Here is a 56,118-nt window from a genome sequence, read left to right as displayed (position 1 = left end):
TCGAGGTGGATGTGGTGGCGCGCTACATCGAACGGCTGCTGTCCAGCGGCGAGGCGCCGAAGCTGGATGAGGCGTTTTTGAAGCAGAACGGTTTCGCCTGATCCTGAAGCCCCTCTCCCCCTGGGAGAGGGGTTGGGGTGAGGGTTCGGGCGGAGCGCAGCGCTTTCGCTCCGCCCGAACCCTCATCCGCCCCTTCGGGGCACCTTCTCCCATCGGGAGAAGGGAACCGCCAAAACGGATACACCCATGCCCTTCAACACCATCCCCGAAATCCTCGAAGACATCCGCGCCGGCCGCATGGTCGTCATCGTCGACGACGAAGACCGCGAGAACGAGGGCGACCTGATCATGGCCGCCGAGAAAGTGCGCCCCGAAGACATCAACTTCATGGTGCGCGAGGCGCGCGGCCTGGTCTGCGTCACGCTCACCGAGCAGCGCACGCGCCAGTTGGGCCTGAAGCCGATGGTCAGCGACAACACCTCGGCCTACCACACCAACTTCACCGTCTCGATCGAGGCGGCCGAAGGCGTCACCACCGGCATCTCCGCCCACGACCGCGCGCGCACCATCCAGGTGGCCGCGAAGGCGGATGCGAAGCCGCAGGACCTGACCCAGCCCGGGCACATCTTTCCGCTCACCGCGCTGCCGGGTGGCGTGCTGAGCCGCGCCGGTCACACCGAAGCCGGTTGCGACCTGGCGGCGCTGGCGGGGCTGGAGCCGGCGGCGGTGCTGATCGAGATCCTGCATGAGGACGGCTCGATGGCGCGCCGACCGGAGCTGGAGGTTTTCGCGCGCAAGCACGGGTTGAAGATCGGCTCCATTGCCGACCTCATCCGCCACCGGCTGGAAACCGAGAAGACCGTGCAGCGCGTGCACGAGGAAGACGTGCAGACCGAGTTCGGCGCGTTCCGGCTGGTCGCGTATCGCGACGTGATCCGCAAAGGCCTGCACTTCGCCCTGGTGCGCGGCACGGTGGACGACGGCGCGCCGGTGCTGTCGCGCGTGCATGTGCGCAACACCTTGTCCGACGTGCTGCACCTGCAACGCGACGATCTTGGCATCACCGTGACCGAAGCCCTGCGCCGCATCGCCGACGAGGATCGCGGCGTGCTGCTGGTGCTGTCGGGCGACGACAGCCCCGATGCCCTGCTGGCTGGGCTGCAACGCCAGCCGCAAACGGAAAACCGCCGCCGCGACACCCAGCAGGAATGGCGCCAGCTGGGCCTTGGCGCGCAGATCCTGTCCGACCTGGGCGTGCACCGCCTGCGCGTGCTCGGCACCCCGCGCAAGCTGGTGGGCCTGGGCGGTTTCGATCTGGAGGTGGTCGAGTACGTTTGACTCGCACCCGCCCGTGTAGGAGCGGCTTCAGCCGCGACGCTTTTACGGGATTCGGGATTCGGGATTCGGGATTCGGTGAAGCCAAGAGCGTCGCGGCTGAAGCCGCTCCTACAGAAAATCACCGCATCGCGCCCGTCTCCGCCCTGCAACCGCCACCCCATCCCCGCATAATCGACTGTCGCCAACCGAACCCAAGCCCATGCCCGAAACCCGCATCCGCCTGATCGCCCCTTCCGGCTATCCGCACGATCGCGCCGCCATGACGCGCGGCGTGGAACGGCTGCGCGAGGCCGGTTGCGTCGTGGATGCGCTGGACGTGCTTGACCGCAGCGAGCAGCGCTACGCCGGCAGCGACGCCCAGCGGGCGGCCGATATCAATGCGCTGGCCACGCTGGATGCACTGCCGGACATCGCGCTGGCCATCCGCGGCGGTTACGGCGCCACGCGGTTGCTGGCCGATCTGCATTACGACGCCTTGCGCGAACGGCTGAGCGGCAGCAACACCATGCTGGTCGGCTACAGCGATTTCACCGCGCTGCAATTGGCATTGCATGCAAAAAGCGGGCTGTGCACCTTCAGCGGCCCGATGCTGGGCGCGGATTTCGGCGCGGAAGCCTTGAGCGACTTCACCTGGCAACACTTCTGGCAGACAGCGCGCTCGCCGGCGACCGAGGTCGCATGGCGCACCAGGGCCGCAACGGAAGCTGAGGTCGAAGGCCCGCTGTGGGGCGGTAACCTGGCCGTGCTGTGCAGCCTGATCGGCACGCCGTATTTCCCCGCCATCGAGGGCGGCATCCTGTTCGTGGAGGACGTGGGCGAGCCGCCGTTCCGGATCGAGCGGCTGCTGTACCAACTGCACCTGTCCGGTGTGTTGGGGCGCCAGCGCGCGCTGCTGCTGGGCGATTTCAGCCAGTGCCGCGGCAGCGCCTACGACAACGGCTACGGCCTGCAGCACAGCTTCGAGCAGATCCGCGCCGCCTGCGGCATCCCGGTGATCGATGGCCTGCCCACCGGCCACGAACCGGACAAGTTCACGCTGCCCTTCGGCGCGCCGGCACGGCTGCGCGTGGGCGGCGGCGAGGCCAGCCTGAGTTTCAGCGGTTATCCCCACCTGACCTGAAGCTCTTTACTCCTCCCCCTGCTTGCAGGGGGAGGTTGGGAGGGGGTTAGCTTTTGACTTTCCAAGATCAAAAGCGACCCCACCCCAACCCTCCCCTGCAAGCAGGGGAGGGAGCAAAGAGAGCAGGCGAAGCCCCAAACCCGTAAAATGACCGGCCAGCATGGGCTGTGCCCACCCAAGGAATCCGCAATGAAGATCATCGAAGGCGATTTCGCCACGCCCAAAGGCCGCTTTGTCATCGTCGCCGGCCGCTTCAACGGCTTTGTCGTCGAACCGCTGGTGGCCGGTGCGCGCGACGCGCTGGTGCGCCACGGCGTGGCGGACGATGCGATCGACCTGGTTCGCGTCCCCGGCGCCTGGGAGATCGCGCTGGCCGCGCACAAGCTGGCCAACAGCGGCAAGTACACGGCGGTGATCGCGCTGGGTGCGGTGATCCGCGGTTCCACCCCGCATTTCGACTATGTGGCCGGCGAATGCGCCAAGGGCCTGGCGCAGGCGGCCTACGCCTCCGGCGTGCCGGTGGCGTTCGGCGTGCTCACCACCGACAGCATCGAGCAGGCGATCGAGCGTTCCGGCACCAAGGCCGGCAACAAGGGCGCCGACGCGGCCATGGCCGCGCTGGAAATGGCCAACCTGTACGGCAAGCTGGCATGAACCAGGGCATCGACATGCAGGCGCGCTCGCGCGCCCGCCGCCGCGCGCTGCAGGCACTGTATGCGTGGCAGTTGAGCGGCAGCCACATGAACGCGGTGATCGACCAGTTCCGCCACGAGCAGGACATGGAGATTGCCGACCTGGAATACTTCGAAGACCTGCTGCACGGCGTGGAAACCAACGTCGATGCGCTCGACGAAAGCCTGCGCCCGCACATCGACCGCGAAGTCGCCCAGATCGATCCGATCGAACGCGCCGCGCTGCGCCTGGCCGCCTACGAGCTGAAATTCCGCCCCGACGTGCCGTACCGCGTGGTGATCAACGAGGCTATCGAAGTCACCAAGCGCTTCGGTGCCGACCACGGCCACAGCTACGTCAACGGCGTGCTGGACAAACTCGCCAGCGAACTGCGCGCGGTCGAGAAGCGCGGCTGACCCCACCCGCAAAACACCTGTAGGAGCGGCTTCAGCCGCGACGCTTTTCGCGATTCCCGATTCCCGATTCCCGATTCCCGGCCAAAAAGCATCGCGGCTGAAGCCGCTCCTACAAAAAACACAAAGGGCCCCGATGGAATTCCGGCTGATCGATCGCATCCGCGAACTCACCGCCCAGCCACGCGACGACGTGCGCCTGGGCATCGGTGACGACGCCGCCGTGCTGGCGGTTCCGGCGGGGCAGGAGTTGGTGGTGGCCATCGACACCATGGTGGAAGGCACGCATTTCCTGCCCGGCACCGCACCGGCCGACCTGGGCTGGAAGGCGCTGGCGGTCAATCTTTCCGATCTCGCCGCGATGGGCGCCACGCCCGCCTGGGCCTTGCTGGCGCTGACCTTGCCCAAGGCTGACGCGGCCTTCGTGGACGGTTTCGCTGAAGGTTTCGCGCAACTGGCGCAGCCGCACCGGCTGGCCCTGGTTGGCGGTGATACCACCGGCGGGCCGCTTTGCATCAGCGTAGCCGTGCACGGCTTCGTGCCGCCGGGCCAGGCGCTGACCCGCGCCGGTGCGCAGGTGGGTGACGAGGTGCTGGTTACCGGCACATTGGGCGATGCGCTGGCCGGCTTGTACGCCTTGCGCGAACCGCCGCACGACAACGTGCACCAGGCCACTCTCCGCCAATCCCTGATCGAACGCTTGACCCGCCCCGAGCCGCGCGTGGCCGCCGGTATCGCCCTGCGCGGGCTGGCCAGTGCCTGCGTGGATATTTCCGACGGCTTGCTGGCCGACCTCGGCCATATCTGCAGCGCCAGCGGCGTGGGCGCGGAACTGGAGGCGGCACAACTGCCGCGCTCGCCCGCGCTGCGTGAACTGCATGGCGAAGACGAATCCATACAACTGGCGCTGAGCGGCGGCGACAACTACGAACTCTGCTTCACCGTGCCGCCGCAGCGGCTGGCGGCCGCACTGGCGGCGCTGGCCGAAACCGGCTGCCCCGTGACCCGCATCGGCCGCATCGTCGAAGGTCACGACGTGCGCGTGCGCGCCGTCGATGGCAGCCCTCTCACTGTCACCATGAAGGGCTGGGAGCATTTCGCATGAGCGCCAAAAAGACCCTCAGCCGCGACCAGCGCCGCGCCCTGCTAGCCACTCCCGCCGGCTGGCTGGCCTGCGGCTTCGGCTCCGGCCTGGCACCCATCGCCCAAGGCACCTTCGGCTCGGTCGCCGCCTTCATCCCCTGGCTGGCCCTGCGCCAGCTGCCGTTGTGGCTTTACATCGCCGTGCTGGCCATCGGCTTCGCCATCGGCGTAGGGGCCTGCACCATCGCCGGCCGCGCCCTGGGCGTGGACGACCACCGCAGCCTGGTCTGGGACGAATTCATCGGCCAATGGATCGCCCTGCTGCCACTGGGCATCGCCACCCTGCTGCCGCCCACCGGCCTGGCTTGGTGGATGCCCCTCGCCGCCTTCGCGCTGTTCCGCTTGTTCGACGTGTGGAAACCCTGGCCCATCCGCTGGCTGGACCGGCGGGTGAAGGGCGGGTTCGGGGTGATGATCGATGACGTGATCGCGGGGGTGTTTGCGGCGGTGGTGCTGGGCGTAGGGGTGTGGGGATTGGGGTGAGTGCTCGCCGAAGTCGCTCGCTGGGGAAGCGTGCATGCGACCGGATCAACGTTTGACGGTGGGGTTGATGCGCGGAGCCCATTTGTCGACATGCCGGGATAGGTAGAAGGATTAGATTGCGTCATAGTGGCCAACTACCTGATTTTGCGGGGCACGTGGTCGAGATAAGCGCTTCCGAGGCTGGTTTAGCTCCAAGATTACAGCGTGTGTTGAGATTAACTAAGCGTTAGCATATGAATCCATGGACCCAACACAAGAAATCGCAAAGATTTCCTATCTTTATTTCCACTACATAGGTCATCGCGCCGAATATCATGTCAGCTTATTTGGAATTCTGGCAATTTTGTTTTCGACCTTACTCGTTGCCTGGATTATTGAACAGTGGGCACCGAGCAATAAACTGCGCCCGACCACGCAACGTGGCGCAGCGTTCATAGTCTTTCAAGCCTTATTGTACATGTCGCTTACTATTTCCTATTCGTACCATTCACTCTCTAACGGCTATATAAGATGCTTTTCTAGGCGACGGTACTCTTGTGGCGTAAATTTACTCGATGCTAACGGGAAATTTCATCATAGTTATGAGCATTTGGTCTCGTTACCGCTTACTCCGATCGCTTTTTGGTTTAGCTTTTTTTGCGTATCGTGCATTACGTTGCTATTGGCGTACTGGTTGTTCGGCACTATGCGGTGGCTGATAGATCAGCATACCCGTGCTAACCACTCGCCCAAGCCGACACGCGAAAAGAAGCGCGCAGCTTAACTCCGGTGTTAGGCGTGAACACAACTGTCCCGCCGACCGGGGAAGGGGTTGGGTTCATTTATTAGAGGTCATTTTCGTCGGTAAATGGACATTCCCCCTTTTGTCCCCTTTGGCGGCTCGCGGAAGGCCCGAGTCACTGGATTCCTGCCTTCGCAGGAATGACGAGAAAAAAGGTCCTTCGCTTAGGTAAGTGCCATTCGGCGCGGCACCGGCTTCGCCCGAAAACCACATCGGCCAAATCAGACTGGGAGGCGTAAGCTTCAGCCATCGTCGCCCGAGGATGAGCCATGCCCACGCCCATCATGCCCGCCGCGTTCATCGGCCACGGCAGTCCGATGAATGCGCTGGAGCGCAACCGCTATACGGAGGCATGGCGTGCGTTCGGCGCATCGGTGCCGAAGCCGCGGGCGATCCTGATGGTGTCGGCGCATTGGTACGTCAACGCCACGGCGGTGACGGCGATGGCGCGGCCGAAGACGATCCACGATTTCTACGGCTTTCCGCAGGCGCTGTTCGATGTGGATTACCCGGCGCCCGGCTTGCCGGAGCTGGCCGAGGAAGTGGCGGAGGTGGCGAAGCCCGATTATGTGGGCGCGGATGCGGACAGCTGGGGGCTGGATCACGGCACCTGGTCGGTGCTTGTGCATGCGTTTCCGGATGCGAACGTGCCGGTGGTGCAGTTGTCGATCAACGCCGCCGAGCCCGCGCGTTATCACATGGAGCTGGGCATTCGGCTGGCGGCGCTGCGCCAGCGTGGGGTGCTGTTGATGGGTAGTGGCAACGTGGTGCACAACCTGCGCGCGATGGACGGCCGCTCGCCCGACCTGGGTTTCGACTGGGTGCGGCCGTTCAGCGAGGAGGCGATCGACGTGATGACGGACAGGCCCGCGGATGCGGCGCAACTGGTGTCGCATCGCGACTTCAGCCGCGTGGCGCCCACGCCGGAGCATTTCCTGCCGCTGCTGTACATCGCCGGGTTCAGCGCGGCCACCGGGGACACGCCGAAGGTGCTGGTGGATGGTTACGCCTATGGCTCGCTGTCGATGACGTCGTTTGGCGTGGGCGTGCCGTGCCCGCCTGCCGCGGCGGGTTTGCCCGGGGCATCGCCTCTGGGCAGCGAGGCGCCGTCCGACGGGACCAATATCTAGCGGTTGTGCGGGTGCGGGCGTTGCTGGGGGAGGGGCATGCACATTCCGGCGCCCCCGGTTGTCGCGTATGGTCCGCAAGACGCTTGAGCCGCTTGATCATCGACAGGGGATAGACCGATGCATGCTGCAGACACTCATGGGGGCGGATTCTTTCCGGGCCCGGTTTCCGTGCGGGCGGGGAAGGCGTGGTCTCGGGCCTTTCATCGGTCACGCCACGTACTGATGGTTCTCCCGCTGTTGCTGCTGGCCGGCTGCAATCATCGGGTGGCGTCGGAGAAGACCGTCGACGTTTGCGCGCTGATGCTGGAGGCGGCGACTTCAGCGCTGCATGGCGTGCCGATCACCGAGCGCGGACCGGGTACCTGCGAGTTCCATGTCGACGACGGCGACGGTAGCGGCGGGCGCATCCAGGTCGGGCTTCTCACGCGTGCCGCGGCGGGCGGTTCGCGCCAGTTTGATCAATCCGTGCGCCTGATCCTGGCCGAGGCCGCGCAGACTTACGGCAACGCGGGGTCGCCTGCATTGGGCGACTTGGCCGAAGTGGCGCTGGGTTTCGGCAGCGATCCGTCCCAATCCCTTCGGCAGGTGGTGGTGGCTGAGCGTGGCGTGATGATGGAGGTGTTCATCGGCGCCGAAACCGAGCTGAGCCGCGAGGAGGTGCTTGCCCTGACGCGGGCGCTGTGGACGCAGGTGACCACGTACAAGCGACCGTCGACCTGAAGGCGCGGGGAACGCACCCTGCGCTTTTCCCACTTTCTCGCGGCGCTGAGGTCAGCTGAGGTAATGTCGGCAGTTCGTCGCCGCAGCTAGCTGCGGCGCGCTAACTCACCCGACCCATGGAGAAACGCCCATGCAATACCGTCGCCTTGGCAAATCCGGCCTGCAGCTTTCCGCATTGTCGTTTGGCGCGTGGGTGACGTTCGGGAAGCAGGTGGACCGCACGCAGGCGCGCGAGTTGCTGGCGCTGGCGCACGCGCGCGGGGTGAATTTTTTCGACAACGCCGAGATCTACAACCACGGCGTGGCAGAGGAAGTGATGGGCGACGTGCTGGCCGACCTGCGTTTTCCGCGCGACAGCTACTGTGTCTCCAGCAAGGTGTTTTTCGGCTCGGCCGCGAACCCGCTGCCGACCCAGCGCGGGCTGTCGCGCAAGCACGTGATCGAAGCCTGCCACCAGGCAATGCAGCGGTTGCGGGTGGATTACCTGGACCTGTATTTCTGCCATCGCGCCGATCCGGAAACGCCGATGGAGGAAACCGTGGCGGCGATGGATACGCTGATCCGCCAGGGCAAGGTGCTGTACTGGGGCACCAGCGAATGGTCGGCCGAGGAAATCCACGCGGCGCATCGCGTGGCTCGCGAAAACCACATGTACGCGCCGGTGATGGAGCAGCCCGAATACAACCTGCTGCATCGCCAGCGGGTGGAGGTGGAATACGCGCCGCTGTACGAGGCTTACGGCATGGGCACCACCATCTGGTCGCCGCTGGCGTCCGGCCTGCTCAGCGGCAAGTACAACAACGGCGTGCCGCCGGATTCGCGGCTGGCACAGGAAGGTTACGAATGGCTGCGCGACAGCCTGCTGGGCGATGGCCTGGACAAGCGCATCGGCAAGGTGCGCGCGCTGAAGACGATCGCCGACGACCTGGGCGTGAGCCAGGTGCAACTGGCCCTGGCGTGGTGCCTGCTGAACCCGCACGTGTCCACCGTGATGCTGGGCGCCAGCCGGCTGGAGCAGCTGGAGCACAACCTGGGCGCGATGGACGTGCTGCCGCGGCTGGATGCCGCCGTGGCGCAGCGGATCGAGCAGGCGATGGCGGGCTGAGCGGGATTTCCGTGAGCTTCGCTGCGGTACGGTTGACAGGTTAATGAGAATCATTATCATCTTTAAACCGTCGCCGCGCTGGAGCTCCCGATGTCGCCTTCCTCCCAGTTGTTGTCGTCCCCCGTCGTTTCCATCGGCGAATCACGTCGACGCCCGCTGTCGATGACCACCAGTGCGGTGCGCCGCGTCAACAGCCTCGCGCTGCTCGATGGCGCGCGTGAGCTGGTGATCCAGCACCAGGGCAACGAATACCACTTGCGCCTCACGCGCAACGACAAGTTGATCCTCACCAAGTAGCTCGCGCCACCCCCAGTTTCCACGCCTCAGCCAGTGCGCATGCGCCAGCCGGGCCACCGTCGAGGTGATCCATGTTTGGCCGTCCATTTTCCATCTTGCAATGTCTGGGCTATCACCCCGCACCCACCCACGTCACCCGGCGCTGGCGGCGGCTCACGCCGCTGGAGTTGATGCACCGGCTGCCGGCCCTCGGCTGCGTGTTGTACCTGCCGGGCGAGTGCGCCGACACCCGGTCACCGCCTGGCTGGCTGCTGGGTTCGGCTGATCTGCAACCGTTGTTGCGCACGCACTGGCTGGCGGAAGTGGGCGAAGTGACCACGGAAGGCCCGCGCGAATGGATCGAATGCGTGGATGTGCGCGGCGCCACCCAGGCTCGGTTGCATCTGTTGCCGGATACCGACTATCTCGCCTGGGACCGGTTGCTGGCGGCGGGCGAGGGCGTGCCTGCGGCCGCGTCGTGGCGTGCGTCGCGCCGATTTCGACCGGCCAGCGCCCGGCTGTGCGGTTTTCGCTGGTGGCCGCAGGCGTGTTTCAAGGTGTTCGATGCCTGCCCCGCGTCCGTCGTGTCGCTGGTGGGGCAGCGGCTGGCCGCACAGGTGGCGCTGGCCGAGGCGTTACCGCTGCAGCGGGTGGCGAGGGTTTAGAAGAGCGCCCTCATCCGCCTTCGGCACCTTCTCCCGCAAGCGGGAGAAGGGGGCATCCCGCCCTACCGCGTCGCGGGCTTGCGCCGCGAGCTTTTGCCGTTTCCTTCTCCCGCTTCGCGGGAGAAGGTGCCGAAGGCGGATGAGGGCGCCTTGGCTGTCCGCCTGTCCGCCCCATTGTCCGCGGACACTGGAACCTTTCCGCAGCTGTGATCCAACTGACTGATTGGTAGGCCAAATCAGTACCGGGTACTGCTGGCACAGCGTTTGCAATCATCCCTTCGCAACCGCGCTGTCCGCGGTCGGGAAGGGCAAGATGATTCGTGATACCTCCGCGCAAGACCGCATGGTCGAGGTCAAACCCAACCGTCGGCGACGGGTGATTCTGGCGGGCGTTGGCGTGGCTGTGCTGGCCCTGCTGGTTTGGTTGGCGCCGGGGATCGGGCGCATGTTTTCCGCGTCCGCGTCGGTCAGCAGCTCGCGGCTGTCGTTCGCCACGGTGGAGCGCGGGCCGTTCGTGCGCGACATCGCGGCCGAGGGCAAGGTGGTGGCGGCGGTGAGCCCCACGCTGTACGCCACCTCCGGCGGCGCGGTGACGTTGAAGGTGCACGCGGGCGATACGGTGAAGGAGGGCCAGGTGCTGGCCACCATCGTGAGCCCCGAGCTGACCAACAAGCTGGCGCAGGAGCAGAGCAACGCCGACGCGATGGAGGTGGATTACCAGCGCGCCCAGATCGATGCGCGCAAGCAGCGCGGCGAACTGCAGAAGGCGTTTGACAACGCCAAGATCGACGAGCAGGCCGCCGCGCGCGATCTCGATCGCAACCAGAAGGCATTCGGCAAGGGCGCGGTGCCCGGCATGGACGTGGACCGTGCCAAGGACGCCCTGCACAAGGCGCAGATCACGCTGCAGCACGCCAAGGCCGACCTGGGCATGGACAACGCCAGCCTCAACTTCGACATCCAGTCGAAGAAGCTGGCGCACGAGCGCCAGTTGCTGCTGGTGAAGGATCTGCAGCGCCAGGTCGACGACCTCAACGTGAAATCACCGGTGGACGGGCAGGTCGGCCAGCTGTTCATCGCCGAGCGCGCCACCGTGGCCAAGGACGCGCAACTGCTCAGCGTCATCGACCTGTCCGCGCTGCAGGTGGAAATGCAGGTGCCGGAAAGCTTTGCCCGCGATCTGGGCATTGGCATGGCTGGCGAGATCAGCGGCAATGGCCATACCTGGAAAGGTTTGGTCAGCGCGATCTCGCCCGAGGTGGTCAACGGCCAAGTGGCCGCGCGGCTGCGCTTCGCCGGCGATACGCCCAAACAGTTGCGGCAGAACCAGCGCCTGTCCGTGCGCGTGCTGCTGGACAAGCGCGACAACGTGCTGACCGTGCAGCGCGGCTCGTTCGTGGACGAATCCGGCGGCAGCTACGCCTATCTGGTGCGCGACGACATCGCCACCAAGACTCCGATCCGCGTGGGCGCCTCCAGCATCGACAAAGTGGAAATCCTCGAAGGCCTGAAGGAAGGCGACCGCATCGTGATTTCCGGTACCGACAGCTTCAAGGGTGCGACGACAGTCGCGATCAGTAACTGACGATTTTCTCCCTCCCCTGCTCGCAGGGGAGGGCTGGGGTGGGGTAGCTCTTCCGCAAGCCCGCACCCCCTCCCAGCCTCCCCCTGCACGCAGGGGGAGGAGCCAAGACACCACCACCAAGGGACGCAACCATGCTGAAAATGACCCACCTGTCCAAGGTCTACCGCACCGAAGTGGTGGAGACTTACGCGCTGCGCGATTTCAACATCGACGTGAAGGAGGGCGAGTTCGTGGCCGTTACCGGTCCGTCCGGTTCGGGCAAGACCACCTTCCTCACCATCGCCGGTCTGCTGGAAACCTTCAGCGGTGGCGAGTACCACCTCGATGGCATCGAGGTGAGCAATCTCAACGACAACGCCCGCTCGAAGATCCGCAACGAGAAGATCGGCTTCATCTTCCAGGCGTTCAACCTGATCCCCGACCTCAACGTGTTCGACAACATCGAGGTGCCGCTGCGCTACCGCGGCATGAAGGCGGCCGAGCGCAAGCAGCGGATCATGGAGTCGCTGGAGCGCGTGGGCCTGGCCTCGCGCGCCAAGCATTACCCGGCCGAACTCTCCGGTGGCCAGCAGCAGCGCGTGGCCATCGCCCGCGCCCTGGCTGGCTCGCCGCGCCTGCTGCTGGCGGATGAGCCCACCGGCAACCTGGACACGCAGATGGCGCGCAGCGTGCTGGAGCTGCTGGAAGACATCCACCGCGAAGGCGCCACCATCGTGATGGTCACGCATGACCCCGAGCTGGCCGCACGTGCCCAGCGCAACGTGCACATCATCGACGGCCAGGTGGTGGAGTTGTCGGAAGACCCGCGCTTTCACCCGGCGCAAGTCGCCGCTGGCGAAGTGCGTGGCTGAAGAGCAGGGAATGGGGAATCGGGAATAGGGAATCGTTGAGAGCGCAAGCTCGCGAGACCGCCGCTTTTCCGATTCCCCATTCCCGATTCCCCATTCCCGGAACCCACGCATGTTCGCCTACTACTTCCAACTCGGTCTTCGCAGCCTGCGCCGCAACCCGGCGCTGACGGCGTTGATGGTGATGGCGATCGGGTTTGGCGTGGCCGCGTCGATGATCACCTGGTCGGTGTTTCGCGCGGTGTCGGGCGATCCGATACCCGGCAAATCCGGCCAGCTCTATACGGTGCTGGTCGACAACCGCGGTCCGCAATACAACGACAAGGGTGAGCCGCCGGAGGCGCTTACCTATACCGACGCTACCGCGCTGGTCGCCGCGCGCAAGGCCGCGCACCAGACGCTGTTGTTCGAGGTGGCGCCGTCGGTGCTGCCGGAAGGCAACCAGAGCCTGCCTTTCATCGCTCACGGTTACGCCACCAACACGGACTTCTTCGGCATGTTCGAGGTGCCGTTCGAATTTGGTGGCGCGTGGCGCGCCAGCGACGACGAGGGCCGCGCGGCGGTGGTGGTGATCAGCCACGCGCTCAACCAGCAGCTTTTCAACGGCGCCGACAGCGTGGGCCGCGAAATCACCCTGGATCGACACAGCTACCGCATCGTCGGGGTGACGGCGCACTGGGATCCCAAACCGCGTTTCTACGACTTGTTCAGCGGCAACGCCTTCGGCGACCCAGTGCAGGTGTACCTGCCGTTCGCCCGCGCGGTCGACGTGGAGATGGACACCGCGGGGCGCAACAATTGCGGGAGCAACGTGGATTTCGGTAGCGGCCGCGATGCCTGGTTGCATGGCGAGTGCGTGTGGGTACCGATGTGGGTGGAGCTGGCCGACCAGCCGGCTGCGAACGCCTATCGCGATTTCCTCACCCACTACGCCGCCGAGCAGCAGCGTGCCGGCCGCTTCCATTGGGCGCCGAATGTGCGCCTGCGCGACGTCAACAACTGGCTCGACTACAAGCAGGTGGTGCCGCCGGAGAGTCGCATTTCGCTGATGGTGGCGCTGGGCTTCTTCGTGATCTGCCTGGTCAACACCATCGGTCTGTTGCTGGCCAAGTTCATGCGCCGTGCGGCGGAGATCGGCGTGCGCCGCGCACTCGGCGCACCGCGTGGCGAGATCTACCGCCAGTTCCTGATCGAGGCAGCCACCGTGGGCCTGGCAGGCGGCGTGCTCGGCCTGCTGCTGACGGCGCTGGGCATGTTCGGCGTGGGCTTGCTGTTCGAGCCGCAGATCGCCCGGCTGGCGCATCTCGACGCGTCGCTGGTGGCGATGACCTTGCTGGTGGCGGTCGTGGCGACCGTGCTGGCGGCCTTCTATCCCACCTGGCGCGCCGCGAAAGTGCAGCCGGCGTGGCAGCTGAAATCCAACTGAAGGCATGGGGCAGGCTCTAATCATGCAGATCAAACCCATCCTCGCGGCGATGCGCCACCACAAGGCCGGCACCGTGCTGATCGCGCTGCAGATCGCGCTGACCCTGGCGATCGTGTGCAACGCGCTGTTCATCATCCAGCAGCGCATCGAGCGCATGGCGCGCCCCAGCGGCGTGGATGAAACCAACCTGTTCGTGATCCGCAGCGACTGGGCCGACAAGTCCGACCCGCAGCGCATCGATGCGCAGATGCGGGCCGACCTGATCGCCCTGCGCCAGCTCGGCAGCGTGCAGGATGCCGCGCCGATCAACAGTTTTCCACTGCTTGGCAGCGGCTGGGACAACTTCATCAAACTGCAGCCCGACCAGGTGAAGATGACCACCGACTCGGCGATATTTTTCTCCGATGAACACGCCCTGGCCACGCTGGGCACGCGCCTGATCGCCGGACGCAATTTCACCGCCAGCGAGGCTGGCGCGCAGCAGCCGCGCGATGCGATGCATGCGGCGCAGGTGATCATCAGCAAGGACCTGGCGCACCGGCTCTATCCCGACGGCTCCGCGCTGGGCAAGACCATCTATGTGACGATGGGGCGCACGCCATCGACCGTCATCGGCATCACCGACACGCTGCAGGCGCACATGACCGGGAGCTGGGCCGGCCCCTATGCGTACAACGCGGTGCTGGTGCCGGCGCAGCTGTTGAACGACTACACCTACTACCTGGTGCGTGCGCGACCGGGCCAGCTCGATGCCGCGATGCGAGATGCGCCCAAGGCGCTGTTCGCGCAAAGCCGCATGCGCATCATCGACCACAAGGACGGCGTGATGACCTTCGCCCAGGTGCGCCAACGCGCCTACGGGCCCGACCGCGGCATGGCGATCCTGATGGCCATCATCAGCGCGGTGCTGCTGGCGATCACCGCCGCGGGCATCGTGGGCCTCACCAGTTTCTGGGTCGGCCAGCGGCGCAAGCAGATCGGCGTGCGCCGCGCGCTGGGCGCCACGCGCCGCGACATCCTCAACTATTTCCTTACTGAAAACCTGTTGATCGGCATCGGCGGGGTGATGGTCGGCGCGGTGCTGGCGATCGGTATCAACGTGTGGATGGTCAGCCAGTTCGAAATGGCGCGGCTGTCGCTGGCTTACGTGGCGGCCGGCGTGGTGGCGTTGTTGGTGCTCGGCCAGGGTGCGGTGCTGGCGCCGGCGTTGCGTGCTTCGCACGTATCGCCGGTGGAGGCAACGCGGAGTGTGTGAGTTTCTACTCCCTCCCCTGCATGCAGGGGAGGGCTGGGGTGGGGTGCTTTTGCTTTTCGCGGGATAGCTCAAAGAGCACCCCCTCCCAACCTCCCCCTGCTTTGCAGGGGGAGGAGACAAACAACGGAGTGAATGGAATGTTTGCCTACTACCTCGAACTGGCGCTGCGCAGCCTCAGGCGAAGCCCCGGCCTCACCGCACTGATGGTGCTGGCGATCGGCTTCGGCGTGGCCGCGTCGATGACGACGTACTCGGTGTTTCGCGCGGTTTCGGGTGACCCGATCCCGTGGAAGTCGGCGCAGTTGTTCGTGCCCCAGATCGACAACTGGGGTCCGAAGGATCGCGATACCGATGGCGAGCCACCCAGCGCCATGAGCTATCTGGACGCCACCACGCTGATGCGCGACCACCGCGCCAAGCGGCAATCGGCGATGTATCAGATCTCTCCCTCGGTGGTGCCCACGCAGGCCGGCAAGCATCCGCTCAACGTCACCGGCCATGCGGTGTACAGCGAGTTCTTCCCGATGCTGGACGTGCCGTTCCTCTACGGCAACGGCTGGAGCGCGCAGGACGATGCGCAGCGCGCCGCGGTGGCGGTGATCAGCAGCAAGCTCAACGAGAAGCTGTTCGGCAACGTCGACAGCGTGGGCCGCACGGTGAACATCGAAGGCCGCGATTACCGCGTGGTCGGCGTGCTCGATCACTGGAACCCGCAGCCACGCTTCTACGACGTGACCAACACGGGCGGTTTCAGCGAGAACGTGGAGGACGTCTTCCTGCCGTTCGAGCGCGCGATCTCGGTGGGCCTGCCCAACAACGGCAACACCAACTGCAACGCCACGCCGAAGGAGTCGGGCTTCGTGGGCCTGCAGCATTCGGAATGCGTGTGGATCGCCTACATGGCCGAGCTGGACGATGCGGCGGCGGTCAGCGCGTATCGCCAGTACCTGGACGCCTATGCGAAAAACCAGCAGAAGGCCGGCCGTTTCGGCTGGGCGCCCAACAACCGCCTGCGCAACCTGCCGGACTATCTGGAACAGCAGCAGGTGGTGCCGCGCGATACCAAGGTGTCGCTGCTGGTGGCGCTGTGCCTGTTGCTGGTGTGCCTGGTGAACACCGTGGGCCTGCTGCTGGCCAAGTTCCTGCGCCGCAGCGGCGAGATCGGCGTGCGCCGCGCGCTGGGTGCGCCGCGCAAGGCGATCTACCTGCAGTTTCTCACCGAGGCGGGCATGGTCGGCGCGGCCGGCGGCGTGCTGGGCCTGCTGCTGACCGGCGTGGGTGTGGCCAGCGTGGGCCTGGTGCTGCCCAAGAGCATTTCCGACCTGGCCCGGCTCGACCTTTCACTGCTGGTGATCACGCTGCTGGTGGCCGTATCGGCGACCCTGCTGGCCGGGCTTTACCCCACCTTCCGTGCGTCGCGCGTGCAGCCGGCGTGGCAACTGAAGTCCAACTGAGGAGGGATGCCGTGAATTTTCCCGTCATCTCCCGGCTCGTCATTCCAGCGAAAGCTGGAGGCGCTTTTCAACAGCGAATGCTGGTCATCCAGCGCCTTCCCTCGATGGGCGAAAGCCACTGGGCCCCAGCTTTCGCTGGGGTGACGAGCAAACAGCAAGGTCGACGCACTCCACCCGGTCCGCGCAAGGAACCACAACGATGACACTCCATCCCATCCTCGCCGCATTGCGCAAGCACAAGGCCGGCGTCGTGCTGATCGCTATGCAGATCGCGCTGACCCTGGCGATCGTCTGCAATGCGGTGTTCATCATCGGCCAGCGCATCGAACGGGTGAACCGCCCGACCGGGCTGGACGAGAGCAACCTGTTCCTGGTCACCCAGCAGTGGGTGGGCGCGCCCGGCGAGGACGTGCCCGGTGGCGTGGACAAGCTCGATGCCATGCAGCTCGAAGATCTTGCCGCGCTGCGCCAACTGCCCGATGTGGTGTCGGTGGCGCCGATCAATTCGATGCCGCTGCTCGACTCGTCGTGGAACGGCGCCATCGCCACCAAGCCCGGGGATACGCAATTCCGCGGCAAAAGCGTTACCCGCACCACGTATTACTTCAGCGACGAGCAGGTATTGCCCACGCTCGGTGTGCGGCTGGTCGCCGGACGCGCGTTCAATGCCGGCGACGTGGTGCACCAGGGATTCCGCGACCAGCGTGATCCGGACATCGCGATCCTGACCAAGGCGCTTGCCGACAAATTGTTCCCGGATGGCGCCGTGGGCAAGGCCGTTTACCTCAACGGCGGCAACAAGCCGGTCACCGTGATCGGTGTGGTCGAGCGCATGCAGGTGCCGTATGCCGGTGGCGGCGACGAGGTGGCGTGGAACTCCACCCTGATACCCGCGCGTCTGAACGCGAACTTCGCCCGCTACGCGGTGCGCACCAAGCCGGGTCGGCTGGACGACGTGATGCGCGCGGTGATGCCGGCGCTGTACAAGGTCAACCCGATGCGTGTGCTGGACGACGACAGCGTGCGCTCGTTCGGCGAGATCCGCGACAAGGCGTATCGCGCCGATCTTGGCATGGCGATCCTGATGGGCGTGGTGTGCCTGATCCTGCTGTGCGTCACCGCCGCCGGCATCGTGGGGCTTACCAGTTTCTGGGTTGGCCAGCGGCACCGGCAGATCGGCGTGCGGCGCGCGCTGGGCGCACGCAAGATCGACATCCTGCATTACTTCCAGATCGAGAACCTGCTGATCGCCGGCACCGGCGTGGTGATCGGCGTGCTGCTGGCGGTGGGGCTCAACCAGTGGCTGATGAGCCACTACGAGATGACCCGCATCCCTGTCCTGTACGTGCTCACGGGCGTGCTGGCAATGCTGGCGATTGGCCAGGCCGCGGTGTTTGTGCCGGCGCGGCGCGCGTCGAACGTGCCGCCGGTGGTGGCGACGCGGGCGGTGTGATCGACAAGCAGGGAATGGGGAATGGGGAATGGGGAATCGGTAGAGCAACAGCGGCCCGCCCTGGCTTTTCCCATTCCCGATTCCCGATTCCCCATTCCCATCTCCAAAGGAGACACCGAAGGTGTTCGGTTACTACCTCGACCTGGCCCTGCGCAGCCTCAGGCGCAACAAGGCGCTTACCGTGCTGATGGTGCTGGCGATCGCGCTGGGCATCGGTGCCAGCATGACCACGCTTACGGTGCTGCACGTGTTGTCGGGCGATCCGTTGCCCGGGCGCAGCGATACCTTGTACTACCCGCAGATCGATCCGCGCGACGACAGTGGCCAGATGCCGGGCGAGGAGCCGCCGGAGCAGGTCACCCTGATCGACGGGCTCAACCTGCTGCATGCCAAGCGGGCCGATCGACAGGCGTTGATGACCGGCGGTTACGTGCCGGTGCAGTCCGATTCCGCGGTGGTCGATCCGTTCTACGTGGAGGCGCGTTTCACTACCGCCGATTTCTTCCCTATGTTCGGCGCGCCGTTTCGCTATGGCCGCGGCTGGAATGCCTTCGACGACGAGACCAGGGCACGCGACGTGGTGATCAATGGCGAGCTCAACGGCCGCCTCTTCGGTGGCGCCGACAGCGTGGGCCGCACGCTGCGCATCGCCGACACCCGTTTCCGCATCGTGGGCGTGCTCGACGACTGGGCGCCCAATCCGCATTTCTACGATCTCAATACCGGCTCGTTCGGCCGTACCGAGCAGGTGTTCGTGCCGTTGCAGACGGCCATGGGTTTGAAGCTGGAGCGCCACGGTTCCAACGACTGCTGGGGCAAGGGCGCCGGTGGTGTGGGCCGGATCTACCCCGGCGAAAGCTGCGTGTGGTTGCAGTTCTGGGTGCAGCTGGACAGCGCGGCGAAGGTTGCCGCCTACGAGCAGTTCCTGGTGCATTACTCGCAGGAGCAGAAAGCGCTGGGACGCTTCGTGAGGCCGCCGAACGTGCGCCTGCGCAACGTGATGCAGTGGCTGGCCCACGAAAAAGTGGTGCCGGACGACGTGCGCCTGCAGACCGGGTTGGCATTCGGCTTCCTGCTGGTGTGCCTGGTCAACACGATCGGCTTGATGCTGGCCAAGTTCATGCGTCGCGCCGCCGACCTCGGCGTGCGTCGCGCGCTGGGGGCGTCCAAACGTTCGCTGTTCGCGCAGTTGCTGGTGGAGTCGGGCGTGGTGGGCATCGTCGGTGGCGTGGGCGGTCTGCTGTTGGCGGGCCTGGGGTTGTGGGCGGTGCGGCAGCGCCCGTCCAGCTATGCCGCGCTGGCGCATCTGGACGGCAGCATGTTGCTGGTCACCTTTGCACTGGCGCTGGGTTCCACCCTGGTCGCCGGCATGCTGCCCGCCTGGCGCGCCTGCCAGGTGCCGCCCGCCCTGCAGCTCAAGAGCAATTGAGGACGACACGGATGGAACTGCGACCGATTCTCTCCACACTGCGACGGCACAAGACCACCGCATGGTTGCTGATACTGGAAATCGCGCTGACCTGCGCGATCGTCTGCAACGCGGTGTTCATGATCAACCACCGCCTGCAGCACATGCAGATGTCCACCGGCATCGACGAGCACGCCCTGGTGCAGATACAGGTGGCCGAAGTGGCGCCCTTGCCGGATATCTACGCGCGGGCGCGGGAGGATCTGGCCGTCATCCGGCAGGTGCCTGGCGTGCAGGCCGCGACGCTGGTGAACCAGGTACCGCTGGGCGCGTCGTCATCGAACGCCAACATCATGCTCGAGCCCACGCAGCGCCAGCCGACCCTCAACGCCGGCACCTATTTCGGCGTGGACCTGGGCCCCACGATGGGCCTGCGCCTGCTGGCGGGGCGCTACCTGCGTCCCGAAGAAGTGCTCGACTCGGACGTCGTGCTCAAGGCACTGGCCGATGGCGACACGAAAGTCATCGCCCCGGTCACGGTGATCACGCAGGCGATGGCGCAACGCTTGTGGCCGGGCGGCGAGGCGCTGGGCAAGATGGTCTACCTGGGGCCGATCGGCGTGCGGGTGGTCGGTGTGATCGAGCAACTGGCGCGTGCCAACGCCTACGACGACGCCACCGCGCAGTATTCGATGATCCTGCCGATGTTCATGGGCGCCGGGAAAGACCAGAGCTATCTCATCCGCACCCATCCGCAGGATCGCCATGCCGTGCTGAAGGCGGCGGTGGCCGCGTTGAAGAAGGCCGACCCGCGGCGTGTGGTCACCACCCAGCGCACCTATGACGAGGTGCGCGAGAAGTTCTTCGAGAACGACCGCTCCATGGCCGGCATCCTGGTGGGAGCGATTGCCGCGCTGCTGATCGTCACCGCGCTGGGCATCGTGGGGCTGGCCAGTTTCTGGGTGGCGCAACGCCGCCGCACCATCGGCGTGCGCCGCGCGCTGGGCGCCACCCGGCGCAACATCCTCGTCTACTTCCAGACCGAAAATTTCCTGCTGGCCACCATCGGCATAGCGCTGGGCATGGTGCTGGCCTACGGCATCAACCTGTTTTTGATGATGCATTACGAATTGCCGCGCCTGCCGGCCGTCTATTTCCCAGTGGGCGCGATCGCGTTGTGGCTGATCGGGCAAGTGGCCGTGCTGGGGCCTGCATTGCGCGCGGCGGCGGTGCCGCCGGTAGTGGCCACGCGATCAGTGTGATCAACAAGCAGGGAATGGGGAATCGGGAATAGGGAATCGGTAGAGCAACAGCGGCCCGCTCTGGCTTTTCCCATTCCCTATTCCCGATTCCCCATTCCCTCCTCCGAAGGAGTCACCGAAGGTGTTCACCTACTACCTCAACCTCGCGCTGCGCAGCCTCAAACGCAACAAGGTGCTCACCGCGCTGATGGTGGTGGCCATTGCCGTGGGTATCGGCGCGAGCATGACGACGCTCACCGTGGTGCACCTGTTGTCCGGCGACCCGATACCCGGCAAGAGCAGCGTGCTGTATTTCCCGCAGCTCGATCCCGAGAATCCTGCCAGAGCGGACCACGCCGAGCCTTATGCCATGATGGATTACCGCTCGGCGGTGGATCTGTGGAGCGCGCACCGCGCCGATCGCCAGGCCATCCTTACCAGCAGTTCCGTGAAGGTGCGCGCAGCGGAAACCGGTCGACCACCGCTGATGCTGGGCCTGCTTTCCACCTCCGCGGATTTCTTCCCGATGTTCCAGGTGCCGTTCCAGTACGGCTCCGGCTGGAGCGCGGAAGACGACGCTCGCCACGCACGCGTGGTGGTGATCTCGCACGATCTGAACGACAAGCTGTTCGGTGGCGCCAACAGCGTCGGCCGCAGCCTGAGAGTGCGCGACACCGACGTGCGCATCGTGGGCGTGCTCAAACCATGGCGACCCACGCCGCTGTTCTACGACCCGTGGCCGCAGAACTTCAGCAAGACGGAGGATGTATTTGCGCCGTTCACCAGCAGCATGGAAATCAACGAGGGCAATTTCCTGCCCTACACCTGCTGGCATGTGCCGGAGGATACGCACCACCTGCAGAACGCGGATTGCGTGTGGGTGTGGTTGTGGGCGGAGCTGGACAGCCCGGCGAAGGCGGCGGCCTATGCGCGCTTCGTGGGCGATTACGCGGATCAGCAGAAGGCGTCGGGGCGGTTTGCGACGGGCAGGGAGCATGTGCGGATGCGTGACGTGATGACGATGCTGACCGCACGCGGCATGGTGCCTGGCGATGTACGCCTGCAGGCATGGCTGGCGTCGGCTTTCCTCGCGATCTGCCTGTTCAACGCGGTGGGTTTGTTGCTGGCGAAGTTCCTGCGCCGCAGCGGTGAGATCGGCGTGCGCCGCGCGCTCGGCGCGAGCCGTCGCGCGATCTTTGCGCAGTGCCTGGTGGAAGCCGGCGTGATCGGTCTGCTTGGCGGGTTCTTCGGCTGGCTGCTGACGCTGGCCGGCTTGTGGCTGGTGCGACAGCAACCGGTGGATTACGCCCATCTCGCGCATCTGGACACCGGCATGTTCCTGGCCACCTTCGTCATGGCGATAGCAGCGAGCCTGCTGGCCGGGGTGATACCCGCGCTGCGCGCCAGCCGCGTGGTGCCCGCCTGGCAACTCAAGGCGCTGTGAGGAGGATGACCATGCAGATTCGACCCATACTCGCCGCCTTGCGTCGCCATCGGCTCGCCACGCTGCTGATCGCCATGGAAATTGCGCTGGCTTGCGCCGTGCTGTGCAACGCGTGTTTCCTGGTGGTGCAGCGCTGGAAGCTGATCCAGATAAACAGCGGTGTCGATGAAAGCGCGCTGGCGGTGCTGACGGTCAATGGCTTCGACCCCAGCCAGGCCGCAGACCTCAATGCACGCATGCTGACCGGCTTGCGCACCATCCCTGGCATGCAGTCGGTCACCCTGATCAACCAGGTGCCGTTCGGGACCCAGGCCGGCGCTGCCGGCATTTCGCACGACCCCGGCAGTTTCAAGAACACGATCGGCGTGGTGGATTTCGTGCTGGGTGGCCCGGGCACGTACCAGGCGCTGGGCCTGAAGCTGGTCGAGGGCCGCCTGCCGCAGGCGGACGACTATCGCCCTGCCACCAACTTCGCGCCGCCGGATGCGCAGGTGCTGGTCAGTCGCGCGCTGGCGGATCACGCCTGGCCGGGGGAAAGCCCGCTGGGCAAGGACTTCTGGTGCGACAAGCTGCACTTCCGCGTGATGGGTGTGGTCGATCATCTGGCGCGTGCGCATCCGCATGATTGGGGCACGCAGGCAACGGAGTGGACGGTGTTCACGCCCACGCTGCCGGGCGGCTCGCTGGCCGGCACGTACCTGCTGCGTGCCGACCCGCACGATCTGCCGCGCGTGCTGCACAACGCGCGCGACGCCGTGGCGAAGATTGCCCCCGATGTGGTGCTGGATCAGGAAAACAGCCAGACCGTGAGCGACCTGCGCACGACCTACTTCGAGTCCGATCGCATCATGATCAACCTGCTGCTTGGCGTGATCGTCACCCTGCTCGGCGTCACCGCGCTGGGCATCGTCGGCCTGGCCAGCTTCTGGGTGCAGCAGCGCCGTCGACAGATCGGCATCCGCCGCGCCATCGGCGCCACGCGCGGCGACATCCTGCGCTACTTCCAGATCGAGAATTTCCTGATCGTCAGCGGCGGCATCGTGCTGGGCATGGCGCTGGCGTTCGGCCTGAACCTGTTGCTGATGCAGCACTACGAATTGCCACGCCTGCCGGTTCACTACCTGCCGATCGGTGCACTGACGCTGTGGGGGCTGGGGCAGCTTGCCGTGCTCGGCCCCGCGCTGCGTGCAGCAGCGGTGCCGCCGGTGGTGGCCACGCGCAGCGTGTGATGGGTTGCCTCTCGGGACATGTCGCGGTGAAGGCTCGTATCGGTGGTTCTGTTTCCGGCACTTCCAACATGGAGTTTCAATGAACACTTTCCGCATGACACTTCTTTGCATGGCGACCGTCGCCGTGGCCACGATGGCGCGTGCGGCGTGGGCGACGCCCGCGCCAGCAGATGCCCCGGCAGTGTCGGCATCATCGAGTGCCACGCCCCGAATGTTTTCGCGTGACGAGATCACCGGCATCATCGACAACACCCGTCGCATCGTTTCACCCAACGGCGTGGACGAACGCATCAAGCTGCGTATCGGCGGCATCGACCAGTGGGTGTCGATTCGCGGGCGCGACCGCCGCAATCCGATCCTGCTGTTTCTCCACGGTGGCCCGGCGTCGGTGGTGATGCCGACCAGCTACACGTTCCAGTCGCCGTGGGAGGACTACTTCACCGTCGTGCAGTGGGATCAGCGCGGCGCCGGCAAGACCTACGCGGCCAACACCGAAGCGCAGATGTCGCCGGGCATGACCGTCGCCGGCATGACCGATGACGCTGCGCAACTCGTGCAATACCTGCGCAAGCACTACGACAAGCAGAAGATTTTCCTGCTCGGTCATTCCTGGGGCACCGTGCTGGGTACGCGGCTGGCGCAGCGGCATCCGGATTGGTTCTACGCCTACATCGGCGTCGGCCAGGTGGTGAACGTTCGCAGGAACGAGGAGATCGGCTTCGCCTTCGCCCTGCGCAAGGCTAAGGCCGACCACAACCAGGCTGCCGTGCGCGAGCTGGAGGCGTTGATGCCCTATCCGGGCACGGGGCCCATGACGATCCCGCGCATTGGCACGCGCAGCAAGTGGGAGGCCTACTACGGCGGCCTGGCCTATGGCCGCAGGGACTTCTCCTACGACACCGACGCCGGCGCTCTCTCGCCCGATTACAGCCAGGCTGAGCTCGCTGCGATCGGCAAGGGCAGCCTGTACACGCTCCATCACCTGCTGCAGCCGCTGCTCAGCCTGAATCTCGACAACGTGACGGCGTTCCGCTGCCCGGTGATCCTGTTCGTCGGGCAGCACGACTACACCACCTCGCACGAACTGGCCGAGCAATGGTTCGACCGCATCCAGGCGCCGTCGAAGCACCTGGTGCTGTTCGCGGAATCGGCGCACATGGTGATGCAGGATCAACCGGGCCGATTCCTGATGCACCTGGTGACGGATGCGTTGCCGTTTGCCCGGAAAGCCGGCGATGCGGCACCGGCGGAAATCACCCGCGGCGATTGATCGTCCACGCTTCCGCCAGCCATTCAAGGGGAATGGGATGTTTGCTTATTACATGGAACTTGCGCTGCGCAGCCTGAAGCGAAACCCGGTGCTCACCGCACTGATGGTGCTAGCGATCGGCCTGGGCATCGGGGCCAGCATGACGATGATCACGGTGTTGCACGTGATGACCAACGACCCGCTGCCGGAGCGCAGCGCGCATCTCTATACGCCGCACCTTGATCCGCTGCCGCTGGATTACACGCACGGCGGCAACGGTCCCGATCCTGCCGACAACCTCACCTGGCCCGATGCGATGTCCCTGTTGCGCGCGCACCGCGGCGTGCGCCAGGCGGCGATGGCGGGCGGCACCTTGCTGGCGTTGCCGGTCCAGTCCGGATTGCAGGCGCTCTACGCCGCAGGGCGCTACACCACGGCGGACTTCTTTGCGCTGTTCGGCGTGCCGTTCGAGTACGGTGCCGGCTGGAGCGCGGAGGACGATGCGGCCGGTGCCCACGTGGTCGTGCTGTCGGACGAGCTGGCGCGCAAGCTGTTTGGCCGCGCCGACGTGGTGGGTCGCACGGCGCGGCTCGGCGAGCTGGACTACCGCGTGGTCGGCGTGGTTTCCCGGTGGGATCCAGCGCCCCAGTTCTACGCGGACAGCACCGGTTCCCAGTTCAGTGACATCGATACCTTCTTCCTGCCGCTGTCGGTGGCCGTGAACGAGGACCTGCCGGTCAGTGGGAACGAGTCCGGCTGGAGCGACGATGAAAAGGCCGGGTCGAGCAAGCGTGGCGCCGCCATGAGCTGGCTGCAGTTCTGGGTGCAGTTGGACACGCCGGCACAGGTCGCCGACTACCGCCGCTACCTGGTCAACTACTCGGCGCAGCAGAAGGCGCTGGGTCGATTCCAGCGGCCGCCGACGGAAGCGGCGCTGTTCGGCCTGATGGACTGGCTGGCACACCGGAACCTGGTGCCGAACGACGTACACCTGCAGCTATGGCTGGCCCTGGGCTTCCTGTTCGTGTGCATGGTCAACATCGTGGCGCTGTTGCTGGCGAAATTCCTGCGCCGCAGCGGCGAGATCAGTGTGCGCCGTGCGCTCGGGGCGCGACGGCGCGACATCTTCGTGCAGTTGGGCGTGGAATCGGCATTGATCGGCGTGGCCGGCGGCACGCTCGGGCTCGCCATAGCCCAGCTCGGCCTGTGGAGCGTGCGCCACCGGCCCGATGACTACGCAAGAATCGCGCAGATGGATCCTTCCATGCTCGCCGGCACGTTCGTGCTGGCGGTGCTGGCCAGTGTGCTGGCCGGCCTGCTGCCCGCGTGGCGTGCCTGCCGTGTGGCGCCGGCATTGCAACTCAAGGCGTCGTGAGGAGATTCCCGTGCAGATCCTTCCCATCCTCTCCTCGTTGCGCCGGCACCGGCTTACCGCCGTACTGCTGGTACTGCAGGTGGCTTTCACCTGCGCCATCGTTTGCAACGTGGTCTTTCTCGTCGCGCAGCGAGTACAGCGCGTGAGTGTCGCCACCGGCATCGCCGAGAACGAGCTGTCGGTGATCCATAGTTCCGGCTATACCGCGCGTGAAAATGCGCAGGCCCGACATGCCACCGACCTGGCCGTGTTGCGCGCCATGTCGGGCGTGCGTTCGGTGGCGGCGGTGAGCTGGTCGCTGCCGTTGAGCCAGAGCGACGATTCGTACGGGGTCTGCCCTGACGACGCATCGAGGAAGCAGGCCATGGCGCGGCGTTCGGCAGACGGTACGAGTTGCGTGCAGCCGAGCATGTACGACGGGACCGAGGGCCTGATCGGCACGCTCGGCCTGCGCCTGATCGCGGGACGCGATTTCACATCGGACGATTACGTGGTTGGCAGCGCGCACAAACCGGCGGTGGCGGTGATCACACGCGCACTGGCGCAGCGCTTGTACCCCGGCAAGGACCCGCTGGGTCAGTCGATGTACCTGGGTGATGCGGTGATCCGTGTGGTTGGGGTGGTCGACACTCTGTTGCGCCCCAATCTGCGCACGCCAGCCGTAGACGGCTACAGCGTGGTCTGGCCGCAGAAACCCGACGGGCGCACCGTGACCTACGTGCTGCGCAGCGCGCCGCAGGATCGCGCGCGGCTGCTCCGCGAAGGCCGCCAGGCACTGCTGGCGGCGAGTCCCAATCGCCTGGTCAACCCCGACCGGATGGAGCCATACACCGACATGCGCGCGCGCTTCTTCCAGCGCGACACGACCATGATCGGCCTGCTCGTCGCCGCCGGGCTGGGCCTGTTGTTCGTCACCGCACTGGGCATCGCCGGCCTGGCCAATTTCTGGGTACAGCAGCGCACGCGCAGCATCGGCATCCGCCGCGCCATCGGCGCCACCCGCGGCGACATCCTGCGCTACTTCCAGACCGAGAATTTCCTGATCGTGGGCGCCGGCATCGTATTGGGCATGGCGCTGGCGTTCGGCTTGAACGCGGTATTGATGACGCATTACGAAGTGTCGCGATTGCCTTTGTTCTATCTGCCGATCGGCGCGCTGGCGCTGTGGCTGCTGGGCCAGCTCGCCGTACTCGGCCCCGCGCTGCGCGCCTCGGCGGTACCGCCGGTGGTGGCGACGAGGTCGGTGTGATGAAACGCCACCAAAACCGACATGCGGGAGCGACTTCAGTGGCGATGCTCTTGCGCGAACCGAAAAGCGTCGCGACTGAAGTCGCTCCTGCAGGCATCATTGACGTACGTCCGCCGAAAGTCATGGCAACCTTCCCGGCCTTGGCGGCATCCATGACCGCATGTGCAGAAAGCCTATGAGAACTGTCCTTGTCATCGACGACAACCCGGCCGTGGGCGAGGCGTTGTCGCTGGCGTTGTCGTTGAACGAGATCAAGCCGCTTACCGCGCTCACGCCTGACGAGGGGCTGGCGTTGCTGGCGCGTGGCCAGGTGGATGTGGTGATCCAGGACATGAACTTCACCGCCGATACCACCTCGGGCGAGGAGGGCGTGGCGCTGTTTCGCGCCATCCGCGAGCGGCATCCGGATTTGCCGGTGATCCTGCTGACCGCGTGGACGCACCTGGAAACCGCGGTGGAGTTGGTCAAGGCGGGCGCCGCCGATTACCTGGCCAAGCCGTGGGACGACAACAAGCTGCTGGCCACGGTGGAGAACCTGCTGGAGCTGTCCGAATCCACCCGCGAGGTGTCGCGCAGCCGGCGCGAGCGGCGCCAGCGCAGCGATCAGCTGCGCAAGAACTACCAGCTCGACGGGCTGGTGTTCGCCTCCGACGCGATGGCGCGCACGCTGGAGCTGGCCTGCCAGATCGCCCGTTCGGACGTACCGGTGCTGATCACCGGTCCCAATGGTGCCGGCAAGGAGCGCATCGCCGCGATCGTGCATGCGAACTCCGCGGTGAAGCGCGGCCCGTTCATCGCGGTGAACTGCGGTGCATTGCCCGGCGAGCTGATCGAGGCCGAGCTGTTCGGCGCCGATGCCGGTGCCTATACCGGCGCCAACAAGGCGCGCGAGGGGCGCTTCGAGCTGGCCGATGGCGGCACCTTGTTCCTGGACGAGATCGGCAACCTGCCGTTGTCCGGCCAGGTGAAATTGTTGCGCGTGCTGGAAACCGGCCAGTACGAGCGGCTAGGTTCCGGGCGCACGCGGCAGGTGAAGGTGCGCGTGCTTTCCGCCACCAATGCCGACCTGAAGGCGATGGTGCGTGCCGGCACCTTCCGCGAGGATTTGTATTACCGGCTCAACGTGATCGAGGTAAACCTGCCGCCGTTGAGCGAGCGCAGCGACGACATCCTGCCGCTGGCCGAATTTTTCCTCGGTGGCCGCGCCGAACTGGGCGATGCGGCGCGCGAGCTGCTGCTCGGCTACCCGTGGCCGGGCAACGTGCGCGAGCTGAAAAACGCCATCGAGCGCGCCGCATTGCTCTCGGGCGGCGGGTCGATCACACCGGAGCTGCTCAACCTGCCGCAGCACGTTTCCAGCGTGGCGCGCAGCCTGGACGAGCCCAGCCGCGAGGTGGTGGAAAGCGCGTTGCACAAGGCCGACGGGGTGGTCAGTCGTGCAGCGCAACAACTGGGCCTGTCGCGACAGGCACTGTACCGGCGCATGGAGCGCTACGGCCTGGCGTCGTCAAACTGAGATGCAATGGCCTTGCCGCGCCGCGCTGGTCGTAGAAAGATGGGCGCCGTCTGTCTCGGGGGAGAACTGTCATGCGATACGTAATGGCACCGCTGTCGGCACTGCTGCTGGGTGCGCTGGTGGCCCAGGCCGCCTTGACCCAGCCAACCATCGCGCAAAAGTGGACGATCCCGGCAACGGAGTCGCCCGCCATCGACTACCGCGTCGGATCGCCGCGGCTCGACGCGCCGCCGCCCAGTCCGTTCGAGTTCGACGACCATCGCCCGCGCGGCCCGGTGGGCCAGCCGCCGCCGCGACCCAACGACCGCAACGTGGTGCTGGGCCTGGGCCTGCCGTGGACCGATGGCCGCCCGCCGCTGGATTGCGCGCAGACGCCGATGGATGCCAAGTGCCATTGAGGGGTGTGATTCTTGTGGGAGCGACTTCAGTCGCGATGCCTTTCGGATCATGCAGAAGCATCGCGACTGAAGTCGCTCCCACAGGCTGGAGCTCGCCATGTGGCGTTGGCTGACCTCGCTGCGGATGCGGCTGACCATCCTGCTGGTCGTGGCCGGTGTGGCGGGGGCCTTGATCTATGCCGGTGTCAGCCGCTGGCCCGTGCCGCAGGTGCTGCACTGGCTGCAGACCCAGGAGTCGTTTTCGGCGCATGCGTCGTCGGCGGGTGTCTATGGGGGCGTGCTGATCAGCCTGCTCGTGCTGTTGCCGCTGGCGCTCTGGCTGGCCGGGGTGGTGATGGCGCCGGTGAGCCGCTTGCTGCGCGCACTGGAAGGTGCGGTGGCCAGCTACCGCGATGGCGATTTCAGCTTCTCCATCGCCGTGGACCGGCGCGATGAACTGGGTGAATTGATCCGCATGCACAACGCGCTGGGCCAGACCCTGCGCGAACAGCGCCAGCACCTGGTGCAGCGCGAACTGTTGCTGGACACCGTGGTGCAGAACACGCCGGTGGCGCTGGTGCTGACCGATGCGATCGGCCGCGTGGCCTACGCCAACATCGCCTCGCGCCACCTGTTCAACAACGGCCGCAGCCTGCAGGGGATGGATTTCTCGCAATTGCTGGCCGCCGGCCCCGACGCGCTGCGCCAGGCGGTAGAAAGCGGCGAGGATGCCCTGCTCAGCGTGGAAATGGATGGCGGGGAGGAAACCTTCCACCTTTCCCAGCGCGCGTTCCGGTTGCAGGGGCGACCGCACCGCTTGCAGTTGTTTCGCCGCATGACGCGCGAGTTGTCGCGGCAGGAAGTGGCGACCTGGAAGCGGGTGATCCGGGTGATCAGCCATGAGTTGAACAATTCACTGGCGCCGATTTCCTCGCTGGCGCACTCGGGCGCGGAGCTGGCCCGCCGCGGCGACGTGGCGCGGCTGCCGGGCGTGTTCGCCACCATCGGCGAGCGGGCCAACCATCTGCACGGTTTCATCGCCGGCTACGCCAGTTTCGCCAAGTTGCCCGCGCCGCGGTTGGCGCCGGTGGCATGGCAGCCTTTCCTCGACGCGCTGGCCTTGCACTGCCGCTTTCACCTGCTGGGGGAGGCGCCGGAGCGGCCGGGCGTGTTCGACGCGGTGCAGGTCGAGCAGGTGCTGATCAACCTGATCAAGAACGCCCACGAAGCCGGCGGCGACGAGGACGAGGTGTCGCTCGCCATCACGCAGGCCGGGCGCGACCTGCGCATCGAGGTGGCCGATCGCGGCCCGGGCATGAGCGAGACCGTGTTGGCGCAGGCGCTGCTGCCGTTCTATTCCACCAAGCGCGCCGGCACCGGCCTGGGCCTGGCCCTGGCGCGCGAAATCACCGAGGCGCACGGCGGCCGGGTGCTGCTGGCCAACCGCGAAGGCGGTGGTTTGCGGGTGACCTTGGTGCTGCCGCAGACCACGCCGAGATAACCGCTTTGGCCCGCGACGCTCGCCTATACTCAGGACTTCTTCAGGGGATGGAGTTACGTCATGGGATTGGGACAACTGCTGGCGCTGGTCATTGTTTTTCTGGTGGTGGTCGGCATCGTCAAGCTGGTGCGCATCGTGCCGCAGGGCTACGAATGGACCGTGGAAACTTTCGGCAAATACACCCGCACGCTGACCCCGGGGCTGCATTTCCTGATCCCGATCTACCAGGCGGTCGGACGCAAGATCAACATGATGGAGCAGGTGCTGGACGTGCCCTCGCAGGACGTGATCACGAAGGACAACGCGGTGGTCGGCGTGGATGGCGTGGTGTTCTACCAGGTGCTGGACGCGTCCAAGGCGGCGTATGAAGTCTCCAACCTGGAGCAGGCCACGCTGGCGCTGATCATGACCAACATCCGCACCGTGCTGGGCTCGATGGATCTGGACGAAAGCCTCAGCCAGCGCGACGCCATCAACGCCAAGCTGCTGCGCGTGGTGGACGAGGCCACCCACCCGTGGGGCGTGAAGGTCAACCGCATCGAGATCAAGGACATCGCGCCGCCGCGCGACCTGATCGACGCGATGGCGCGGCAGATGAAGGCCGAGCGCGAAAAGCGCGCCAACATCCTCGACGCCGAGGGTTTCCGCCAGGCGGCGATCCTGAAGGCGGAGGGCGAAAAGCAGTCGGTGATCCTGGCCGCCGAGGGCGAGAAAGAGGCCGCCTTCCGCGCCGCCGAAGCGCGCGAGCGCACCGCCGCGGCCGAAGCCAAGGCCACCACAATGGTGTCCGACGCGATCGAGGGCGGCAACGTCAACGCGCTGAACTATTTCGTCGCCAACAACTACGTCGACGCGCTGAAGGAAATGGCCAAATCCCCCAACCAGAAAATGCTGCTGCTGCCGATCGAGGCCACCGGCATCCTCGGCTCGCTGGCGGGCATCGCGGAACTGGCGAAGGAGTCGCTGGGCCAGCAGAAAACCGTCGTTCAGCCGCCGCTACGCTGATTTGCTCCCCTCTCCCGCTAGCGGGAGAGGGGCCGGGGGAGAGGGCAAGGAGCCGAAGAACACCATGGACAACCTCACCAACGCCAAATCCATGCGCTCCACGCAAACACCCGCGGAGCAGCACCTCTGGTATCACCTGCGCGCGAATCGCTTCATGGGCCTGAAGTTCAAGCGACAGAAACCCCTCGGTCCCTACATCGTGGATTTCATCTGCCTGGAGCGCGGGGTGGTGATCGAGGTCGATGGCGGACAACATGGCGACGATGTTGCTTATGATCAGCGGCGTGACCAGTGGCTCGCATCGCAGTGTTTCATCGTGCTGCGGTTTTGGAATCACGATGTGTTGAATCAAACGGAGAGTGTGCTGGACCGCATTCGGCAGGTCGTCGACGAACGGGCTTTCCCGGCGCTGGTGCCCTCTCCCCCCGCCCCTCTCCCATGAATGGGAGAGGGGAGCAAAACTCTCACGGAAACCATCATGTTCGAGGCCATTTCTACGCATTACCTGTGGTGGATACTCGCCTTGCTGCTGATCGCGGGGGAGTTGTTGTTGCCGGGGTATTTCCTGTTGTGGATAGGCATTGCCGCCGCCGCGATGGGCGTGGTGCTGTGGGTGGTGCCGACGTTGGGGATGCTGGCGCAGGCGATCGTGTTTGGCGTGCTGGCGTTCGCGGCCTGCGTGCTTTACGCGAAGTTTCTGCGGCCGCGGCTGGAGCGCAGCGAGCCGGGCAATGAGCGCTTGAACCGTCGTGGCGAGCAGATGATCGGCCAGCGCTACGAGTTGATCGAACCGATCATCAACGGCCGCGGCAAGGCGCGCGTGGGCGACGGTCAGTGGCTGGTCAGCGGGCCGGATCTGCCCGCAGGCAGCACGGTCGAGGTGGTGGCGGTGCAGGGCACCACGCTGCAGGTCCGCGCCGCGGCATGAGTGCGGTCGTCAGCCAGCCGTTCGCGGCCATCGCGCTCAACACGCGCATTGCCTTCCTGGTGGAGCTGGCGCGGCGGCTGCATCAATACGGCACCTCCGCGCCACGGCTGGAGATGGCCATTTCAGGCGCAGCGCAGCGGCTGGAGCTGGTGGCGGATGTGTGGTCCAGCCCCACCGCCATCATCATCTCGTTCACCGACATGGCGCAGGGCGAGGAAGGCGTGGCGCAGACCACCCAGGTGATGCGGCTGGCGCCGGGCGAGGTGAACCTGGCGCGCCTGTGCCGCGCCGACGATATCGCTGATCGCGCCATCGCGGGTGAGCTGGATCTGCGCGAAGGCTTTCGCCAGTTGCGGCTGCTGGGTCGCCCCGATACGCCGTGGGAGCAGGCGGGCACCATCGCCAGCTACGGCTTGTCTGCCGCCGCGATCGCAGCGTTGTTCCTGCACAGTTCGTGGGTCGACCTGGTGGTCGCCGGCGTGATCGGCGTGCTCATCGGCTGGATCGCGATACTCGCCGGTACGCGCCCGCGGCTGGCGGTGGCCAGCGACGTGATCTGCGCGATGGTGGCGACTACCGTGGCGATCGTGGTGAGCGCCTTCGTGGTGCCGCTGGCGATCAAATCGGTGGTGCTGGCGGGCCTGATCATCCTGGTCCCGGGGATGTCGCTGACCAACGCGGTGCGCGAGATTTCCAGCCAGAACCTGGTTTCCGGCATGGCGCGCATGGGCGGCGCCATGGCGACGCTGCTGAAACTGGTGTTCGGCACCGTGGCCGCCACGCAGCTGTGCGCCGCCGCCGGCATCCACGCGCGCGACTACGCCTTGCCGGCGTTGCCGCCATGGACCGACTACGTGGCGCTGCTGGTGGGCGCAGTCGCGTTCGCCATCCTGTTTCGCGCCGCGTTGCGCGACTGGCCGGCGGTGATCGGCGCGGTGATCGTGGGTTACCTGGCCACGCGCTGGGGCGGAGAGATTTCCGGCGCGTTGCCGGCGGCGCCGTTCGGCGTGTTCCTGGGAGGCTTGCTGCTGGGCGCGTTCTCCAACCTGTACGCGCGCTATGCGCACCAGCCCGGCGCCGTGATCCGCGAGCCGGGCATCCTGCTGCTGGTGCCGGGCAGCGTGGGCTTTCGCAGCATGTCGTTCCTGCTGGAGCGCGATACGCCGCTGGGCCTGGACACCGCGATGCTGCTGCTGACCCTGCTGGTGTCGATCGTGGCCGGGCTGATGTTCGGCGATTTGCTGATTTCGCCAAGGCGCTCGCTGTAGCACCCCACAAGCTTCCTCCCCCCGCTTGCGGGGGAAGGTGCCGAAGGCGGATGGGGGTGCTCTTGATCTTGGCTTTTGCGGGATGGAAGAGCGCCCCCATCAGCCCTCCGGGCAGCTTCCCCCTCAAGCGGGGGAAGCAACATGTCGGGCTTTTCAGGCCCCCGACGCTTCCTCAAATCGGTTGGCGTCGCGGTTCTTGCGCACCTTGGCCGGGTCCCACACGCGGCCGTTCATGGTGATGTAGACGCCGTCGGGCAGGGTCTGTACCGCGGCCACCGCGCAGCCGATGTTGAACACTGCATCCGAGCCCTGGAAGCGCGCCGGGTTGAGCGCGCCGGTCAGCACGATCACCTTGCCCTTGATGTCGGCCAGCGCCCTGGCGGTGTCGACCATGGTGTCGGTGCCGTGCGTCACCAGCACGTGCCGGTGCGGCTGCGCCTCGATGGTGGAACGCACCAGGGCGCGGTCCTCGGCGGCCATGTGCAGGCTGTCCTTGCGCAGGATGGGAATCACGTCGAACTGGAAGCCCACGCCCAGCTGGGTCAGGATTTCGCCGATCTGCGGCGCGCCGATCTTGTAATCCGACTTGTCATCGAAATAGATCTTGTCGATGGTGCCGCCGGTGGTGACGATGGTCAGATGCTGCATGGGGTCGGCCAATAGAGGGAATGACGCATTTTAGCCCGCCCGCACATCTGCGCCGTGCACCCCTGTAGGAGCGGCTTCAGCCGCGACGCTTTTTGGCCGCGACCGTCTTCACCCCAGCAACAACCCAGTGTCCTCTGCATCCGGCGCAATCAACCGATTGAGCCCATGGCTGACAAACCGGCGCAACGCGGCCCCCGGCCGCCGCTCGCCGCTGCGCCCCGACCACGCCGCCTGACGCGCCAGCAACGCCGCCGCCGCGCAGCGGGCGAGGGTGAAAGCCAACCCGCGCGCGCCTGCTTCGAGCGACGCACGATCGGCGCCATGCCGATCGAGATGCGCGGTGGCCGCATCCAGCGCGCCCGTGATGACTGTCGTGGCTGCCGCGTCGTCACTGCCGGCCAGCCAGCCGTCGACCGCCAATCGCAACGCCGCCAATCCCTCGCCAGCCAGCGCCCGCAAACTGTCCAGCGAAAGCACATTGGTGGTGCCTTCCCAGATCGGATACACCTGCGCGTCGCGCAGCAGTTGGGGCAGGCCGGTGTCCTCGATGTAGCCGGCGCCGCCGAAACTTTCCAGCGCTTCGGAGCACAGTTTCACCGCCAGTTTTCCCGTCCACAGTTTCGCCAGCGGTGTGAGCAGGCGCAGCAGCGCCGCTTCATGCGCGGTCGCAGCGCCGCTCTCGACCCGACCCAGCAGATGCGCCACTTCGAATGCCAGCGCGAACGCGCCCTCGAACTCGGCCTGCATGTCCGCCAGCGTCTGCGCGTGCAGCGGCTGCTCGATCAATGGACGGCCAAACGCCTGCCGCCGCGTGGCGTAGTCGCGCGCCAGGCTGATTGCCCGGGCCATGCTGGCCACCGCGCAGACGGCATTCCAGGTGCGGGTGACGTTGAGCATCGGCGCCACCTGGCGCACGCCGTGGGCCAGCTCGCCGACGGGCCAGGCGGGCAGGCCGTCGAGATGGATTTCCGCGGTAGGCAGCTCCTGCGTGCCGAGTTTGTCCTTCAGCCGGTCGATGATCAGCTCGGGCTTGCGCCGCTGGCCGTCCATCGTTTCCACGTAGAACAGTGCCAGCGCGGCGTTGCCCTCACCGGCGCCTTCGGGCCTGGCCAGCGCAAGTGCCGCTTCGCCGACCACGGCCGAGCTGAACCACTTGCGGCCATGCAATCGCCACTGGCCATCGCCATCGCGGCGCGCCACCGTTTCGCTGTGGCTGACATCGGAGCCGCCGATGTTCTCGGTCATCCATTGGCCGCTGAGCCAGAACTGCGCCGGATCGCGGCTGAGGAAATGTGGCAGCGCGCGCTCGATCAACGCTGCGTTGCCAGAGGCCTTGATCGCGGTGGCGGCGCCGTCGGTCATTGCCAGCGGGCAGGTGTAGAACTCGCTGGCCACGTGATACAGGTAGACGCGGGCGAACTCCTCCAGCCGCGCGTATTCGCCCGGCGCATGGCCGGCGGCGAGCACCGCGTGCCGCGTTGTCAGTTGGGGGCCTTCCTGCCACGCCGTGGTCAGCTCGATCCGGTCGACGCGGCGGCCCCACGCGTCCCATTGGGTCAGTATCGGCTTGCGTCGGGTGCTTTCGCTGGCGCGTTGCCACGCCATCTGTGCGTAGTCGCCGAGGGCGGCGAGGTCGGCATCCAGTGTCGCGCGGCGTTCGGCCGGCAGCACACGATCGAGCAGGTCGTGCAGCAATCGATCGCTGCGCCACGGATGCGCCAGTTGCGGCCCTTCTTGCAGGAATCCCATGGGTGTTCTCCCTAGGAGCGTAGAAGCTTTCGCCAGACGACTAGAATAGGCGCGTTTCCATCGAGGCGTGCCAGCCCCATGACCCCAGTGACAGTACCGCGCGTGGCGGTGTTGATTCCGTGTTTCAACGAGGCGGTGGCGATTGCCTCCGTGGTGCGCGCGTTTGCCGCCAGCCTGCCGCAGGCGCGGATCGTGGTGTACGACAACAACTCGACCGACGACACCGCACGCATCGCCCGCGAGGCTGGCGCCGAGGTGCGGCAGGAGCGGCTGCAGGGCAAGGGCCACGTGGTGCGCCGCATGTTTGCCGATGTCGACGCGGATGTCTTCGTGATGGTGGATGGCGACGCCACCTATGACGCCAACGATGCGCCGGCGATGATCCAGCGCCTGTGCGACGAGCGCCTGGATCTGGTGGTGGCCAGCCGATCCAGCGATCACGCGCAGGCTTATCGTGCCGGCCATCAATGGGGCAACCGTTTGCTGACCGGCCTGGTCGGCTGGATATTCGGCAACACGTTTACCGACATGCTGTCGGGCTACCGGGTGATGTCGCGGCGTTACGTGAAATCGTTTCCGGCCCACGCGCAGGGTTTCGAGACGGAGACCGAGCTGGCGATCCACGCGCTGGAATTGCGCATGCCGGTAGCGGAAATGCCCAGCCGCTACAGCGCGCGGCCGGAGGGTTCGCACAGCAAGCTCAACACCTGGCGCGATGGCTGGCGTATTTTCCTCACCATCGTGAAGCTGGCCAAGAATGGTCGGCCGCTGGCGTTCTTCTCGGTGGCTTGCGTCTTGTGCGTGTTGCTGGCGGTGGGCTTGTCGCTGCCGCTGTTCGAGACCTATCTGGCCACCGGCCTGGTGCCGCGATTCCCCACCGCGATCCTGAGCGCGTCGCTGTGCCTGCTCGGCGGCGTGTTCCTGGTTTGCGGGCTGGTGCTCGACACGGTGACGCTGGGGCGGCGCGAGCAGAAGTATCTGGCGTACCTCAACCAGCCGGGACTCCCGAGCGCGAGTGACCCACGCTGATGCGGGCGCTGGATGCGCGGAAGTTCCTGGGCGTGCGCGCCTTGCTGGCGTGCCTGTCTTTCGGTGCGCTGCTGTCGGTGCTGCGCGGCCAGGACGCGAACTGGGACCTGAAGAACTACCACCTCTACAACGCCTGGGCCGGGCTGCACGGACGGCTGGCGCTGGACCTGGCGCCGGCGGGCCTGCAGAGCTTTTTCAATCCGTTGCTGGACGTGCCGTATTTCCTGCTGGGAACGGGCCCGTTGCAGCATTGGCCGCGGCTGCTCGCGGGTGTGCAGGGGCTGTGGTACGGCGGCCTGGTTTTCATGCTGTTTCGTGTCGCGATCCGGCTGGCATGGCTGCGCGGGCGCACGTTTGGCTGGGCTGACGTGTGGGCTGTGCTGATCGGCGTGACCGGAACGATGACGGTCTCGCAGACCGGTTCCAGCTTCAACGAATTGCCGCTGGCCTTGTTCATCTTGTCGAGCCTGTACGTGCTGTTGCCGTTGTGTGGCGACACACCCCGGCCATGGCGGCGCGCGCTGCTGGCCGGTTTGCTGGGCGGCCTGGCTGCAGGCTTGAAACCCACCGCCGTGGTTTACGCCCCGGCCCTGGCGCTGGGCCTGTTGCTGGCGCTGGGAATGCGGCGCGAGGCGTGGCGGCTGGCAACGCTGTTCGGTGTCGGTGCGCTGGCCGGTTTCATTGCGGCGTACGGCTGGTGGGGTTGGCAGCTTTATGAGCTCACCGGCAACCCGATCTTTCCGCTGTTCAACCAGGTGTTCCACTCGGCGTGGGTACCGGCGGTGGGAGGCACCGACCGGCAATATCTGCCGCGCGATCTGGGCCAATGGCTGTTTTATCCGCTGTATTGGCTGGGAAAGAACCAGCACATCGTCACCGAGGTGAACTTTGCCGATGCGCGTTATGCGCTGGCGGGGTTGTCGACGCTGGCGCTGTTGACGTTGCCGTGGTTGCTGCGGCGCCGGCCGCTGGATCGGTCGATACGGTTGTTGCTGGTGTTTGTGGCCACGGCCTATGTGCTGTGGCTGTGCCTGTTTTCGATCCTGCGTTATGCGGTGCCGCTGGAGTTGCTCTCGGGCTTGTTGCTGCTGGCGGCGTTGCAGCTTTTCGCGCCGGCAGACGCGGCGCCGCGGCGCTGGCTGGTGTGGGCCATGGCTGGCGCCTTCCTGCTGCTGGCCGGGTTCAGCCGCTATCCGGGCTGGGGGCATGTGCCGTATGCGGATGTCACGTTCGATGTGCGGCCGCCGGCGGTTGAGCGTGGCAGTCTGGTGCTGGTGGTGGGGCAGCCGGATGCGTATGTGATTCCGTTTCTGCCGCATGCGCAGGACAACCGCTATATCGGACTGAGCTGGTTCACCCGGTCCGCGCTGGGCTTCCGGTTCGATACGCTGGTCCAGGAGCGGATCGCGGCGCACACGGGCGCCGTGTACGCCCTGCTGCGCGACGACGCCGGTGAGGATCTGCCGCTGCTGCAACGGTATCTGCCCGGTGTCCGCATGAGCGATTGCGCGCCGGTGCAAAGCGGGCTGGAGCAACGGCGCAACGGCAAGGAGGCGTCCGGCAACCTGCGCATCTGCCGGCTGCAGTCCGACTAGTTCAGTGCGCCTTGCGTTTGACGCCGGCGCCCAGCAAGCCGATCAGCAGCACGGTCAGCACGATCTCGATGATGGCCAGCCAGCGCTGGTCGGCGGCGCTCCACGCTTCCGATACGCCATGGCAGAAATAAAACAGGCTGAGGGTGCCCACCCACAGCAAGGCGCGGCGCACGTCGCGGATCGCCAGCAGTGGCAGCAGCAGCGGCACGGTGGTGATCGCCACCACCAGCCAGACCGGCACGGTCTGCGCGGGAAACAGCCAGGCGTGCCAGACCGGCTGCAACACCGTCAGCGCGGCCCAGGCGATCAGGCCCAGCCGTTGTTCGGGTGGCAACTGCGCCATCGTGCTCATGCGCCGGCCGCCAGTTTGCGTGCGGTGTCGGCAAGGCGGCGGCCCAGGGCGCGGGCCAGTTCGCGTTCGTGGTCACTGATGGGGTTGTCGCCCGTGGTGCCGGCGATGTGGCTGGCGCCGTAGGGCGTGCCGCCGCTCTGGGTGGCACTGAGCGCGGCTTCGGTGAATGGCAGGCCGAGCAGCAGCATGCCGTGATGCAGCAGCGGCAGCGCCATCGTCAGCAAGGTGGATTCCTGGCCACCGTGCATGGTGCTGGTGGAGGTGAAAACCGCCGCGGGTTTGCCGACCAACGCGCCGCTGGCCCATTCGGCGCCGGTGGAGTCGAGGAAATACTTCAGCGGCGCGGCCATGTTGCCGAAGCGGGTGGGGCTGCCCAGCGCCAGTCCGGCGCAGTCGGCCAGATCGGCGCGGGTCACGTAAGGGGCGCCGTCGTCCGGTTCGGGTGGCTGCGCCACTTCGGTCACCGGCGCAACCGGCGGCACCTGGCGCAGGCGCGCGTGCATGCCGGGCACTTCCTCGATGCCGCGGGCGATCAGGCGCGCCAATTGCGCGGTGTGGCCGCTGCGGCTGTAGTAAAGCACCAGGATGTCCTGGCTCATGCTCGGTGGTTCCGGTGGCAGGGACTCATGTGTTTTGGTCGTTCATGGGCGATACGCTAGTGTACCGGCGCATGCCGCAATGAGTTCATGCCGCATAGGTTCCGGCCGCGATGGTTGTGGCGACGAGGCCGCCCTCCGGCGCAACGATGGAAGAATGATGGCCCTGCGCTTCAATCGCGAACGCACGTCGAATTTCAGCCGCTTCATCTGGCAGCGTTTTGTCGACGACAAATGCTTCGAGACGGCCGGCGCGCTGTCGTACACCACGCTGGTGTCGCTGGTGCCGCTGATGGTGGCGGTGTTCGCGATGTTCTCGGTGTTTCCGGTGTTCCAGCCTGCACGCGACACGCTGATCACCTTCGTGTTCAACAATTTCGTGCCGGCAGCGGGCGAGGCGGTGCGCAACACCATGCTGGGTTTCGCGGCCAACGCCAGCAAGCTCACCGGCATCAGCATCCTGGTGATGCTGTTCAGCGCGGTGTCGATGATGATCAGCATCGAGGATCGGCTCGATCGCATCTGGCGCGTGCGCCAGCCGCGTGGATGGGGATCGCGCCTGCTGCTGTATTGGGCCGCGTTGACGCTGGGGCCGATTCTGGTGGGTGGTGGCATCGCCGCTACCTCGTATGTCACGGCGATGCCGTTGCTGCACGGCGCCTACGACCTGGGCACCAGCATCGCCGAGCGGTTTCTGGTGGTGTTGCCATTCGTGGTGACGTTCGTGACGCTGTGGCTGATGTATTCGGTGATCCCCAATTGCCGCGTGTCGCGCCGTGATGCGGCGATCGGCGCGCTGCTGGGTGCGGTGCTGTTCGAGGTCGCCCGCTGGGGCTTCACGCTGTTCGTGCGCAATGCGCATACCTACCAGCAGATCTACGGCGTGCTGGCCACGATCCCGATCTTCCTGCTGTGGATCTACCTGTCGTGGGTGATCGTGATACTGGCGGCGTCCGTCGCCGCTTCGCTGTCGGCGTACGAATACCACGCGCCGGCCACGACGTTGCCCGAGGGCGCGGAATTCCTGGGGCTGCTGGTGGTGTTGCGCCATTTCATCGAAGCCCAGCGCGATGGTTCGCGGGTGGATCCGGCGCAAGTACGATTGTGCGAGCCGTATCTGCGCAGCGCCGCCATCGCCGCCTATTTCGACGACCTGCAACGCGCCGACCTGATCACCCGCGGCGAGGCCGGCTGGTTGCTCTGCCGCAGCCTGGACAGCACGGACCTGCTGCGCGTCTACAACAAGACCCATTACCGCCTGCCGTTGCGCCCGGCTGAGGAAGCGGCCGCACTGGGCATCGAGTTGCCCAGGACGTTGCTTGAATTGCTGGACGTGATGGCCGATACCCTGCATGCCGCGCTGGGCACGCGGCTGGACCAGATCTATCCGCAGGACACCGATGCGCCTGCCATTGAGGAACCGAACGCATGACTTTCCGCTTTTCCCGTCCTGCCGTATGGACGGCCATATCCGTCGCGATGCTGGCTTTTGCCGCGCCCGCTTGGTCGGCCATGCCCGCCCAGCCCACGCTCCAGGTGACCACGCTGCAAGGCAAGACGTTCGATCTTTCCGCGCAGCGCGGCAAGTGGGTGATCGTGAATTTCTGGGCCACCTGGTGCGTGCCGTGCATCAAGGAGATGCCGGACATCTCGCGCTTCGTGGCGGCGCACCCGAATGTCCGCGCGATCGGGCTGGCATATGAAGACAGCGATCCGGCCGACATCAAGGCCTTCCTGGCGAAACGGCCGGTGGTGTACCCGATCGCGCAGGTGACGCTGGACAAGCCGCTGAAGGATTTCGACCAGCCGCGCGGGTTGCCCACCACCTACCTGATCAGCCCCGACGGCAAGGTCGCCAAACACATCGTGGGGCCGGTGACCGAGGCCTCGCTGGCGGCGCTGATCGGCCAGCCGTGATGAGGGTGTCGTGATGCCGACTGCACGTTTTGTCGCCACTGGCAGGGTGCAGGGTGTGTTCTTCCGCGCCAGTACGCGCGATCAGGCGCTGGCGCTTGGCATGGCCGGGCATGCGGAGAACCGGCCGGATGGCAGCGTCGAGGTGCTGGCCAGCGGGTCGGCGTCGGCGCTCGATGCGTTGCAGCGCTGGCTGCGGCAGGGGCCGCCGATGGCGGTGGTTGAGGCGGTCAGTCGGGAGGACTTGCCGGAGCAGGCGTTGCGGGGTTTTCGGATCGGGTGACGAAGAGCGACCCCTCCCCAACCCTCCCCTGCGAGCAGGGGAGGGGGCACAGCGCTCAGCCTCTGGCTGCCCGGGAGGCAGCTTTTTGCTCCTCCCCCTGCTCGCAGGGGGAGGTTGGGAGGGGGTTGCTCTTGGCTCTTTACCCGCCGCCCAACGCCTGCAACTGATCCGCCTGGTACTCGCGGTTCAGCGCATCGATCAGCTCGCCCAGATCGCCCTGCACGATTTCGGGCAGGCGATAGAGCGTGAGGTTGATGCGGTGGTCGGTGATGCGGCCCTGCGGGTAGTTGTAGGTGCGGATGCGCTGGCTGCGGTCGCCGGAACCCACCTGCAGGCGCCGCGCCTCGGAGCGTTCCTCGCTCTGCTTGCTGCGCTCGACGTCCAGCAGCCGTGCCTTCAGCAGGCTCAGTGCGCGGGCGCGGTTCTTGTGCTGGCTGCGCTCGTCCTGGCATTCCACCACGGTGCCGGTGGGCAGGTGGGTGATGCGGATGGCCGAGTCGGTCTTGTTGACGTGCTGGCCACCGGCGCCGGAGGCGCGGAAGGTGTCGGTTTTCAGGTCGGCCGGGTTGATCTCGATCTCGTCGATCTCGTCAGGCACCGGCATGATCGCCACCGTGGCGGCCGAGGTGTGGATGCGCCCCTGCGATTCGGTTTCCGGCACGCGCTGCACGCGGTGCGTGCCCGATTCGAATTTCAGTTGCGAATACGCGCCCTTGCCCTCGATGCGCGCCACCACTTCCTTGTAGCCGCCGTGCTCGCCGGCGTGCTCGCTGAGGATCTCCACCTGCCAGCGGCGGCTTTCGGCAAAGCGCAGGTACATGCGCAGCAGGTCGCCGGCAAAAATCGCCGCCTCGTCGCCGCCGGTGCCGGCGCGCACTTCGAGATACAGGCTGGCGTCGTCGCGCGGGTCCTTCGGCAGCAGCAGGATCTGCAGCTCGTCGTCCAGCTCCCGCAGCCGTTGCTCCAGCCGGCGCACATCGTCGGCGGCCATCTCGCGCAGTTCGGCGTCGTCCAGCATCGCCCGCGCATCGGCCAGTTCGTGTTCGGCCTGGTCGTGTTCGTGCAGCGAGACGGCGACCGGTTCGAGCTGGGCGTATTCCTGCGACAGCGCGCGGAAGCGGGCGTTGTCGGCGTGCACGTCGGGCTGGGCCAGCAGCAGGCCGATTTCCTCGTGACGCTCGGCCAGTGCTTCGAGCTTGCGGCGGATCGATGGGGTCATGGCCGGTACGTTTACCCTTTAACAGGCGGCAAATAATGCAGGAGCGACTTCAGTCGCGATGCTCTTCTTGGCGCCGATACAGCCAAGAGCATCGCGACTGAAGTCGCTCCTACAGATGGGGGGTGTTCGCGTCGTCGTCCAGGCCGTACAGGCGGCCCGCCGCGTGCAGCAGATCCATGTCGCCGCTGAGTGCGGCCTCGCGCAGGCGAGCGCTGGGGTGATGCAGCAGCTTGTTGGTCAGCGTGTTGGCGAGAAAGGCCAGTGCTTCGTCCGTCGGCTTGCCGTGGGCGATCATGGCGCGGGCTTTTTCCAGCACTTCGTCGCGGTAGGTCTCCGCGTGCTGGCGGATGTCCAGCGCCGGATTGTGCACGGTGAGCGCACGGCGCCAGGCCATGTAGCGGTCCACCTGCAGGTCGATGATGGCGTCCGCCTCGCGGGCGGCGGCCTGGCGCGAGCGGCGGTTTTCGTCGATTACCTGCTGCAGGTCGTCGATGCCATAGAGATAGACGTCGGACAGCTCGGCCACGCTGGCCTCGATGTCACGCGGCACGGCGATGTCGACCATGAACATCGGCTTGCGCCGCCGCGTGGCCATCGCCTGCTCGACCATGGCGCGGGTGACGATCGGCGTGCGCGCGGCGGTGGAGGAGATCACGATGTCGGCTTCGGCCAGGTGCTGCGGCAGGTCGGCCAGCGCCACCGCATAACCGCCATGGCGGGCGGCCAGTTCCTGCGCGGTTTCCAGCGTGCGGTTGGCCACGATCAGCCGGCGTGCCTGCTTGTCGGCCAGGTGCCGCGCCGCCAGTTCGATGGTGTCGCCGGCGCCGATCAGCAGCACGCAGGCCTGCTTCAGGTCCGCAAACACCTGCTCGGCCAGGCGTACCGCGGTAAATGCCACCGAGACCGTGTGCGCGCCGATGCGGGTATCGGTGCGCACCCGCTTGGCCACGGCAAAGGTGTGCTGCAACAGGCGATCCAGCGGTGCGCCCAAGGCCTGCGCGGCGCGGGCCTGCTGGTAGGCATCCTTCACCTGGCCCAGGATCTGCGGCTCGCCCAGCACCATCGAGTCCAGCCCGGTGGCGACGCGGAACATGTGCCGCACCGCATCCTGTTCATCGTGCCGATACAGGAACTCGTCCAGCTTGCCCGGCGTCAGATGATGGTGGCGGTTCAGCCACTGCTGCGGGATACCCTCGGCGCCGGCCGTTACGCCCACGTACAACTCGGTACGGTTGCAGGTGGACAGGATCAGTGCCTCTTCCACGCCCGGTTCGCCACGCAGCGCGCGCACGGCTGCCGCAGCGGCGTCCGGGTCGAACGCCACCCGCTCGCGCAGGCTGACCGGCGCGGTGAGGTGATTGAGCCCGAGGGCGATCAGCGGCATTTTCGGAAGGAATCCGGGCAGGAATGACGGCAGCGTAGGCTAAGCTTGATGCAACCTGCCGTGTACGGAGCGATACGGCGAAACGGTCAAACAAACGGTGAACAGTGTGCGGAGCAGGTCGGTCAAGTTCAAGCAACTGCGGCATTTTACGGCAGTCTCGGCATTCGCGCTGGGCCTGGCCGGATGCGCCTCGATGGCATCGCGGCCAGCCACCACCGCACCGGCGCCCGCGCAGCCGTTGACGCACCTGGTGGTGGTGACGCCCGATGCCGACCACGATCTGCTGGCCCAGCTGCTGGCCGGCGAGATGGCGCTGAACCGCACCGACCTCGCCGGTGCGGCCGGATTCTTCGGCAAGGCGATGATGCTGAGCAACGAGCCGGAAGTGGCCGAACGCGCCGCCGGCCTGGCCACCGCGGTGCACGATGACGCCGCCGCGCAGCGTGCACTGGACCGCTGGCAGTCGCTGGGCGCCGAACCTGCCGCGCTGGCTGCGGGACGCGCGCAACTGGCGCTGGACCGCGGCGACGGCGACGAGGCGGCGCGTCAGTTGCAGCGCCTGCTGGACAGCGGCGACAAGGACGCCTGGCGTCAGCTTGGCCGTGTCTTGCTGTCTGCCCGCGACCAGGCTCAGGCGGGCCGTCTACTGGAAAAACTGGCCACGGCACAACGTCTGCCTGCCGACCCCAGGGCATGGTTGGCGATGAGTGAACTGGGCGACAAGCTGGGTCGCCATGCCTACGCCATGCAGATCGCCCAGGCAGCGATGGAGCGCTTCAAAAGCCCCGAAACCTATGCCTGGGCGGCGCAGATGACGTTCCGCCAGGGTGACCATGCGGCGGCGCAGGCGCTGCTGCGCCAAGCCGTTGCGCGTCACCCGGAAAGCACCGCGCTGCGGATGGGTTATGCCGGCATGTTGAGCCAGGCCGGCGACAACGCCGCCGCCTTGCGGGTGCTCGACCACGGCCCGCAGGATGCCGACACCTATGCCCTGCGCGCGTCGCTGGCCGCGCGGGCCGATGACGACAAGGCCATCGCGGCGTTGTACCAGCAGTTGCAGAAGGCGCCGTCCGACGTGCGCCGGCACAACGCCTACCTGCTCGGGCAACTGGCGCAGATGCAGCGCCGCGATGCCGAGGCATTGACCTGGTACGACCAGGTGGCTGATGACGACCCGCACGCGTTCGACGCCGACCTGCGCACCGCGGTCATCCTGCAGTCACAAGGCCACAGCGCCGAGGCCCACGAGCTGCTCAGCCAGTTGCAGATGAGTTACCTCGACCAGCCCGATCAACTGCGTCAGGCCTACCAGGTGGACGCCGAGCTCTACATGCGCGAGCAGCACTTCACGCTGGCCGAAGCGGCGTTCAACCGCGCCTTGCAGGTGGTACCGAACGATCCCGGCTTGCTGTACGGGCGCGGGCTGGCCTATGCCGAGGCGGGCAAGGTGGATCTGGCGGTGAAGGATTTCGAGCACCTGCTTGAGATCAAGCCCGATGACATCGATGCCAGCAATGCGCTGGGCTACACCCTGGCCGATGCCGACCGCGATCTGCCGCAGGCCGAAAAACTGCTGCGCGCCGCCCGTGCCGCCAAACCGCATGACCCGGCGATCGCCGACTCCTGGGGCTGGCTGCAATACCGGCTGGGTCACCTCGACCAGGCGGCCGAGGTTCTGCGCAGCGCGTGGCAGTCGCGCAAGGACGCCGACGTCGGCGTGCATCTGGCCGAGGTGCTGTGGAAACAGGGCCAGCAACAGGAAGCGAAAAAATTGTTTGACGAAGTACGCAAGCTCGACCCGCGCAGCAGCTTGCTGCGCGAGACACTGAAGAGGCTGCAGCCGTGAGGCGCTGGTTGCGGTATTCCCTGTTGGTATTGCCGTTGCTGCTGACCGCCTGCGTGCCCGCGGTGCGGATGAAGGGCGACGCCAGCCTGCTGGCCGCCCAGCACGCGCGCGAGCAGGCGCTGGCGCCGGTCGATCGCTGGGTGTTGCAGGGGCGGCTGGGCGTATCCAACGGCAGTGACGGCGGCAGCGGAAGTTTCAGCTGGAGCCAGGACGGCGACCATTACGAATTCGTGTTGCGCGCGCCGGTCACCGGCAAGAGCTTCCGCCTCAGCGGTGACAACCACGGTGCGCTGATGGAAGGCCTGGATGGCGGGCCGATCCGCGGCCGCGACGCCGAATCACTGATGCACCGGGCGCTGGGTTGGGATGTGCCACTGAGCGACCTGCGCGCCTGGGTGCTGGGGCTGCGCGCCGACAGCGGCCCGGCGGAACTCACCTTCGGCGAGGACCGGCTTCCGGCCACGCTGCTGCAGGACGGCTGGAGCGTGGATTATCGCGAGTGGGATACCAGCCGCCAGCCGCCACTGCCGAAAAAACTGTACGCGGCGAAACCCCCGTACAAGGTGAAACTGGTGATCGAATCGTGGCAACTCCCCTGAGTGCGGTTCGCGGCGATGACGGGTCGCCCCATCCCCGACCCAGCCGCCACGACATGAACTGCCGCATCGTGCGTGCCGGCGCCGCCGACGTCGACGCGCTGTGCGAGATCGAGCGCAAGGCCGTGCAGCTGTTCCGCGGCCATCCGGCCTGGCCGTCGTATGCGGCGATGGTCATTCCGCCCCCGTTGCTGCATCTGGCGGTCAGCCGCGGCCTGGTGTGGGTGGCGCTGGATGCTTCCGGCGAGCCGGTGGGTTTCGTGTGGCTAGATACCGACGTGGGCGAGGGCGCGATCGGCATTGCCGAGCTCGACGTGCTGCCGTCGCACGGCCGCCGCGGCATCGGCACGGCGCTGCTGGAGCATGCCTGCGACTGGGCGCGCGCGGCCGGCTATCGCCGGGTCGATCTGGGCACCCTGGCCGATGTGCCATGGAATGCGCCGTTCTACGCCAGGCATGGTTTCGTGGCGGTCGACAGGAGCGATCCGACCTTCGCGCTGGCGCGCCAGCGCGATCGTGACAACGGGTTCCCCGAACACCTGCGCCAGTTCATGAGCCGCCATCTGCCGCCGCTGGCCGCAGGCGACTGGTCGGCCTGGCCGGCACCGGCCAAGCTCAACCTGTTCCTGCGCATCGTGGGCCGACGCGACGATGGCTATCACGAGCTGCAAACCGTATTCCGGCTGCTCGACTGGGGCGACGAGATACGCCTTCGCGTCCGCGGCGATGGCGAGATACACCGGTTGAGCGACACACCCGGTGTGCCAGCCGAACACGATCTGGTAACCCGCGCCGCGCGCCTGCTGCAAACCGATGGCGGCATGGGCGTCGACATCACGGTGGAAAAACGCATTCCCATGGGTGGCGGCCTGGGCGGCGGCAGTTCCGACGCGGCCACCGTGCTGGTGGCGCTCAACCACCTGTGGGGGCGCCACCTCGACATCGATGCACTGGCCGAGCTGGGCCGCCAATTGGGCGCCGACGTGCCGGTTTTCGTGCGGGGCAGATCGGCGTGGGCCGAAGGCGTCGGCGAGAAACTCACGCCGCTGGCGTTGCCGCGGCGCTACCATGTAGTGCTCGACCCGCACGAATCGGTACCGACGGCGGCGCTTTTCCAGGCGTCCGAATTGACACGAAATGCGCCGCGGGCGACAATTTCATCCTTTGTTTCCGGCGAAACGTCGGAGAACGCCTTCACGACCGTTGTGCGAGCGCGACACCCGCGGGTGGCCGCGGCGCTGGACTGGTTGGCGGGCTTCGGCGAGGCGCGACTTTCCGGCAGCGGTGGTTGCGTGTTCCTGGAGGCGAAATCACTCGATCGGGCGGTGGCGATTGCGCGTCGTTGCCCGGCGGCATTTTCGGCCCAAGTGGCCGCGGGTGTCGACGTGTCACCGCTGAACCAGGCCCTGGCGCGCCATTGCGGCGCGCCGTGAGCCGCATGGATCGAACCAAAGCACGAACGAAAACTAAAACTTCTGGGGCGTCGCCAAGCTGGTTAAGGCACGGGATTTTGATTCCCGCATGCGCAGGTTCGAATCCTGCCGCCCCAGCCATTCATGATGGCCATTGGTTCTGAGGTAATGACTGTGGATACGTCCACCCCGATGCTGCTTTTTTCCGGCAATGCGCACCGCGCACTGTCCGAGAACGTCGCCCAGCGCCTGGGTGTGCCCTTGGGCAAGGCGCTGGTGGGCACCTTCAGCGACGGCGAAGTGCAGATCGAGATCGAGGAGAACGTCCGCCGGCAGGAGGTTTTCGTCATCCAGCCCACGGGCGCGCCGAGCGCGGAAAACCTGTTCGAGCTGCTGGCGCTCACCGATGCGCTGAAGCGGGCATCGGCCACCAGCGTCACCGCCGTAATGCCGTATTTCGGCTATGCACGGCAGGATCGTCGGCCGCGCTCGGCGCGAGTGCCGATCACCGCCAAGCTGGCTGCCAAGATGGTCAGCGCCGCTGGCGTGGATCGCCTGCTCACGGTGGATCTGCATGCCGACCAGATCCAGGGCTTCTTCGATATCCCGGTGGACAATGTGTACGCCTCGCCGGTGCTGCTGGCCGATATCTGGCGCAACCACGCCACGGACGACCTGATCGTGGTGAGCCCGGACGTGGGCGGCGTGGTGCGTGCGCGGGCCATTGCCAAGCGGCTGGACGACGCGGACCTGGCGATCATCGACAAGCGCCGTCCGCGCGCCAACGTCTCCACGGTGATGAACATCATCGGCGACGTCGACGGCAAGACCTGCGTGATGGTTGACGACATCGTGGACACCGCCGGCACCTTGTGCGCGGCCGCCGCCGCCCTGAAGGAGCGTGGCGCCCGCAAGGTCATTGCCTATTGCGTGCACCCGGTGCTGTCGGGCGCGGCGGTCAGCAACATCGAGAACTCCCAGCTCGACCAGCTCATCGTCACCAACACCTTGCCGCTGCGCGCCGAAGTGCAGGCCTGCGGCAAGATCCGCCAGTTGTCCGTCGCCGAACTGCTGGCCGAAACCATTCGCCGCATCGCCTACGGCGAGTCGGTAAGTTCGTTGTATGTGGATTGAAAATTGAAGTGTCCGCCCAGGATGGGCGGTCTTGATGTCAGTTTTTCGCGGCATGGATGCCGCGTGAAATAACGATCTTCACCTGGTCGCGGGGAAGTCAACCAGTCGCCGCGAGGCGGCAAACAACCACCAAGGTAGTGAAAAGCAATGTCCAAGAATCTTGAAATCAAGGCGCAAGGCCGCAAGGACGAGGGGAAAGGTGCGAGCCGCCGCCTGCGTCGTGCCGCTTATGTGCCTGCCGTTGTCTACGGCGGCGATCAGGCTCCCGAGAGCATCCAGATCGAGCACAACACCATCCTGCTGGCCGCGAAGAACGAATCGTTCTTCTCCTCGGTGCTCGACCTGAACGTCGACGGCAAGGTGCAGAAGGTGCTGGTGCGTGACTGGCAGAAGCATCCGTTCAAGCAGTTGATGATGCACATGGATTTCCTGCGCATCGATGAGAACGCCAAGCTGCGCGCCAACGTGCCGCTGCACTTCCTCAACCAGGAAACGTCGCCGGCCGGCAAGATGTCCGGCGTGGTGATCTCGCACAACCTGACCGAGGTGGAAGTCAGCTGCCTGCCGAAGGACCTGCCCGCATTCATCGAGCTGGACCTGGGCGCGGTCGAAGCCGGCGACATCATCCACCTGTCGCAGCTGAAGCTGCCAGCCAACGTGGAACTGCCCGCGCTGGCGCTGGGTGAAGCGCACGACGCTGCGGTGGTCACCGTGAATGCGGTCAAGGAAAGCGCTGCCGACGCGGCGGAAGACGCTGCGGCCGAAGCCGAAGCCGAGGCGAACAAGGCCGCGGCTGCCAAGCCGGCCAAGCCGGCGGCTGACAAGAAGTAAGCCGCGACGGCCCGCGCTCCGATGGAGTGCGGGCCGTCCTGCTGCTTCTGCGCATGGCTGGTTTGCGACTCATTGTCGGACTGGGCAACCCCGGTGCCGAATACCTCCGAACCCGGCACAACGCCGGGTTCTGGCTAGTTGACGCCCTCGCCAGCGGGCAGGGCGAGCGTTTCGCCTTCGACGGCAAGCTGCACGGCGAGAGTTGCCGCGTGCGCCTCGGTGGCGAACCGGTCTGGCTGTTGAAGCCGGCCACCTTCATGAACAAGAGCGGCATCGCCGTGGTTTCGGCGCTGCGCTATTACAAGATCGAACCCGAACAGTGCCTGGTCGCGCACGACGACCTGGACCTTCCTGCGGGTACCGTACGGATGAAATTCGACGGCGGCCACGGCGGCCAGAACGGCCTGCGCGACATCATGGCCCACCTCGGCCACGGCAAGTTCCATCGGCTGCGTGTGGGTATCGGCCATCCCGGCCATCGCGACCAGGTCACGCCCTGGGTGCTGGGCCGGCCGTCGGCCACGGACGAGGACGCGATCATCGACGGTATCGCCCGCGCGCTGGACGTGCTGCCGCTGGTGGTAGGCGGCCAGTTCGACAAGGCAATGCAGTTGTTGCATACGAATAGCCGGGAATAGGGAATGGTGAATCGGGAATGGTCAAAAGCCAAAGCCCGATTCCTGCTTCTCCTGTTCCCGATTCCCCATTCCCTATTCCCGGAATCACATCCATGGGCATCAAATGCGGCATCGTCGGTCTGCCCAATGTCGGCAAGTCCACCCTGTTCAACGCGCTGACCAAGGCGGGCATCGCGGCGGCGAATTTTCCGTTCTGCACGATCGAGCCGAACGTGGGCGTGGTGCCGGTGCCGGACCCGCGGCTGAATGCGTTGGCAGAGATCGTCAATCCGCAAAAGGTGATCCCGACCGCGGTGGAATTCGTCGACATCGCGGGCCTGGTGGCTGGCGCGTCGAAGGGCGAGGGCCTGGGCAACAAGTTCCTGGCGCACATCCGCGAGGTCGACGCGATCGCCCACGTGGTGCGCTGCTTCGAGGGTGACGTGATCCACGTGGCCGGCAAGGTCGACCCGATCGCCGACATCGAGACCATCGACACCGAGCTGGCGTTGGCCGACCTGGAGTCGGTGGACAAGGCGCTGAACCGCGCCGAGCGCGCGGCCAAGGCCAACGACAAGGAAGCGTTGGCGAAGAAGCCGGTGCTGCAGAAGCTGGCCGCTGGCCTCAACGAAGGCAAATCCGCGCGCAGCCTGGGCCTGGACGAGGAAGAGAAGGCGCTGGTGCGCGACCTGTTCCTGCTGACCCTGAAGCCGTTGATGTACATCGCCAACGTCCCCGACGACGGCTTCGAGAACAATCCGTTGCTGGACGCCGTGCGCGAGCGCGCCGCCACCGAAGGTGCCGAGGTGGTGCCGGTGTGCGCCGCGATCGAGGAAGAGATGGCGCAGCTGGACGACGCCGACCGCGACGAGTTCCTGAAGGACATGGGCCTGGACGAGCCGGGCCTGAACCGGGTGATCCGCGCCGGCTACAAGTTGCTCGACCTGCAGACCTATTTCACCGCCGGTGTGAAGGAAGTGCGCGCGTGGCAGGTGCGGCGCGGCTCCACGGCGCCGCAGGCGGCGGGCGTGATCCACAGCGATTTCGAGAAGGGCTTCATCCGCGCCGAGACGATCGGTTACGAGGATTTCATCCAGTACAAGGGCGAGGCGGGCGCGGGTGCGGCCGGGCGGCTGCGCAAGGAAGGCAAGGAATACATCGTCAAGGATGGCGACGTGCTGCACTTCCTGTTCAACGTCTGAGCTGCCGTACGTACGGCGACGCAGTGATCAGATGTCGCTGTCGTCGCCTTCGGTGATCTGCCGCTGCATGCGGTCCAGATAGGCATCGAGTTCCTGGGTGCTGGCGAATACCTCGTTCACCGGCACGGCCTTGACGATGTCGAACACCTTGCGCACCTGCGGCTGCGGATTCAGCAGCAGGGTATGGCCGCCGCGGGTGCGCATGTTCTTGCGGATCTTGGCGAAGCTGCGCAGGCCGGCGCTGCTGACGTATTCCAGATGGGCCAGGTCGATCACCACGGTGCCGCCATCGGCGAGTCGTGGCAACAGGGCGAGCATGGCCTCGTCGAGCTCGCCGAAGGTCATCGCGTCGAGGCGGCCACCGACCTGCACGACCACGCGGTCGGGGGCGGAGAATTCGCTGTGCAGGCTGAGCGTCATGGTGAAGATCCATCCTGGGTCGGGTAGGTGAAGCGAAGCAGCAGGTGATTGCCTTGCGCGTCCCGTGTATAGCGCATTTCGTCGGTCATGGTGCGTGCGAGGTGGATGCCGAGGCCGCCGATCTGCTCGCGGTCGGCCAGGTCGCCGGTAAGGGTGGGGGCGGTGGATTGCAACGGGTCGAAGGCGATGCCGTCGTCGATCAGCTCGATCGTGGTGGCGCCGGGTCGGGACTGCAGCAACACGCGGATCCGGCCGGGTCGACCATCGGGATAGCCGTATTCCACCGTGTTGACCATCAGCTCCTCCAGCACCAGGCGCACGTCGCCGTGCAGTGATGCCGGGACTTTTGCCTCCTGCAGCAGCTGCTCGCAGCGGTCGAGCGCCACGAAGACGTCCGGCAGCCGGTTGTCGATGTCTATCCCGGTTGGCGGTGCCCCGGCGCCGTGCCAGGTCAGGGCCAGCAGGGTGATGTCGTCCGCCTGCGCGGCATCCGCCACGAAGTGATCGACGTCACCCAGCAGCCGCTCGATGTAGGCGGCGGTGTCGGCGGTCGGCGGAACCTGCGCGAGACTCTCCACGGTGCGCTCGATGCCGTACATCTGCAGCTCGTGGTCGCTGGCTTCGGTGATGCCGTCGGTGTACATCAGCAGCGTTTCACCCGGGCGCAGGCGCAGGCGTTGTTCCGGGTAAGTCGAGTCTTCGTACAGCCCCAGCACCGCGCCGGTGGGGAATTCCAGCAGTTGTGGTGCGCCACGGCCGCACAGGATCGGCGGCTCGTGGCCGGCGCTGGCCAGCACCAGGTCGCCGCTGCCAGTGTCCAGCAGGCCGCACAGCAGGGTGACGAACATGCAGCTGTCGTTGCCGCGGCAGAGTTCGAGATTGAGCAGTTGCAACAGGTTCTGCGGCGTCTGCGCGCGCGGCGCCAGCGCCTTGGCCAGGGTGATCGTCTGCGCCATGAACAGGGCGGCCGGAATGCCCTTGTCGGAGACGTCACCGACCATCACGAAGAAGCGCTGCGGGTCGAGCATGAAGTAGCTGTAGAGATCGCCGCCGACGGCCCGCGCGGGACGCAACGCCGCATGCAGTTCGAACTGCGCGCAGACGGCATCGAGGTAGTGTGCGTTCGGCAACAGGCCGAGCTGGATCTGGTGGGCGATCTCCAGTTCGCTGGCCAGCCGCTGTTTTTCGCGCGCCACCCGGGCGAGGTCCTCCAGATGCAACGCCAGCTCGCGGCGCATGTGGTCGAACGACTGGGTCAGGCGGCCCACTTCGTCGGGCCGGCGTGCCGGCGGCAATTCGAAATCCAGCTCGCCGCGGGCAACGTGCTCGGCGCGGTCGGCCAGTACACCCAGCGGCGCCATCGTGCGGCGGATCGTCAGCAGGGTGATCAGCGACACGCCGAGCAGGGCCAGCAGGCCCAGCGCGAGGCTCAGCATGAAGATGTGCCGCACGCTGGCGTAGGTCTGGTACTCGGGCACCACCAGCCCAAGCCGCCAGCGTGTGCCTTCGATCGGTGCGGAATAGACCCAGACCGGCCCGCGCGCCCGCGGGTTCTGTGCCACCCGCAGGCGCATGGCTCCGGCCTGGTCGCTGGCCAGCGCGTTGAGCAGGGCTGGTGAGCCGCGTTTGCCCACCAGGGCCGGATTGTCGTGCGCCAGGTAGTTGCCGTCGCTGTCGAGCACGAAGGCGTAGGCGCCCGCGGGCTTGTCCAGGCTGCCGAGTATCTGGTGCAGCCAGTCGAGAGTGACGTCGGCGTTGATGATGCCGATCGGGTGCCCTTCGCGCTCGATCGCCACGGAGTAGTTGATCACCTGGCGGTGCCGCGACAACGACAGGAACGGTCGCTGCCAGCAGCCGCTGGCGCAGCCGAGCCCGCCGAGGAACCAGTTGCTGTTCCAGTAGGGGTTGCTGTCTTGCGACAGGTTGCGGCTGGCCAGGCTGCCGTCGTCCAGTCGACGCACGAACGGCGAATACATGGACCCGTCGGCGGTGTCGGGTGACGGCGTGAACGCTGCAGCCAGGCCATCCATGTCCAGATTGGTGGACAGGGTGTCGCGCAGCAGGGATTCGGCGTCATCCTGACGGGTGGCGACGATCGTCGCGAGCATCTGTGCCGAAACGGCAACGCGATCGATCCGGGCCTGGATCTGGCTGCCCGCGTTGGCCGCCAGGGCGGCGGCCTCGTGGTGGGTGTGCTGCAGGATCTGCGCGCGGGTCAGGCTGAGCAACAACGCCCCGATCGCCGCTAGCACGACCATCGATCCGACCAGAACCCACAATGCTGTCCGCGATGCAATGCTGCGCAGGGCCATGCTGCATTCCCGGTTTCCTTGGCCTTGCATCTAGCCACGAATAATTGGTTGTCCGCAAGCCGGGCCGGCAAGGGTGGCTCCGTCAGTCAGGGCATAATCCCGCCCTCCTACTTCATCGACGAGACGCCGCCCCATGTCCGGACAACAGCACGAAGTGACGTTCCGTTTTCTCGCCCAGCCAACGGACGTCAATTTCGGCGGCAAGGTACATGGCGGCATGGCGATGAAGTGGATCGACCAGGCTGGCTATGCCTGTGCAGTGGGCTGGAGCGGGGCATATTGCGTCACCGCATCGGTGAGCGGCATCCAGTTCGTGGCGCCGATCCTGATCGGTGACCTGGTCACGGTACGCGCGCGGCTGATTCATACCGGCACCAGCAGCATGCATCTGGCCGTCGACGTGCTGGCTCGCGACCTGCGTCGCGACGAGCAGCGCCTGGCCACCAGTTGCGTCATGGTTTTCGTGGCGCTCGACGGGCAGGACGGCAAGCCCACCCCGGTGCCGCGCTGGGAGCCGCGCGACGACAGCGAGCGCCGGTTGCAGGCGCAGGCCCGGCAGTTGCTGGAGCTGTCCAAGGGAATGGAGCAACTGGTCGATCTGCGCGGCGTGACGCTGGATTGAGCGGCCGCAAAACCTGCCGGAAAATCACGCCGACATGCGAATTCGGTGCCAGAAGGTGTTGACAGTCCCGGGTCCGATCCACACAATACGCGTTCTTTGTTGGAGGGATACCCAAGCGGCCAACGGGGGCAGACTGTAAATCTGCTGGCTTACGCCTTCGGTGGTTCGAATCCACCTCCCTCCACCAGTTGCAAGCGGCATCATGCGACGCGAAAGCGGCGCAGTTGGCAAAGGTTCCGCGCAGGGCGGGAGTAGTTCAATGGTAGAACATCAGTTTTCCAAACTGATTACGCGGGTTCGATTCCCGCCTTCCGCTCCATTGTTCTGCATCTGCTGATGCGAAGTTGGTCAACGCAGATGCTGCCAAGATCGACGCTTTTATGAAGAGTCCGGCAGGATGCCGGTCTTGTTCTTCGCCATCATGGAGGATGGCTGAAATACATACGCTCATGTAGCTCAGTCGGTAGAGCACTTCCTTGGTAAGGAAGAGGTCACAGGTTCGATTCCTGTTATGAGCACCAATTCAGTTTGACCTTCACGGTCGTGACCCTTGCAGGGCACGTTTTCTTTTTAATCATTGACTCCATCGGGGTTTAGCGCGCATGGCAAAGGGTAAATTCGAACGCACCAAGCCGCACGTCAACGTCGGCACGATTGGTCACGTGGATCACGGCAAGACGACGCTGACGGCCGCACTGAC

The 56,118-nt window shown here is 66.0% G+C and carries 54 protein-coding genes and 4 tRNA genes (1 of these 58 only partly in view); 50 read left to right on the top strand and 8 right to left on the bottom strand.

Features of this window, described 5'->3' with window-relative positions; translation table 11 throughout:
• The 32 genes from ASD22_RS07400 to ASD22_RS07245 form a co-directional block, all read left to right on the top strand.
• Positions 1 to 101: the 3' end of a riboflavin synthase gene (locus ASD22_RS07400; protein WP_056081231.1), read on the top strand. 541 nt of this gene lie to the left of the window's left edge; only the last 101 of its 642 coding nucleotides appear in the window; its start codon lies off the left edge, out of view; its stop codon occupies positions 99 to 101.
• A 145-nt stretch (positions 102 to 246) separates the two neighbouring features.
• Complete coding sequence (ribBA, locus tag ASD22_RS07395; RefSeq protein WP_056081229.1) at positions 247 to 1,338, top strand: bifunctional 3,4-dihydroxy-2-butanone-4-phosphate synthase/GTP cyclohydrolase II; 1,092 nt, start codon at positions 247 to 249, stop codon at positions 1,336 to 1,338.
• A 199-nt stretch (positions 1,339 to 1,537) separates the two neighbouring features.
• Entirely contained in the window at positions 1,538 to 2,458 is a 921-nt protein-coding gene (ldcA, locus tag ASD22_RS07390; RefSeq protein ID WP_056081226.1) for a muramoyltetrapeptide carboxypeptidase, read from the top strand.
• Positions 2,459 to 2,647: 189 nt separating this feature from the next.
• Positions 2,648 to 3,112 carry a 6,7-dimethyl-8-ribityllumazine synthase gene (gene ribE / locus ASD22_RS07385; RefSeq protein ID WP_056081223.1) on the top strand — a complete coding sequence of 155 codons (465 nt, stop codon included), beginning with the start codon at positions 2,648 to 2,650 and terminating at the stop codon, positions 3,110 to 3,112.
• The gene (nusB, locus tag ASD22_RS07380; protein WP_056081220.1) at positions 3,109 to 3,546 is read left to right on the top strand and encodes a transcription antitermination factor NusB; all 438 of its coding nucleotides are present in this window, start codon (positions 3,109 to 3,111) and stop codon (positions 3,544 to 3,546) included. The genes ribE and nusB overlap by 4 nt, the downstream gene beginning before the upstream one ends.
• 133 nt (positions 3,547 to 3,679) lie before the next feature.
• On the top strand, positions 3,680 to 4,648 hold the full coding sequence (gene thiL / locus ASD22_RS07375) for a thiamine-phosphate kinase (protein WP_056081218.1): 969 nt from the start codon (positions 3,680 to 3,682) through the stop codon (positions 4,646 to 4,648).
• Positions 4,645 to 5,169 (top strand): phosphatidylglycerophosphatase A, encoded by a 525-nt coding sequence (locus ASD22_RS07370; RefSeq protein ID WP_056081215.1) that lies wholly within the window; start codon positions 4,645 to 4,647, stop codon positions 5,167 to 5,169. The genes thiL and ASD22_RS07370 overlap by 4 nt, the downstream gene beginning before the upstream one ends.
• Before the next feature lie 1,050 nt (positions 5,170 to 6,219).
• Positions 6,220 to 7,080 (top strand): 4,5-DOPA dioxygenase extradiol, encoded by an 861-nt coding sequence (gene ygiD / locus ASD22_RS07365; RefSeq protein ID WP_235577586.1) that lies wholly within the window; start codon positions 6,220 to 6,222, stop codon positions 7,078 to 7,080.
• Between the two features lie 222 nt (positions 7,081 to 7,302).
• Positions 7,303 to 7,800 carry a hypothetical protein gene (locus ASD22_RS07360; RefSeq protein WP_056081211.1) on the top strand — a complete coding sequence of 166 codons (498 nt, stop codon included), beginning with the start codon at positions 7,303 to 7,305 and terminating at the stop codon, positions 7,798 to 7,800.
• A gap of 130 nt (positions 7,801 to 7,930) precedes the next feature.
• Positions 7,931 to 8,905, top strand: a complete 975-nt coding sequence (locus ASD22_RS07355) for an aldo/keto reductase (protein WP_056081208.1) — start codon at positions 7,931 to 7,933, stop codon at positions 8,903 to 8,905.
• Between the two features lie 90 nt (positions 8,906 to 8,995).
• On the top strand, positions 8,996 to 9,202 hold the full coding sequence (locus ASD22_RS07350; protein ID WP_082520178.1) for a hemin uptake protein HemP: 207 nt from the start codon (positions 8,996 to 8,998) through the stop codon (positions 9,200 to 9,202).
• Between the two features lie 71 nt (positions 9,203 to 9,273).
• Positions 9,274 to 9,846, top strand: coding sequence for a hypothetical protein (locus tag ASD22_RS07345; protein WP_056081205.1), 573 nt, complete (start codon positions 9,274 to 9,276; stop codon positions 9,844 to 9,846).
• A 313-nt stretch (positions 9,847 to 10,159) separates the two neighbouring features.
• Positions 10,160 to 11,431 (top strand): efflux RND transporter periplasmic adaptor subunit, encoded by a 1,272-nt coding sequence (locus ASD22_RS07340; RefSeq protein WP_056081202.1) that lies wholly within the window; start codon positions 10,160 to 10,162, stop codon positions 11,429 to 11,431.
• A 131-nt stretch (positions 11,432 to 11,562) separates the two neighbouring features.
• Positions 11,563 to 12,282, top strand: coding sequence for an ABC transporter ATP-binding protein (locus tag ASD22_RS07335; RefSeq protein ID WP_056081199.1), 720 nt, complete (start codon positions 11,563 to 11,565; stop codon positions 12,280 to 12,282).
• A gap of 109 nt (positions 12,283 to 12,391) precedes the next feature.
• Positions 12,392 to 13,705 (top strand): ABC transporter permease, encoded by a 1,314-nt coding sequence (locus tag ASD22_RS07330; protein WP_056081195.1) that lies wholly within the window; start codon positions 12,392 to 12,394, stop codon positions 13,703 to 13,705.
• Between the two features lie 22 nt (positions 13,706 to 13,727).
• Positions 13,728 to 14,960 carry an FtsX-like permease family protein gene (locus tag ASD22_RS07325; protein ID WP_056081192.1) on the top strand — a complete coding sequence of 411 codons (1,233 nt, stop codon included), beginning with the start codon at positions 13,728 to 13,730 and terminating at the stop codon, positions 14,958 to 14,960.
• Positions 14,961 to 15,097: 137 nt separating this feature from the next.
• Positions 15,098 to 16,414, top strand: a complete 1,317-nt coding sequence (locus ASD22_RS07320) for an ABC transporter permease (protein WP_056081190.1) — start codon at positions 15,098 to 15,100, stop codon at positions 16,412 to 16,414.
• A gap of 199 nt (positions 16,415 to 16,613) precedes the next feature.
• On the top strand, positions 16,614 to 17,867 hold the full coding sequence (locus ASD22_RS07315; protein WP_056081187.1) for an ABC transporter permease: 1,254 nt from the start codon (positions 16,614 to 16,616) through the stop codon (positions 17,865 to 17,867).
• A gap of 121 nt (positions 17,868 to 17,988) precedes the next feature.
• Positions 17,989 to 19,296, top strand: coding sequence for an ABC transporter permease (locus ASD22_RS07310; RefSeq protein WP_056081184.1), 1,308 nt, complete (start codon positions 17,989 to 17,991; stop codon positions 19,294 to 19,296).
• 11 nt (positions 19,297 to 19,307) lie between these two features.
• On the top strand, positions 19,308 to 20,537 hold the full coding sequence (locus ASD22_RS07305; protein WP_056081181.1) for an FtsX-like permease family protein: 1,230 nt from the start codon (positions 19,308 to 19,310) through the stop codon (positions 20,535 to 20,537).
• 121 nt (positions 20,538 to 20,658) lie between these two features.
• A complete protein-coding gene (locus ASD22_RS07300; RefSeq protein WP_056081178.1) occupies positions 20,659 to 21,960 on the top strand; it encodes an ABC transporter permease in 1,302 nt (433 codons plus the stop codon).
• Positions 21,961 to 21,971: 11 nt separating this feature from the next.
• Positions 21,972 to 23,189 carry an FtsX-like permease family protein gene (locus ASD22_RS07295; RefSeq protein ID WP_056081175.1) on the top strand — a complete coding sequence of 406 codons (1,218 nt, stop codon included), beginning with the start codon at positions 21,972 to 21,974 and terminating at the stop codon, positions 23,187 to 23,189.
• Between the two features lie 211 nt (positions 23,190 to 23,400).
• A complete protein-coding gene (locus ASD22_RS07290; RefSeq protein WP_235577585.1) occupies positions 23,401 to 24,459 on the top strand; it encodes an alpha/beta hydrolase in 1,059 nt (352 codons plus the stop codon).
• 37 nt (positions 24,460 to 24,496) lie between these two features.
• Positions 24,497 to 25,813, top strand: coding sequence for an ABC transporter permease (locus tag ASD22_RS07285; protein ID WP_056081172.1), 1,317 nt, complete (start codon positions 24,497 to 24,499; stop codon positions 25,811 to 25,813).
• A 10-nt stretch (positions 25,814 to 25,823) separates the two neighbouring features.
• Positions 25,824 to 27,062 (top strand): FtsX-like permease family protein, encoded by a 1,239-nt coding sequence (locus tag ASD22_RS07280; RefSeq protein WP_082520177.1) that lies wholly within the window; start codon positions 25,824 to 25,826, stop codon positions 27,060 to 27,062.
• A 175-nt stretch (positions 27,063 to 27,237) separates the two neighbouring features.
• Positions 27,238 to 28,578 carry a sigma-54 dependent transcriptional regulator gene (locus ASD22_RS07275; RefSeq protein WP_056081169.1) on the top strand — a complete coding sequence of 447 codons (1,341 nt, stop codon included), beginning with the start codon at positions 27,238 to 27,240 and terminating at the stop codon, positions 28,576 to 28,578.
• A 71-nt stretch (positions 28,579 to 28,649) separates the two neighbouring features.
• Complete coding sequence (locus ASD22_RS07270; protein ID WP_235577584.1) at positions 28,650 to 28,976, top strand: hypothetical protein; 327 nt, start codon at positions 28,650 to 28,652, stop codon at positions 28,974 to 28,976.
• Positions 28,977 to 29,073: 97 nt separating this feature from the next.
• Positions 29,074 to 30,456: an ATP-binding protein gene (locus tag ASD22_RS07265; protein WP_056081162.1), complete on the top strand. Its 1,383-nt coding sequence runs from the start codon at positions 29,074 to 29,076 to the stop codon at positions 30,454 to 30,456.
• 60 nt (positions 30,457 to 30,516) lie between these two features.
• On the top strand, positions 30,517 to 31,461 hold the full coding sequence (locus ASD22_RS07260) for an SPFH domain-containing protein (RefSeq protein WP_200946343.1): 945 nt from the start codon (positions 30,517 to 30,519) through the stop codon (positions 31,459 to 31,461).
• A 64-nt stretch (positions 31,462 to 31,525) separates the two neighbouring features.
• Positions 31,526 to 31,903, top strand: coding sequence for an endonuclease domain-containing protein (locus ASD22_RS07255; RefSeq protein WP_056083922.1), 378 nt, complete (start codon positions 31,526 to 31,528; stop codon positions 31,901 to 31,903).
• A 36-nt stretch (positions 31,904 to 31,939) separates the two neighbouring features.
• Positions 31,940 to 32,389 (top strand): NfeD family protein, encoded by a 450-nt coding sequence (locus tag ASD22_RS07250; protein ID WP_056081159.1) that lies wholly within the window; start codon positions 31,940 to 31,942, stop codon positions 32,387 to 32,389.
• The gene (locus ASD22_RS07245; RefSeq protein ID WP_056081157.1) at positions 32,386 to 33,657 is read left to right on the top strand and encodes a threonine/serine exporter family protein; all 1,272 of its coding nucleotides are present in this window, start codon (positions 32,386 to 32,388) and stop codon (positions 33,655 to 33,657) included. The genes ASD22_RS07250 and ASD22_RS07245 overlap by 4 nt, the downstream gene beginning before the upstream one ends.
• A 153-nt stretch (positions 33,658 to 33,810) precedes the next feature.
• Here ASD22_RS07245 and ASD22_RS07240 read toward each other — a convergent pair whose 3' ends face one another.
• Together ASD22_RS07240 and ASD22_RS07235 are read right to left on the bottom strand one after the other, a co-directional pair.
• On the bottom strand, positions 33,811 to 34,305 hold the full coding sequence (locus ASD22_RS07240) for an asparaginase domain-containing protein (protein WP_056081154.1): 495 nt from the start codon (positions 34,303 to 34,305) through the stop codon (positions 33,811 to 33,813).
• Between the two features lie 108 nt (positions 34,306 to 34,413).
• A complete protein-coding gene (locus ASD22_RS07235) occupies positions 34,414 to 36,054 on the bottom strand; it encodes an acyl-CoA dehydrogenase family protein (protein WP_056081153.1) in 1,641 nt (546 codons plus the stop codon).
• A 78-nt stretch (positions 36,055 to 36,132) separates the two neighbouring features.
• Here ASD22_RS07235 and ASD22_RS07230 point away from each other — a divergent pair, with 78 nt between their 5' ends.
• Together ASD22_RS07230 and ASD22_RS07225 are read left to right on the top strand one after the other, a co-directional pair.
• Positions 36,133 to 37,083 carry a glycosyltransferase family 2 protein gene (locus ASD22_RS07230; RefSeq protein WP_082520176.1) on the top strand — a complete coding sequence of 317 codons (951 nt, stop codon included), beginning with the start codon at positions 36,133 to 36,135 and terminating at the stop codon, positions 37,081 to 37,083.
• Positions 37,083 to 38,678, top strand: coding sequence for a hypothetical protein (locus ASD22_RS07225; protein WP_056081147.1), 1,596 nt, complete (start codon positions 37,083 to 37,085; stop codon positions 38,676 to 38,678). Before ASD22_RS07230 ends, ASD22_RS07225 begins: the two co-directional genes overlap by 1 nt.
• Position 38,679: 1 nt before the next feature.
• On the opposite strand, the gene ASD22_RS07220 is transcribed toward ASD22_RS07225, so the two are convergent.
• The gene (locus tag ASD22_RS07220; protein ID WP_056081146.1) at positions 38,680 to 39,030 is read right to left on the bottom strand and encodes a DUF2069 domain-containing protein; all 351 of its coding nucleotides are present in this window, start codon (positions 39,028 to 39,030) and stop codon (positions 38,680 to 38,682) included.
• Positions 39,027 to 39,629: an NAD(P)H:quinone oxidoreductase gene (wrbA, locus tag ASD22_RS07215; protein WP_056081143.1), complete on the bottom strand. Its 603-nt coding sequence runs from the start codon at positions 39,627 to 39,629 to the stop codon at positions 39,027 to 39,029. The genes ASD22_RS07220 and wrbA overlap by 4 nt, the downstream gene beginning before the upstream one ends.
• 157 nt (positions 39,630 to 39,786) lie before the next feature.
• Here wrbA and ASD22_RS07210 point away from each other — a divergent pair, with 157 nt between their 5' ends.
• Genes ASD22_RS07210 through ASD22_RS07200 form a run of 3 tightly spaced genes read left to right on the top strand, consistent with a single transcriptional unit; the run spans position 39,787 to position 41,823 of the window.
• Positions 39,787 to 41,058 (top strand): YihY family inner membrane protein, encoded by a 1,272-nt coding sequence (locus tag ASD22_RS07210; RefSeq protein WP_056083919.1) that lies wholly within the window; start codon positions 39,787 to 39,789, stop codon positions 41,056 to 41,058.
• The gene (locus tag ASD22_RS07205; RefSeq protein ID WP_082520175.1) at positions 41,055 to 41,543 is read left to right on the top strand and encodes a TlpA disulfide reductase family protein; all 489 of its coding nucleotides are present in this window, start codon (positions 41,055 to 41,057) and stop codon (positions 41,541 to 41,543) included. The genes ASD22_RS07210 and ASD22_RS07205 overlap by 4 nt, the downstream gene beginning before the upstream one ends.
• A 13-nt stretch (positions 41,544 to 41,556) precedes the next feature.
• A complete protein-coding gene (locus ASD22_RS07200; RefSeq protein ID WP_056081137.1) occupies positions 41,557 to 41,823 on the top strand; it encodes an acylphosphatase in 267 nt (88 codons plus the stop codon).
• 139 nt (positions 41,824 to 41,962) lie between these two features.
• Here the strand turns inward: ASD22_RS07200 and prfA are convergent, their stop codons facing one another.
• Positions 41,963 to 43,042 carry a peptide chain release factor 1 gene (gene prfA / locus ASD22_RS07195; protein ID WP_056081134.1) on the bottom strand — a complete coding sequence of 360 codons (1,080 nt, stop codon included), beginning with the start codon at positions 43,040 to 43,042 and terminating at the stop codon, positions 41,963 to 41,965.
• Between the two features lie 109 nt (positions 43,043 to 43,151).
• On the bottom strand, positions 43,152 to 44,426 hold the full coding sequence (gene hemA / locus ASD22_RS07190; protein ID WP_056081131.1) for a glutamyl-tRNA reductase: 1,275 nt from the start codon (positions 44,424 to 44,426) through the stop codon (positions 43,152 to 43,154).
• 193 nt (positions 44,427 to 44,619) lie between these two features.
• Between hemA and ASD22_RS07185 the strand changes: the two genes are divergently transcribed.
• The 8 genes from ASD22_RS07185 (at position 44,620) to ychF (ending at position 52,064) form a co-directional block, all read left to right on the top strand.
• The gene (locus ASD22_RS07185; protein WP_056081128.1) at positions 44,620 to 46,272 is read left to right on the top strand and encodes a tetratricopeptide repeat protein; all 1,653 of its coding nucleotides are present in this window, start codon (positions 44,620 to 44,622) and stop codon (positions 46,270 to 46,272) included.
• Positions 46,269 to 46,871 (top strand): lipoprotein insertase outer membrane protein LolB, encoded by a 603-nt coding sequence (gene lolB / locus ASD22_RS07180; RefSeq protein WP_056081125.1) that lies wholly within the window; start codon positions 46,269 to 46,271, stop codon positions 46,869 to 46,871. The genes ASD22_RS07185 and lolB overlap by 4 nt, the downstream gene beginning before the upstream one ends.
• Before the next feature lie 53 nt (positions 46,872 to 46,924).
• Complete coding sequence (gene ispE, locus ASD22_RS07175) at positions 46,925 to 48,301, top strand: 4-(cytidine 5'-diphospho)-2-C-methyl-D-erythritol kinase (RefSeq protein ID WP_056081123.1); 1,377 nt, start codon at positions 46,925 to 46,927, stop codon at positions 48,299 to 48,301.
• A gap of 43 nt (positions 48,302 to 48,344) precedes the next feature.
• Positions 48,345 to 48,421 (top strand) — tRNA-Gln (locus ASD22_RS07170).
• Between the two features lie 27 nt (positions 48,422 to 48,448).
• Positions 48,449 to 49,414, top strand: coding sequence for a ribose-phosphate diphosphokinase (locus tag ASD22_RS07165; protein ID WP_056081120.1), 966 nt, complete (start codon positions 48,449 to 48,451; stop codon positions 49,412 to 49,414).
• A 147-nt stretch (positions 49,415 to 49,561) separates the two neighbouring features.
• Positions 49,562 to 50,245 (top strand): 50S ribosomal protein L25/general stress protein Ctc, encoded by a 684-nt coding sequence (locus ASD22_RS07160; protein ID WP_056081117.1) that lies wholly within the window; start codon positions 49,562 to 49,564, stop codon positions 50,243 to 50,245.
• Positions 50,246 to 50,298: 53 nt separating this feature from the next.
• Positions 50,299 to 50,883 (top strand): aminoacyl-tRNA hydrolase, encoded by a 585-nt coding sequence (gene pth, locus ASD22_RS07155; protein WP_056083916.1) that lies wholly within the window; start codon positions 50,299 to 50,301, stop codon positions 50,881 to 50,883.
• A gap of 92 nt (positions 50,884 to 50,975) precedes the next feature.
• Complete coding sequence (ychF, locus tag ASD22_RS07150) at positions 50,976 to 52,064, top strand: redox-regulated ATPase YchF (RefSeq protein WP_056081114.1); 1,089 nt, start codon at positions 50,976 to 50,978, stop codon at positions 52,062 to 52,064.
• A gap of 27 nt (positions 52,065 to 52,091) precedes the next feature.
• Here the strand turns inward: ychF and ASD22_RS07145 are convergent, their stop codons facing one another.
• Positions 52,092 to 52,484: an STAS domain-containing protein gene (locus ASD22_RS07145; protein WP_056081111.1), complete on the bottom strand. Its 393-nt coding sequence runs from the start codon at positions 52,482 to 52,484 to the stop codon at positions 52,092 to 52,094.
• Positions 52,481 to 54,796: a SpoIIE family protein phosphatase gene (locus tag ASD22_RS07140; protein ID WP_056081109.1), complete on the bottom strand. Its 2,316-nt coding sequence runs from the start codon at positions 54,794 to 54,796 to the stop codon at positions 52,481 to 52,483. Before ASD22_RS07140 ends, ASD22_RS07145 begins: the two co-directional genes overlap by 4 nt.
• A 133-nt stretch (positions 54,797 to 54,929) precedes the next feature.
• Between ASD22_RS07140 and ASD22_RS07135 the strand changes: the two genes are divergently transcribed.
• The 5 genes from ASD22_RS07135 to ASD22_RS07115 form a co-directional block, all read left to right on the top strand.
• Positions 54,930 to 55,418 (top strand): acyl-CoA thioesterase, encoded by a 489-nt coding sequence (locus ASD22_RS07135; RefSeq protein ID WP_056081105.1) that lies wholly within the window; start codon positions 54,930 to 54,932, stop codon positions 55,416 to 55,418.
• Positions 55,419 to 55,519: 101 nt separating this feature from the next.
• A tRNA-Tyr gene (locus ASD22_RS07130) sits at positions 55,520 to 55,605 on the top strand.
• 58 nt (positions 55,606 to 55,663) lie between these two features.
• Positions 55,664 to 55,737 (top strand) — tRNA-Gly (locus tag ASD22_RS07125).
• Positions 55,738 to 55,863: 126 nt separating this feature from the next.
• Positions 55,864 to 55,939: transfer RNA gene (locus ASD22_RS07120), tRNA-Thr, on the top strand.
• 81 nt (positions 55,940 to 56,020) lie between these two features.
• Positions 56,021 to 56,118: GTP-binding protein (locus ASD22_RS07115; RefSeq protein WP_031270842.1), on the top strand; the 98-nt coding region annotated here is incomplete at its 3' end.

This window comes from Rhodanobacter sp. Root480, assembly GCF_001426645.1.
GTDB classification, from domain to species: domain Bacteria; phylum Pseudomonadota; class Gammaproteobacteria; order Xanthomonadales; family Rhodanobacteraceae; genus Rhodanobacter; species Rhodanobacter ginsenosidimutans.
The sequence above is the reverse complement of the archived record's forward strand: the minus strand, read 5'-3'. Positions and strand labels throughout refer to the sequence as shown.

Coding starts and splice junctions, on each gene's coding strand:
- ribBA (WP_056081229.1), top strand. CDS start 247: ATGCCCTTCAACACCATCCCCGAAATCCTCGAAGACATCCGCGCCGGC.
- ldcA (WP_056081226.1), top strand. CDS start 1,538: ATGCCCGAAACCCGCATCCGCCTGATCGCCCCTTCCGGCTATCCGCAC.
- ribE (WP_056081223.1), top strand. CDS start 2,648: ATGAAGATCATCGAAGGCGATTTCGCCACGCCCAAAGGCCGCTTTGTC.
- nusB (WP_056081220.1), top strand. CDS start 3,109: ATGAACCAGGGCATCGACATGCAGGCGCGCTCGCGCGCCCGCCGCCGC.
- thiL (WP_056081218.1), top strand. CDS start 3,680: ATGGAATTCCGGCTGATCGATCGCATCCGCGAACTCACCGCCCAGCCA.
- ASD22_RS07370 (WP_056081215.1), top strand. CDS start 4,645: ATGAGCGCCAAAAAGACCCTCAGCCGCGACCAGCGCCGCGCCCTGCTA.
- ygiD (WP_235577586.1), top strand. CDS start 6,220: ATGCCCACGCCCATCATGCCCGCCGCGTTCATCGGCCACGGCAGTCCG.
- ASD22_RS07360 (WP_056081211.1), top strand. CDS start 7,303: ATGGTTCTCCCGCTGTTGCTGCTGGCCGGCTGCAATCATCGGGTGGCG.
- ASD22_RS07355 (WP_056081208.1), top strand. CDS start 7,931: ATGCAATACCGTCGCCTTGGCAAATCCGGCCTGCAGCTTTCCGCATTG.
- ASD22_RS07350 (WP_082520178.1), top strand. CDS start 8,996: ATGTCGCCTTCCTCCCAGTTGTTGTCGTCCCCCGTCGTTTCCATCGGC.
- ASD22_RS07345 (WP_056081205.1), top strand. CDS start 9,274: ATGTTTGGCCGTCCATTTTCCATCTTGCAATGTCTGGGCTATCACCCC.
- ASD22_RS07340 (WP_056081202.1), top strand. CDS start 10,160: ATGATTCGTGATACCTCCGCGCAAGACCGCATGGTCGAGGTCAAACCC.
- ASD22_RS07335 (WP_056081199.1), top strand. CDS start 11,563: ATGCTGAAAATGACCCACCTGTCCAAGGTCTACCGCACCGAAGTGGTG.
- ASD22_RS07330 (WP_056081195.1), top strand. CDS start 12,392: ATGTTCGCCTACTACTTCCAACTCGGTCTTCGCAGCCTGCGCCGCAAC.
- ASD22_RS07325 (WP_056081192.1), top strand. CDS start 13,728: ATGCAGATCAAACCCATCCTCGCGGCGATGCGCCACCACAAGGCCGGC.
- ASD22_RS07320 (WP_056081190.1), top strand. CDS start 15,098: ATGTTTGCCTACTACCTCGAACTGGCGCTGCGCAGCCTCAGGCGAAGC.
- ASD22_RS07315 (WP_056081187.1), top strand. CDS start 16,614: ATGACACTCCATCCCATCCTCGCCGCATTGCGCAAGCACAAGGCCGGC.
- ASD22_RS07305 (WP_056081181.1), top strand. CDS start 19,308: ATGGAACTGCGACCGATTCTCTCCACACTGCGACGGCACAAGACCACC.
- ASD22_RS07295 (WP_056081175.1), top strand. CDS start 21,972: ATGCAGATTCGACCCATACTCGCCGCCTTGCGTCGCCATCGGCTCGCC.
- ASD22_RS07290 (WP_235577585.1), top strand. CDS start 23,401: ATGTTTTCGCGTGACGAGATCACCGGCATCATCGACAACACCCGTCGC.
- ASD22_RS07285 (WP_056081172.1), top strand. CDS start 24,497: ATGTTTGCTTATTACATGGAACTTGCGCTGCGCAGCCTGAAGCGAAAC.
- ASD22_RS07275 (WP_056081169.1), top strand. CDS start 27,238: ATGAGAACTGTCCTTGTCATCGACGACAACCCGGCCGTGGGCGAGGCG.
- ASD22_RS07270 (WP_235577584.1), top strand. CDS start 28,650: ATGCGATACGTAATGGCACCGCTGTCGGCACTGCTGCTGGGTGCGCTG.
- ASD22_RS07265 (WP_056081162.1), top strand. CDS start 29,074: ATGTGGCGTTGGCTGACCTCGCTGCGGATGCGGCTGACCATCCTGCTG.
- ASD22_RS07260 (WP_200946343.1), top strand. CDS start 30,517: ATGGGATTGGGACAACTGCTGGCGCTGGTCATTGTTTTTCTGGTGGTG.
- ASD22_RS07255 (WP_056083922.1), top strand. CDS start 31,526: ATGGACAACCTCACCAACGCCAAATCCATGCGCTCCACGCAAACACCC.
- ASD22_RS07250 (WP_056081159.1), top strand. CDS start 31,940: ATGTTCGAGGCCATTTCTACGCATTACCTGTGGTGGATACTCGCCTTG.
- ASD22_RS07245 (WP_056081157.1), top strand. CDS start 32,386: ATGAGTGCGGTCGTCAGCCAGCCGTTCGCGGCCATCGCGCTCAACACG.
- ASD22_RS07240 (WP_056081154.1), bottom strand. CDS start 34,305: ATGCAGCATCTGACCATCGTCACCACCGGCGGCACCATCGACAAGATC.
- ASD22_RS07235 (WP_056081153.1), bottom strand. CDS start 36,054: ATGGGATTCCTGCAAGAAGGGCCGCAACTGGCGCATCCGTGGCGCAGC.
- ASD22_RS07230 (WP_082520176.1), top strand. CDS start 36,133: ATGACCCCAGTGACAGTACCGCGCGTGGCGGTGTTGATTCCGTGTTTC.
- ASD22_RS07225 (WP_056081147.1), top strand. CDS start 37,083: ATGCGGGCGCTGGATGCGCGGAAGTTCCTGGGCGTGCGCGCCTTGCTG.
- ASD22_RS07220 (WP_056081146.1), bottom strand. CDS start 39,030: ATGAGCACGATGGCGCAGTTGCCACCCGAACAACGGCTGGGCCTGATC.
- wrbA (WP_056081143.1), bottom strand. CDS start 39,629: ATGAGCCAGGACATCCTGGTGCTTTACTACAGCCGCAGCGGCCACACC.
- ASD22_RS07210 (WP_056083919.1), top strand. CDS start 39,787: ATGGCCCTGCGCTTCAATCGCGAACGCACGTCGAATTTCAGCCGCTTC.
- ASD22_RS07205 (WP_082520175.1), top strand. CDS start 41,055: ATGACTTTCCGCTTTTCCCGTCCTGCCGTATGGACGGCCATATCCGTC.
- ASD22_RS07200 (WP_056081137.1), top strand. CDS start 41,557: ATGCCGACTGCACGTTTTGTCGCCACTGGCAGGGTGCAGGGTGTGTTC.
- prfA (WP_056081134.1), bottom strand. CDS start 43,042: ATGACCCCATCGATCCGCCGCAAGCTCGAAGCACTGGCCGAGCGTCAC.
- hemA (WP_056081131.1), bottom strand. CDS start 44,426: ATGCCGCTGATCGCCCTCGGGCTCAATCACCTCACCGCGCCGGTCAGC.
- ASD22_RS07185 (WP_056081128.1), top strand. CDS start 44,620: ATGGCATCGCGGCCAGCCACCACCGCACCGGCGCCCGCGCAGCCGTTG.
- ispE (WP_056081123.1), top strand. CDS start 46,925: ATGAACTGCCGCATCGTGCGTGCCGGCGCCGCCGACGTCGACGCGCTG.
- ASD22_RS07165 (WP_056081120.1), top strand. CDS start 48,449: ATGACTGTGGATACGTCCACCCCGATGCTGCTTTTTTCCGGCAATGCG.
- ASD22_RS07160 (WP_056081117.1), top strand. CDS start 49,562: ATGTCCAAGAATCTTGAAATCAAGGCGCAAGGCCGCAAGGACGAGGGG.
- pth (WP_056083916.1), top strand. CDS start 50,299: ATGGCTGGTTTGCGACTCATTGTCGGACTGGGCAACCCCGGTGCCGAA.
- ychF (WP_056081114.1), top strand. CDS start 50,976: ATGGGCATCAAATGCGGCATCGTCGGTCTGCCCAATGTCGGCAAGTCC.
- ASD22_RS07145 (WP_056081111.1), bottom strand. CDS start 52,484: ATGACGCTCAGCCTGCACAGCGAATTCTCCGCCCCCGACCGCGTGGTC.
- ASD22_RS07140 (WP_056081109.1), bottom strand. CDS start 54,796: ATGGCCCTGCGCAGCATTGCATCGCGGACAGCATTGTGGGTTCTGGTC.
- ASD22_RS07135 (WP_056081105.1), top strand. CDS start 54,930: ATGTCCGGACAACAGCACGAAGTGACGTTCCGTTTTCTCGCCCAGCCA.